This is a genomic window from Maribacter sp. (assembly GCA_020629415.1).
In the GTDB taxonomy this organism is placed as follows: Bacteria; Bacteroidota; Bacteroidia; order Flavobacteriales; family Flavobacteriaceae; genus Maribacter; species Maribacter huludaoensis.
The window spans coordinates 37,355-83,243 of the sequence record JAHDDL010000017.1 but is presented as its reverse complement, the minus strand read 5'-3'; the positions used below and the strand labels follow the sequence as shown (position 1 = coordinate 83,243).

The following is a 45,889-nucleotide window of genomic DNA, read 5'->3' as shown; positions in this document are numbered from 1 at the left end:
TCTTTTGAGTCCAACATTTTTATCAGCACACCGGTAGTGCCAAATTTATCAGCCAGTGACTTACCTAGATATAATTCTTTGTTAGAATCCACTAATTCTTTTAGAGAATGAGTACCTGACGGAGTTTCTACTAGAGAAAGTCCTTCATTTTCCGGTCTTCCGTTTCCTCTAACTGTTACAGTAGACATTATCCACTCTTCTGGCATACTGCCATCTACCTCTAGACTATCTTTTTTCCATCTATCTATTAGTGCCCCTCCCTCATAAGTACGCCAAACTCGGTTAGAAAATTGCTTTAATGGGATATATGCGTATTGTTCAAAACTGTTATTCATAATACTGTGTTTACAATCAATTAAAATCATCAGAAGTTATTGAATATCAAAAAATTGAATTCACACTTACTTCTACAAATCCAAAAATAATTGAAAATTTAGAGAGGAAAACCGCTCAAATTTAGGATTTTAAATACAGTTTTTTGACGAAAAGAAAGCATAATTAGATATAAAAAGTATTGATTCAAAAAAGTCCCCATTTGTTAATTAAATACCATATTCTCAATATTACACAGGGTTAAAAGCAGATTTGAAAAATTTCAGCACAGCAAAAGTTGTTAAAATGTAAATTTCTCTTTTTTTAACGATGAAATAACATATATTTGGTAAACCAAATTGGATAACCAGTTTGGAAAACCAAAATATTAAAACTCAAATTAACATCGAACTTAATTTTAATTCAATTCAATGACTGAAAATTTAGATTAACACATTTACATTATCATTTCCTATTAGAAATAAGGATGCGATTAAAAAAATGAACTATTTACTGTTAGTGTTTTCTTCAAAAGCAAGTAGTAGAAATTAAAGAAGCCCTAGCAGATGTAAAATGAAACTCAATTCAATTTTCATTTTAAAATGCTTTAATCAGACTTTAACAAGTCGAACTTAAATTAACATAACAAGACTACAAATGAATTTAAAAACAAAATTAGTATTAATAATGGTATTGTTACTCAACATATCATTATTCGCACAAGACGGGTATAACCTGACCGGTACAGTTACCGATGAGACGAGTATGCCTGTACCCGGTGCAAATGTTGTTATCCAAAATACAACGACAGGTACATCAACAGATTTTGATGGTAATTATTCTATTACCGTTAAAAATGGAGATGTATTAGAATTCTCTTACATTGGTTACGCTAAGAAATCTGTAACTATTAATGGACAACAAACTTTAGACATTGTTCTTGCTGAAGATGCAAGCCAACTTGAAGAGGTTGTTGTTGTTGGTTACGGTTCTCAGAAAAAAAGTGACATTACCGGGTCTGTTTCTTCTGTAAAATCTGAGGAATTAAACGCATATCCTGTTTTAAATGCAGAACAAGCATTACAAGGACGTGCAGCCGGTGTTGTTGTTCAGTCTAACAACGGTGGGGAGCCAGGTGCTCCCATCAGTATAACCATTAGAGGTAACACTTCAATTAACGCAAGTAGTTCTCCACTTGTAGTTGTAGATGGTTTTGTTGGAGCATCTATGCCACAAGCCAATGATATTGAGTCTATGGAAGTTTTGAAAGATGCATCAGCTACTGCTATTTATGGATCAAGAGGATCAAATGGTGTTATACTTGTAACTACTAAAAAAGGTAGAAGTGGGAAAATATCTATAGAAGCTAATACTACATACGCCATTCAAAATATATCTAACAGATTAGATTTATTGAATGCTAATGAATTTGCCAATTATCAAAATCAAATTAGAGCAAATAATGGTGTTACTACTCCTTATTCCCAAGGACCGGCAAATACAGATTGGCAAGACTTGATCTATAGATCTGGAAGTACATCCAATAACCAAGTTTCGGTTTCTGGTGGTAGCGATAAAATTAACTTTTATGCTTCTACCAACTACTTTAAACAAGAGGGTATAATTTCAGGTTCTGATTTTGAAAGATTAACGTTCTTATCTAACATTGACGCGCAAGTAACAGATAAATTAAAGTTAGGAATGAACCTTTTTGGGAGTAGAGGTGTTAAAAATGGTTCTGCAACTCAATCAAACGGTTCTGTTTCTGCAGGTGGTGATGATGTAATTACATTAGCATTAAGATACACTCCAGATCAAGCTGTGTTTAACGAAGATGGCTCTTATACATTCGGTAACACTGTGGGTGACCCTGTTGACAACCCATTTGCTGTTCCAACTGAAAGAATTGACGAAACAACAACTGATAACTTTAGAGCAAACTTTTATGCTAACTACGAAATTTTAAAAGGTCTTACTTTTAAAAGTACTTTTGGTTTAAGTACAGAAAACCAAACTAGAGGTATTTACTTACCATCTCTTTTAACACAAACAGCAGGTGGAGAAAGTGGTAGAGCTATCGTTGATATTGATAAAGAAACTAGTGTATTAAGTGAAAACTACTTAACATACACTACAGAATTAGGAAAAGGTAACTTAACTTTATTAGGTGGTTACTCTTATCAAAAGACAGTTGCAGAAAATTTCTTCTCTGAAGCTACAGGTTTTATTTCTGATGGATTTTCTTTTTATGGCTTAGGATCGGCAACAAATATTTTGCAACCAGATTCTTCTAGATCTGAAATTGAAATACAATCTCAATTTGGTAGACTTAACTATGACTGGGATGATAAATACTTACTTACAGCTACATTAAGAAGAGATGGTGCTTCTAACTTCGCAGCTAATGAAAAGTACGCTCTTTTCCCTTCTGCAGCATTAGGATGGAAAGTATCTAACGAAAAATTCTTACAGGACAGCAAAGCTATTTCTAACTTAAAGCTGAGAGCAAGTTACGGTGTAACTGGTAACCCATCTATTAGCGCATACCAATCTTTATCTAGACTGGAAACCATTTATGCTTCTAGTAATGGACAAACTGTTAGTGCTGTTACTCCAGAACAATCAGAAAATCCAAATTTGAAATGGGAATCATCTTACCAATCTAACTTTGGTATCGATTTAGGGTTTGTAAATAATAGATTTACACTTTCTCTGGATTACTACAACATTGATACTAAAGATTTAATTTTAACGAACAACAGTATCCCTGAATACGCAGGTTTCTCAGGTGACAATATTCTATCAAACGTTGGTGAAATTAACAACAGAGGTTTTGAAGTTGCTTTGAGCACCAAAAACATTATTAAAGAAAATTTCAGATGGACAACAGATTTTAACATGGCTTTCAACAAAAACGAAGTTGTAAGTTTAGTTAACGATGCTGATTTATTTTTCGATGCTACACCAAGTTATTTTAGCCATGACAGAAGTTATGTATTAAGGGTAGGTGAAGAAGTTGGATTATTCTGGGGATATGACTACGCTGGTGTTTACCAAGGTGGAGCTTTACCAGCAGGGACGGCTACTTTATCCGGCGGCGTTGCAGGTGACCCATTATTTGCAGATATAGATGGTAGTGGTGATATTACAGAAGGTGATAGAACAACTATTGGTAACCCAAATCCAGATTTCACTTGGGGTTTTACAAATAACTTTTCATATAAGAACTTAGACTTAAGTATTTTCTTCCAAGGTTCTCAAGGCGGTGACATTTTTAACTTAACAAACGTTCAGTTAACAAACGGAGACGCTAATACGACTACAGACTATTATAACAATGCATGGACGCCAACTAATACAGATACTGATGCTCCACGTGTAGGTAATAACAGTAACAGAGAAATTTCTTCTCGTTTTGTTGAAGATGGTAGCTACATTAGATTAAAGAACATTGCAATTGGCTATAATGTTCCTTCTGATATTACTGAGACATTAGGTTTAGATAACCTTAGAATTGGATTAAGTGCACAGAACTTAATTACCATTACAGACTACTCTGGCTTAGACCCAGAAGTAAACTACTTTGGTTCTGGTGGAGACAACAATACTTCTGCCAATACAGCACAAGGTTTTGATTTTGGGAACTACCCAACGGTAAGAACTGTAAACATGAGCCTTAACTTAAAGTTTTAAGAAAAAATTTAATTTAAAAGAAAACAAAATGAAAACATATAAATTATTACTGTTATTGATAGGTTTATCAATAATGGGTTGTTCAGATCTAGAAGAAGAACCTGTAGGTATATTGTCAGCAGAAGGTTTCTTTGAAACTACTGCAAATATTCAAACAGCAGTAGATGGGGCACTAACACATGCCATCAATGAGAAAATATGGGGTAGAAAGCTTTCTATTGCATTAATGCTGCGTTCAGATATGGTAAGTCTTGCCTCTAATGAAACGAGAAGAGTTGAGATGAATGAATTTACTACACTTGCCAGTAATGGTATGATAAGTGAATTCTGGCCACGTACATACCAAGGAATTGCTGCTGCAAATAATGCAATAGCAGGTGCCGAAAACGTAGATGTTGCCGATGAAATTAAAAATCCAATTACGGCACAAGCCTATTTTGCCAGAGCATTTTATTACTTTCATTTAGTTAGATTATTTGGAGATGTACCTTACATTGAAGAACCTATTGTAGATATTGATGCTTCTGCAGCAATCACAAGAACTCCTACTGCTGAGGTTTATGCAAACATAATTTCAGATTTAGAGTATGCTAAAACTTGGTTACCAAATACAGTTGCCTCTAGAGCAATACCTTCTAAAGCTGCAGCTAGTTCTTACCTTTCTTTAGTTTATTTAACAATGGGTGAGTATCAAAATGCATTTACTGAAGCTCAAGAAGTTATTGATAACGCTGGTACGTATAACTTAGCTTTAGAATCAAACTTCCAAAATTTATTTAACGCAAACGAAATTGATGCGTCTTTAGAGCCAATATTCGCTTTAGATTATAACAATTTTGAAGCTGATGACAACGCTTATGATCAAACTGCCCCAATGACAGGTATTAGAGGTGATGACAGAAACTTAGGTGGTGGCTGGTCTGTAGCTGTACCAACGTTAGAAGTCTATACTACTTGGGATGCCGATGATTATAGAAGAGCGGTTAGTATGGATGACGAAGTATCTATTGGAGGTACAGTTGTTGATTACACGCAATTTGATATTAGTGGTCATGAATTCGCAAAAAACAACCCTTACATTGCAAAATATACACGTTTTCCTGGACCATTTGCTCGTGCTAACGCAAGAGCAACTAGCCATAACTATTCTATGATACGTTATGCTGAAGTATTATTGATTGCTGCTGAAGCTGCTGTAGAATTAGGAGATAATGCAACTGCATTAAACTATGTTAACCAAGTTAGAGCAAGAGCTAGAATGGGTGGTGAAACTCAAACTGGTGCAGGTGTTCCAGTAACAGTTGAGCCAAGTGCCGTACCTGCAGATTTATCAGGAACTATTACAGTAGATGATATTTTAGAAGAAAGAAGACTAGAATTCGCGTTTGAAGGAATAAGATGGTACGACATTGCTAGAAGAAAAATTGGAAACGAAGTATTTGGAGCCTCTGGATTAGAAGGTGAAAAACCATTTTTCTCTGAAGATGATTATTTACTACCATTACCTGAAGATGAATTAGAAAGAAACCCCACCCTAACACAAAACCCAGGGTATTAAAAATATATAAAGAAAGTTGTTTGAGTTAGTTTTTTAAGATGGCTGGCTTTTTTGAGAGAGCCAGTCCATCTTTCTTTAAAATTTTAATGAAGTTTTTAATATTCAACTCATTAAAAATTTGATAACACATATATTTTTATAAATTTGACAAACCAATCTGGTTAACCAATTTTTTTAATTCAAATAAAATGTGAGTTATGAAGCTAGAGATACTAACAAAAAACGACCATCAGCAACTTCACAATGAAATCATTGCTAAGATTAGAGATTTAATAAACAATAAAAATCTTGAACCTGGCGATAAATTACCTTCAGAACGTATGTTGTCTGAACGTTTTGAAGTTAGTAGGGGAAATGTGCGGGAAACTATTCAGAAACTTGAATTTTACGGCATATTAAAATCTAAACCACAAAGCGGAACCTTTGTAGCAGATATTGGCTTGGTTGCTATGAACGGTATGATAAACGACATTCTTGCATTGGAAGATCCAGATTTTAAGTCATTAGTTGAAACAAGAATTTTACTAGAGCTTAAAACAGTAAGACTTGCAGCAAAACGAAGAACAAAGGACGATTTGGAAAAGATAGAGTCGGCATTAGAATCTTACAAAGAAAAAGTCCTGAACAATGAAGATGCCGTTCAAGAAGATTTACTTTTTCATTTAGCAATTGCTCAGGCTTGTAGAAATAGTACCATTAATAGAATGATGTTGATCATAACCCCAGAAATCATCAACAACTTTGAGAAATATCATGTTTGTGATAAGAATCAGGGTATTAAACGAATAAAAGAGCATCAAGATATTTTTAATGCCATCAAAAATCAAAATACCCAAGAAGCCAAAGAAATGATGAAAATTCATTTTGGCGAGCTTTATAAGTATTGTTACAATTTATAAGAATTTAAGATTAGCATATAGCGTAACCGACCAAATGAAAATAAAGATCTATTTATAACTTAATTAATTGATCGATTATTCTCATCAAGAAACAAGACCAAAAAGAACAGAATTATGAAAATTAAAGGATTAAGATGGTGGGTTATAACCTTGATAGCAATAGCCACAATTATAAATTACATTGATCGGCAGTCTATTGGAGTTCTTTGGCCAGATATAGCAGAAGACTTATTTCCTGACAAAACTAATGATGAACGTAAAGAGGTATTTGCCACTATTTCCGTAATTTTTATGTTCGCATACGCCTTTGGGCAAGCCATTTTTGGTAAAATATTAGACTGGTTGGGCACTCGAATAGGTTTCGCCATTTCAATTGGTATTTGGTCCATAGCAACAGCACTTCATGCCTTGGCGAGAGGGGTATTAAGTTTTGGTATTTTCAGAACTATTCTAGGTATTGCCGAAGCCGGCAACTGGCCGGGTGCCGCTAAAGCAAATGGAGAGTGGTTTCCTACTCAAGAAAGGGCTTTTGCCCAAGGCCTCTTTAATTCCGGAGCCGCTATTGGCGGTATAGTCGCTATACCGGCAATTGCAACTATGACCGTATATTTTAGCTGGCAAATGATATTTATAATAGTAGGTGCCCTAGGGTTGTTATGGTTGATACCTTGGATGATCTTAGTAAAAGCTCCACCAAAAAAACATCCTTGGATTTCAGACGAAGAACGTAACTATATCTTGACCGGGCAACAAAATCAAGATATAGATAATGACGGTACACCTGATGATGGATATAATCCCGATACCAGAAAACTATTGTCACATAAGCAAAGTTGGGGCGTTATTATAGCTTCTGCTACCATTGATCCCATATGGTGGTTGTTCGTAGTATGGATTCCGATCTACCTGAACGAGGTGTATGGCATGGACGTTAAAACAATAGGTATATATGGTTGGGTACCTTATGTAGGTGCCATGCTAGGTGCTTGGTTTGGCGGGTTATTTGCCCAAAATAGATTAAAAGCGGGATGGACGGTAGATAAAACCAGAAAAATTATTATTACAATTGGTTGTTTGATAATGTTGCCAAGTTTGCTTGCAATGGCCAATCCGGGCGGACCAACTACAGCCGTATTGATTATGGCCCTTATCCTATTTGGCTTCCAAACTGCAATAGGTAATGTTCAAACCTTACCTAGTGATTTCTTCGGAGGCAAAACAATTGGAACTTTATCGGGTATTGCCGGTATGGCGGCAAAGTTGACTGCCGCTGCATTAATTTACTTAGTGCCATGGTTAACTTCCGGGGGCAATTATACTCCTGCATTTGTAATAGGCGCAACTATGGCTATTATTGCCTTGGCCAGTATATGGTTGTTATGCGGTAAAATTGAACCGTTAAATGAAAATAAATAAACTGAATTAAGAATAGATTAAAATAAATTATAACATGAGTACAGAAGGAAAAGTAGCAGTAATTACAGGAGCAACTGGAGGAATCGGATTTGCAGTTGCTAAAAGATTAGGACAAGATGGTTACACCGTTATCTTAAATGGAATAGATGACGAAGCTGGTGCCGAAAGAATTAAAGAACTTACTGCAGAAGGTATTACTGCCGAGTACTTAGGATTTGATGTTACCAATGAAGAAGCGGTAACCAAGAACATTAAAGCGATCGGTGAAAAATACGGTAAAATAGATACACTTATCAATAACGCAGGTGGTCTAGGCGGTAGATCCCGTTTTGAAGAGATGACTACTGAATTTTATAGAGGTGTTATGGCCTTGAACTTAGATTCAGCTTTCTTTGCCTCTAGAGCTGCAATACCTTACCTTAAAAAAGGTGATCATCCATCTATCATCAATTATACCTCTAATGCAGGTTGGACAGCTGGTGGACCAGGTGCTGGTATCTACGGTACTTCTAAAGCAGGAGTTCATGCTTTGACAAGAGCTTTGGCAAAAGATCTAGCTGAATATGGTATTAGAGCAAATGCAGTATCTCCTGGTACTATTGACACTCCTTTCCATGCTCAGATCAAAGCTACAAAACCAGAAGTTTTTGCTTCTTGGGCAAATAACATTATGTTAGGTAGATTAGGTCAGCCAGAAGATGTTGCCGGTGTTGTTTCTTTCTTAGCTAGCAAAGATGCTGCTTTCATTACTGCCGAAACTGTACAGATCGGTGGTGGTCAAGCTTTAGGTATCTAAAAACATTTATATTTGAAAAAAAGCGTTATCGTAACTTTACGATAACGCTTTTTTTATTTGGACGAATCTCTTACAATTAACGCCGAGTCCAGAATTAATTTATTTAAAGATTGTTCTACCACATCTTTATCCACGTAACCCAAAAAGGTTTCGGCAGCTAATTTTCCTATCTGTTTACTGTGCTGATCTATACTTGTAATGGAAGGTGTTACCAAAGAAGTAAACGGTTCGTTCCCAAAACCTACCAATTTTATTTCTTCGGGCACTTTAATGCCCATCTCGTTCAAAACCTGTAACGCTCCTAGCGCAGCATAATCACTTGCAACATAGACTGCATCGGGCCTGTTCTTCAACGAAAGTAATTTTTCAATCTGTTTTCTGCCATCTTCTAATGTAAGGCTACTTTCTATAAGTAATTCATCATCATGTGGTAGGTCGTGCTTTTTTATGGCATCAATATATCCTCTTATCCTGTTATTGAATATTCTGGTTCTGCGGTAACCACCAATATGTGCAATTCTTTTGCAGCCTTGTTTGACCAAATGCTCTATAATCATATGACTACTATCATAATCATTGATCCCAACATAATCCACATTCAAATCATTCTCTCCCCTATCAAATAAAATTAAAGGAATTCCATTGGACTTAATTTTTTCATAGTAGGACAAATTAACCGTTTCATTTGCCATAGATGCTATAATACCATCAACTTGTAAGTATAACAGCGTATCAATATTGTCGCATTCCTTTTCAAAAGATTCGTTAGATTGGGTTATTATAATGTTGTACCCTGCTTTATTTAGAACCTCTTCCATGTTTTCTACTACAGAAGAAAAAAAATTGCTATTGGTTCTAGGAACGATCAAACCAACTAATTTACTTTTCCCTTTTCTTAGTGCACTTGCCAAATGGTTTGGTTGATAATCTAGTTCTTTGGCTACTTTTTTTACCGCATTCTTGGTTTTTACACTAATTCGCGCATCATCATTTAAAGCTTTCGACACGGCGGCGGTAGAAATACCCAAAACGATTGCAATGTCTTTTAAAGTTGTTCTTTTTTTATTCAATTAGTTTATATATATTTGTTTAATCGATTAACCAAAAGTAAGACTTTAATATTTTTAAACAAAAAATGTCTGTTTTGGTTATTTTTTACCAAAATTGGTTAATCGATTAAACAGAATTATAAATCAGTACATATTAAACTTATTAAACAACATGAAAAAAGTAGTAACATTCGGTGAAATCATGCTTCGTTTGGCACCACAAGGATTTTTAAGATTTTCTCAAGCTAATAATTTTGATGTAGTTTACGGAGGTGGAGAATCTAACGTAGCTGTTTCATTGGCTAATTATGGTGTTCCTGTAGATTTCGTAACACGTTTGCCAAAGAATGATATTGGTGAGTGCGCCATGATGGAAATGCGTAAAAGAGGCGTTGGTGTAGATAAAATAGTATACGGTGGTGATCGTTTAGGTATCTACTTCCTAGAAACCGGTGCGGTATCTAGAGGTAGTAAAGTAGTTTATGATAGAGCTCATTCCGCAATTTCAGAAATAGAATCTGGAATGATCGATTGGGATGCCGTTTTTGAAGATGTAGAATGGTTCCACTGGACGGGTATTACACCTGCAATTTCCCAAGGTGCTGCAGATGTTTGCTTAGAAGCTGTTAAAGCTGCAAGTGCAAAAGGAATTACTATTTCTACGGATTTAAATTATAGAGCTAAGCTTTGGACATATTGTGACGATGCTCACAGAGAAAAAATAATGGCCGGATTAACCGAATATTGCGATATTATTTTAGGTAACGAAGAAGATGCCGAAAAGCACTTTGGTATTCACCCAGAAGGGTTAGACGTACATAAAGATGGTGCCGATGTTAAGGCTGAAGCTTTCTTGTCTGTATGTAAGCAAATGATGAAGAAATTCCCTAAAGCTAAAAAAGTGATTACTACTTTAAGAGGTTCTATTTCTGCATCGCATAATACATGGGCCGGTGTTCTTTGGGATGGAAATAAAATGTACGAAACCCGTCAATACCAAATTACCGACATCGTTGACCGTGTTGGTGGTGGAGATTCTTTCATGGGCGGTTTGATCTACGGATTATTAAAATACCCAGAAGATGACCAAAATGCACTTGATTTTGCAGTTGCGGCATCTTGTTTAAAACATACGATCAAAGGTGATGCCAACCTAGTTACAGTTTCTGAAGTTGAGAAACTAATGGGCGGTGATGCTTCTGGTAGAGTTGCTAGATAATAAAAACATTATCCTTTATCCTCTAAAACCAAAAATATGTCTCAAAAGTCAATTTTAATCCTCTGCGGTGGCGGTCCTGCTCCTGGTATAAATACCGTGATCAGTACTGTGGCAAAGGCATTTTTAAAAGACAATTATCGTGTTTTAGGTTTACATGAAGGTTTTAAAGGAATTTTCGATGAAAATCCGCAAATCAAGGAGTTTGATTTCTTCCATGCGGACCGTATTTTTAGTAGAGGTGGCTCCACTTTGATAATGAGTCGTTTTAAACCTAAAAACGAAAAACTAAACACTAACCTGTTTATTGATAATAATGTGAAACTGTTGGTAAGTATAGGTGGTGACGACACCGCCTCTACTGCCAATAGAATTACAGGTTATCTAGAAAAAGAAGGTATCTCAATAGCCAATATTCACGTACCTAAGACTATTGATAACGATTTACCATTACCTGACAGAAACCCAACATTTGGTTTTCATTCCGCTAAAGATGAAGGTGTACGCATAGGTAATACAACTTATGAAGATGCGCGTACCAGCCAAAACTGGTTTGTTATGTCTACCATGGGGAGATCGGCCGGTCATTTGGCATTTGGTATTGCGGCAAGCTGCCATTTTCCAATGATGATCATACCAGAAATGTTTGATCGTACCACTATTACGTTTGATAAAGTAGTACGCATGGTCATTTCATCTATGATCAAACGTAAAATTGAGAACGTTCATTACGGTGTTGCCTTAATTAGTGAAGGCGTGTTTCATAACATGCCAGATTCAGAATTAAAAAAGTGTGATATAAATTTCACCTATGATGACCACGGGCACCCAGAATTAGGTAATGTTAGTAAAGCGCATATTTTCAATATGCTCGTTCAAAAGAAATTAAAGGAATTAGGTATAGATATTAAAAGTAGACCAGTAGAACTGGGTTACGAATTACGCTGTTGTAGGCCTATAGGCTTTGACCTAACCTTATGTACGGTATTAGGTCTGGGCGTAAAAAAATTATTTGATGAAGGTAAAAGTGGCTGTATGGTCACTGCAAATTCCAGAGGTGAAATTACACCATTATTTCTATCCGATATTCAAGATGAAAATGGTAAAATAGCTCCTCGTTTGGTCAATATCAATTCTGAGTTGGCGGAACTATGCTTTCAAAATTTATTCTATGTAGGTGAAGATGATTATGAGGATGCAAAAAAATATGTGGACAATCCTTCAGACTACGATTTCAACAAAATTTTAACCGAGAAATAAAAAACAAATGGCACAATATTCAAGAATAGAAGTAGCAAATGTAATGAAGGAATCTGGTATGGTACCTTTGTTCTATCACCCGGACATTGAGTTAGGTAAAAAGGTTTTACAAGCTTGTTATGATGGTGGTGCGCGTTTAATGGAATTTACCGCTCGTGGCGATTTCGCTTTTGAAGTATTTTCTGAATTGAACAAATACGCTATTAAGAACTTACCAGGTATGATTATGGGTGTTGGTTCTATAACCGATGCTGCTGCTGCATCATACTACATGTCTATAGGTGCAAACTTTATTGTAACTCCATCTTTAAGAGAAGATATTGCTATAGTTTGTAACCGTAGAAAAGTATTATGGTCTCCTGGTTGCGGTTCATTGACCGAAATCAACAAAGCCGAAGAAATGGGCTGTGAGATTGTAAAATTATTCCCTGGTTCTTTATATGGTCCTGGTTTTGTAAAAGGTATTAAAGGACCTCAACCATGGACCAGCATTATGCCTACCGGTGGTGTAAGTACAGATGAGGACAACCTAAAAGGTTGGTTTGATGCAGGGGTTACCTGTGTTGGCATGGGATCAAAATTGATCAGTAAAGACATTTTAAACAATAAAGATTACGCAGGTTTAGAGGCTTTGGTAAAAGAAACCTTGGCCACTATCAAGAAATTAAGATCATAAAGTATAGAGACAGTACCTGAAACGTTTTTGTTTTTAGGGAAGTCTTTTAAAAGTGCATATTTAAGTTGTTAGTTGAAAAAGGGCATTTAAACTTTGGCATAACGCCGAGGTTTGGTGCTCTTTTTATATGTAATTATGATTTAAACAAACTCTTTAGCATAATACGTAGTTGCATCTTTAATCAACACTTCTAATTTCTCTTTTTCATTATTAGCATACACATCGTTCCAGTTCAAATACATTACACAATCATCTAGAATTATATTTGCATACTTTTTAACGCTAGGAATATCAAAATACAATCTACCTGTTCTGCGCACAAAGAAATCGGTAAGTGTGTTTGTCATTTCATGATGAATGCAGAACCACAACTCTGCTCTAATAATTCTTTCTAGAGCATCTTCATTTTTAAAAGTTTTAGATTTATCTAAGATAATTTCTGCTTGCTTACCATAAGTAGTACACAAATACCAAGCATGATACGTATCAGCAACACCCATTTCTTTAAGTCTTAACTCTAATTCTTTTTGATACTTGGATACATCTTTAGAATCAGCCAAAGAAGGTGAAACTAAGGCTATTTTAGCGGTATCCGATTTCATTAGATTTGATGTATGCTTTTTCTCCATGGTTTTCAACACGGCTTCAATTACCCGATCTGCCATTCTACGGTATCCCGTTAATTTACCACCTGCAATAGAAATCAATCCGCTATCAGAAACAAACAACTCATCTTTTCTTGACAACTCAGACGGATCTTTATCTTCTTCATGAATTAAAGGTCGTAAACCTGCCCAATTAGATTCTATGTCACCTATAGTAAGACGCACATCAGGAAAAGTATCATTAATCGCATTTAGAATGTAATTAGCGTCATCTTCTGTTGCTACTACCCTATCTAGACTACCAGAATAATTTGTATCTGTAGTACCTACATAAGTAGCCCTACCTCTTGGTATTGCGAAAATCATTCTGCCATCGGGTACATCAAAGTACAAAGGCTGATTTACCGGTAATTTCTCATACGGAAAAACAATATGCACCCCTTTGGTTAAATGCAAATGCTTATTGTTCATCGATTGATCTTTAGTTCTCAAAGTATCGACCCACGGTCCTGCGGCAGAAACATAATTTCTAGCCTTTATTTTTAATTCCTCTCCGGTATTACCGTCTTTACAGTTCAATCCTTTTATTTTATGATTTTCATCGTAATCAAAAGATTCCATCTCACAATAATTGATAATCGTTGCCCCATACAATGCTGCTTTTTTTAATATCTCAATGGTTAATCGAGCATCATCTGTTCTATATTCAGCATAAAGACCACCACCTAAAACCACACTTTCATTAAGCAAAGGCTCTTTTTCTATGGTCTCTGCTTTATCGAGCATTTTTCGTTTATCATCACCTTTAACATCCGCTAGAAAATCATATACCTGCAAACCAATTGAGGTCATCATTTTACCATATGTACCACCTTCAACTAAGGGTAACAGCATTTTTTCCGGTATTACCAAATGTGGTGCCAATTTATGAACTATTGCACGCTCAGAACCTGATTCTCTAACCAAACCTATTTCGAATTGCTTAAGATATCTTAACCCTCCATGTATAAGCTTGGTAGATTTATTACTGGTGCCCGAAGCAAAATCGTTCTTCTCTACCAAGCAAACCTTCAATCCTCTGGAAGCTGCATCTAAGGCTATACCTGCACCTGTAACACCGCCACCGATTATAGCTAAATCAAACTTACCATCCTGTAATTTTTTGATTTGCTCTGCTCTATTTAATACCGAAAATCCCAAGATAGTATCCTCCTTCATTTGCTTACTTTGTTTTTGTTCGTTTAACTGCTTTTTTCCAGCCTTTATAATTCGATTTTCTTTCCTTTTTGTCCATTTTAGGACTAAAAATTGTATCGACCTCTCTAATTTTTGCTATATCATTTTTAGTCCAAACACCTGCTTTAATACCTGCTAGTAAGGCCGCACCAAATGCCGTAACCTCAATCATTTTTGGACGATCTACCTCAACATTCAAAATATCTGATTGAAACTGCATCAAATAATTATTTGCGCTAGCACCACCATCAACTTTTAATGTAACACTCTTACTCTTACAATCTTTCTCCATTGCACCTATAACATCTTTGGTTTGATATGCCAATGAGTTTACCGTCGCCTTAATCAATTCTTCTCTACCGGTGTCCAACGTCATCCCGTAAATACTTCCCTTTGCCTCAGAATCCCAATGTGGAGCACCTAAACCTGCAAAAGCGGGTACTACAAATACATTTTTTAAAGAAGGTATACTTGTACAAATAGCTTCTGTTTCGCTCGCGCTATCTATCACTTTCATTCGATCTCTTAACCATTGAATTGAAGCGCCACCAGCAAAAATACTGCCTTCTAATGCATAATGTACGGGTTCATTCTCTAAACTACAGGTCAATGTCGTCAGTAGCCCTCGTTTAGAATTTACCATTTTTTCGCCCGTGTTCAAAAGTATAAAGCACCCGGTACCGAACGTACTTTTTGCAATACCTTCTTCAAACCCACCTTGACCAAATAAAGCGGCTTGTTGATCACCGGCCACACCATAAATTGGAATATGAACACCTTTGTAATTAATTGACCCAAAATCTGAAGATGAATTTTGAACATTTGGTAATATCGATTTTGGAATATTTAATTCTTCAAGAAGTTTATCGTCCCATTGTAATTTTTTAATATTATAGATTAAGGTGCGGGATGCATTGGTATGATCAGTTACATGTTTTTTTCCCTCCGTAAATTTATAGATCAGCCAACTATCAATTGTTCCGAACATTAAATTACCGGCTTCAGCTTTTTCTTGAGCACCTTCTACATAGTCTAAAATCCACTTTAATTTTGTTCCAGAAAAATAAGAATCTATTACAAGCCCCGTATTCTGCCTTATATAATTCGTTAAGCCTTTTTCTTCTAAATCATTACAAATAGCCGTAGTTCTTTTATCTAACCAAACAACAGCTTTGTGTATGGGCTCACCTGTCTCTCTATCCCAAACTACAGTGGTTTCTCTTTGATTTGTAATACCTATAGATGCTATTTCATGAGGATCTATACCAGATTTTTCTATCGCTTCGTTAAAAGTTTCCAATTGGTCGTTATAAATTTCTAAAGCATCATGTTCTACCCAACCAGATTGCGGATAATATTGCTTTAATTCTTTTTGAGCAATTGAAATAATTCTACCTTGTTTATCAAAAACAATGGTTCTTGTACTTGTAGTACCTTGATCCAAGGCTATAACATACTTCTTCATATCTTTTTATTCTTTAAAAAATCAAATACGTACTTAATACCAATACGGTAATAATTAGACCTACCAGCTTGGCATGTTTCCATGGGGTTACATCTATTTGATCGGTAATTTTGGGACTATACGTATTCTCATTAGGATACATTTTACCCATCAACAATAAAAAGCCAACATTGATTACAAACAATATGCCCATTACATGTAGAAAATGAGGATATGCCTGTGCCTTTATAATCCCTAATTCTTTGGCATTCGTTATACCATTTGCCGTAGCTTCAGCCATTGCATTATCAATAATATAGGGACTTAATACAAACTGACTAACCAAGTACATTACAACACCGCCCGTTAAAACTATTTTCGCTGCTTTTGCTGGCACATTCTTGGTCAACATCCCTATTGTAACTACTGCTAAAATTGGTACACTTAAACTACCCAAAGATTCTTGAATATAAGCAAATAGACCATCTGGGGCATTCGCGATGAACGGAGCCAGAATCATTGATATAAACGCTAAAAACAAACCAAAAATCTTACCCGCACGTACTATTTGGGTATCCGATGCATTTTTATTGAAATACTGACGATATAAATCAATACCAAAAAGCGTTGAACTACTATTTAACAAGCTGTTAAAAGAACTCAAAATTGCACCGAACAGTACTGCGGCGAAGAAGCCAAGAAATGCCCCTGGCAAGACTTTTTTCACCAAAGCGGGATATGCCTGATCAGGATTCTCTAATTCAGTACCAAATATATGCCAAGCAATAATACCTGGTAAAACAACGATAATGGGAATCAAAAACTTCACGAAGCCAGCTAGTATCATTCCTTTTTGACCTTCCGCCAAACTTTTTGCACCGAACACTCTTTGTAAAATAGATTGATTGGTACCCCAATAATACATTTGTGCTATCATTAAGCCTGTAAACAACGTACTAAATGGCAGAAAAGAGTCTATATCTCCTTTGGCATTAAACTTATCTGGATTAGCAGCCCATAATTCACCAAAACCATCAGAAACGCTACCGTCTCCAATAAGCATTAACCCAAAAACAGGTATCAACAAACCACCGATCAACAAGCCTATTGCATTCACTAAATCTGATACCGCTACAGCTTTTAATCCTCCGAAAATCGCATATACAGAACCTATTAAACCGATGGACCATACGCAAATCCAAATTACCGTAGATTGTGACGTACCTAATAGCTCAGGTAAATCGAACATTGAGCTGAATGCTATTGAACCCGAATAAAGAATTGTCGGTAACAACACAATACCAAAGGCAACCAAAAAAAGTAACGCTAATATTGATTTCGTTTGTGAATCAAAACGTTCTTCTACAAACTCGGGTATGGTAGTTATACCCGCTCGCATATATTTTGGCAAAAGATATATGGCGGTAAATACTAATGCTATAGCTGCCAAAGTTTCCCAAGCCATCACTAAAACTCCTTGAGCAAAAGATTGTCCATTTAATCCAACTATTTGTTCTGCCGAAAGATTGGTCAAGAGTATAGACCCGCCAATAGTAATTGCTCCTAAACTTCTACCCGCAAGAAAATAACCATCCGCAGATTTCTCATCCGTTTTACGTGTTTTGTACCAAGCTATTACTGCAACTAAAATTGTGAAACCTAAAAAAGAAATAATTGATAGCATGCTTATTATATTTTAGTTGTTAGTTACTATTCGTTTATTTGACAATTACCCTGCATTATCAATGCTTTTCATCACTTTACAAGGGTTACCTACGGCAACTACATTTTCTGGAATGTCTTTTACTACAACACTACCAGAACCTATGACAGAATTCTTACCAATCTTTACACCTGGGTTTACGATAACACCTGCGCCGATCCAAACATTATCACCAATATGAATAGGTTTTGCAAATTCAATTCCTGAATTCCGCGCCTTATATTCCAAAGGATGTGTAGCTGTCATCAGTTTAACACCAGGTGCCATCATTACATTCTTACCTATATAAACCGGAGCTGCGTCTAGAATGATACAACCAAAATTTGCATAGGCATTTTCACCCCAATGTATATTAAAACCATAATCGCATATGAACGGATTTTCAATATAAAACTCGTCACCAGTCTCCGCAAAGAGTTTTCTGAACAACATTTTACGATCTTGTTCTTCGTCTTCCGATATTGCAGTAATTTCTCGTAATAATCTGCGAGCACTCAATCTACCTTTAACCAATTCTGCATTGTTGGGATCGTAAGGAAGGCCTTGGGTCATTTTCTCTTTTTCGCTCATACTGCAGATTTAAGCTTTCCTCCCAATTAAAATTCCACACGGCGGTATGGCTACCTCTAGTATACCTTTGTTTAACGATATTGTTTTTTCTTCTATAAGCTGCCCTTGACAGTCATATACCGAACATTGGTAATCTTCAAAATCATTGGCATTTCTGATAATAACAGAATCAGCAATTTGTCCGTTTAAAATATGAAATTCATTATTGACATCTTCTAAGTCTAAAACATAAGCATCATATACTCCAAAAATTGCCTTTTCAGCATTGGCAACTTTCTGCAACGGGTAATTGGCTAATGGTCTATACGGAGTAAATTCTCCATTCATGAGCAAATCTGCATTCTTATTCCAATAATCAGTATAGAAAGCTATCATTTTCTTATGCTCAAAAGAAGCCTTAGAAATAAACATTGATAACTGTGGTACCCCAAAAAGTGTATTGATCAATTGAAGCGCTGCAATTTCAACAGGTTCATCATCATGCCAGGTGACCATGTCTGAATGTACAGCGGTATTGCCACCCAACATTCTAATATCTGCGATACGAATTCTGTTCATTGTCCCATCGCCAGGGCAATCGAAGGCACGCAGCATATTACCAAACTTACGCATAGCCGGACCCACATATTTTTGCCTAAATTCAATAAAAATATCTGGTTTAATTGCTTGCAAATTTTTGATTACATCAGTCATTAATCTATCTACAGCTTCATTTATAGATGCGTAATCCCTTCCATTTTCCATGCCAAGAGGTGTACTATCGTACAACCTAAAATCATCAATAAAATCAAGCTTTAACCCGTCTAAATTCCATTCTTTAACTGCATTTGTATAAATACCAATCAAATAATCCCTTACTTCTGGATATCTTGGATCGAAAACTGGTGCCCATCTATGATCTTCTGTTAAAAACTTACCTTTAAACCTCTTAAAAGCTTCTGATTTTGGACCACAGAACGGTACTGAATACCATATTGCAGCTTTTAGACCGGTATCATGTATTTGTTTTATATAGGCCGCCATGTCCGGTATACGTTCCGGTTTCCAATCTCCAGTATAATCATAGCCTCTGTTGTTGTCAAAAGTTTGCCAACCGTCATCAATAATTATCGCTTTGTACCCTAAATCACTTGCTAATTTGCATTCTTCCAATAAAAGTTCTAGATCTAAATTCTGGTGAAATTGATACCAAGTAGAGTACAACGGCATTTTTGCAATTGGGGGCACTGTTGTCGGTTTCAAATCCTCAAAAGTTTCCCACCATTTAGAAACATCTTTCAACGCATTAGAAAAGCCTGTATTTCTAGTATCTATTCGGATTTGTGCATCGAAATTATCAAGCGCTTGTTCTTCTTCAGAAAAGAAAGTAATATGGCAATAGAAGTAATTGTCCTCTTCTCTAATGCGCGCGTTCATTTGTAGTTTATTAATTGCATTTGAACATGCGAAGGTGATTATATTTTCATCATTATGACCAAACAAACTTATCACAGGAGCATCGATAGAGATTCTAGATTCCATATGATCCAACTCCCAATCTGCCTGTATTCTTTTTGAGAAATCCGTAGTTGGTTTCCATACCCCTTTTACATTAATTGCCGGTACTTTCCACCTTAAGGTAATGGGTTTTGGAAATTGCTTTTCTTTACACGAGACATGAAACTGATAAATTTCCAAACCATTTTCAGCACTTATTTTTTGGATGGAAGAAGACACATTAGCATTATCCCCTATTAATTCCATAGCTTCTATAGTAGCATCAATACTATCAACATTCATAAAAAAAATTCTTTAATTAGTTCTTTAAAAACACTATTGTCTTGTTATTATATTGGGTTGCCATATAATAGTGCTTCCCTTTTTTATCTTTTGCTTGAATTAAATGATTTGATTGACCAGGTACGTAAAACCCAGAATCTCTACTATCGTAAACCACAAATTCATTATTTGTTCTTTCTATCTGTAAACCTGTTAATGCATCTAGATTACCGTAATGTGTTTCTGCCGTTAGGTCATTGCCTACCAAAAGCACATCTATATTACCATCATTATCCAAATCATCGACCAAAATATCTTGGATTGGCGCAACTTGACATTTATCTGGCAGCGCCATCAATCTGAATTTTCCGTTTCCTAAATTTTCTGCATAGCTACTTTCAAAAATTGATGCTTTTAAAGTTTCTGAAGACAAGTCTTTAATTTTCAACAATTTTTCATAACTCACATTTGCGAAGTCCTGATAAGAAGTGTGATCATTTTTTAAGACAGTAAGTTGTTTCATAACATCATCTCTAGAATGCACCGGTAATAATTGTTCCCCTTCTTCTGTATTAAAATATTTTGCCAAAACGGGATCAAAACTCCCATTTTCGTCATAATCCTTGGTGTATACATATACAGGTCTTTCTTGCGTTGGTTTCATAAAACCGTTAGTTCCTTGATTCCCTAAAATAAAATCTACATCACCATCCTTATCTAAATCTGTGGCCACAATCTTATTCCACCATCCAAATGTATTTATATTTTCATCTTGATTATTTATCCATGTAATAGGCATAGGACTTAAATTGCCCTTATTATTCTTAAAAATAGTGATTTCCATAAACTCACCTACCACTACCAAATCTTTCCATGAATCATGATCCACATCTTGCCATATTGCGCTGGTTACCATTCCCAACCCTTTGAATAGCGATTGAAATTTTTTCTGAAAACTTCCTTCTTTATTTATCAGAAATGTGCTTTCCGGCAGAAATGGATACCTTTTTGGAGTTAGTCTTGACCCTACAAAAACATCAATATCACCGTCTTTGTCAAAATCTTCTGCTGCAAGCGTACTACTGCTTTCATGAATTGTAGGTATTAGACCTTCGCCTTTAGCAAACATTCCACTACCATTATTTAAATAGACCCTGTCTTGATAATTTACAGACCCTTCTTCAAATCTATTACCACCGCTGGCAACATATAAGTCTAAATCACCATCTTGATCTACATCGAAAAAAACCGCTGCTACATCATCATATTCCGTATCTAAAAATTGAACAGGCATATATTTACCTTCTGAATTCTGAAACCATATACTACTTGGCTTACCTTTGCTACCACCTATAAACAATTCATCGCCCGCAATACCATCAATATTAGCTGCTAGTATACACGAACTTTTTGGCGTATGTTGCTTTACCAAAAGATGTTGAAAGGTGTATTCGTTTAAAGGGACGTCATCTTGCGCATAGGTCACTAAAGTTGTGTCGGGTTCAAAAAAAAGTACTTTTTGTTCATTGCTTTGTACCTGTACTTTTGCCTCGTCCTGCTTTAAAGTTAATACTTGATTCGCTTTTACGGAATACTTGACAGTGGTTTTACCATTGGGCCATTGTATTTTTAATGAATCAATGATGGTGTCTTTTAATCCAAAATGAACAATTGGTTCCATAGAAGATAAATACCCTCTAATTACAGAATGATATTGATTTTGCGCACTACCATTATGGTAAATCGAAATTTTCGCCCCTATAGCTTTTTTATTGTAAACACCTCCGTTTAGACGTAGTCGTAAATAATTGGCAGACTTATTTTTTGAAGTTGTATTCTCTAGAACTAAAGCTTTAGCATTGATATTATTGACCACCATATCTAGATCACCATCGTTATCTAAATCTGCATATGCCACACCATTAGAGAACGATTTTTCTTCTTGAACCCATTTTGTAGAAACATCAATAAAATTATCATCTTTAGTTTGCTCGTATATAAAATTAGGAAGATGTATACCTGGCAATTTTGAAACTGATTCTTTTAGCCGTTTGCCTTTTGCTTCTGGAGTACCAAATATTCCGTTTTCATTTGAATAGTTAATGAAATCCAAGTCCGTAATATCTTTTACATAACCATTGGTAATATAAATATCCTTATCGCCATCGTTATCTAAATCTACCATTAACGGAGCCCAACTCCAATCTGTACTTGAAATTCCTTTTTGAAAACCTACCTCACTAGATTTTATGGGCTCATTATTAATAAAACCATTACCCATTTGAAGGGTATTGTGCATAAATTGATTGGTATAATCATTAGCTTGAGAAAGCAGAAACTTATCATAATTCATACTACCCAACATCACCTTTTGTCTTTTATACTGATCTGGCAACATATCTACCACTAAAACATCTGGTATAGTATCATTATTTATGTCTGAAACATCTACACCCATGGCATTATAGGTCTCATGAGACAAATAGTCTTTACTAGATTCTATAAAAGTTGGAACCTCGTTCGATATCGATGCATTGTTGATATACAGAAAATCATCTGTTATAAAATCATTGGACACATATATATCCGGTAAATTATCTCCATTAAAATCATGTATACCTACCCCTAGACCAAAACCTCTACCGGTAATCTGTAAACTGTCTGAAACATTTCTATAGACCGGATGATCAACACCTGCCACCGTTTCATTCTTTAAAAGATAATCTGATAAATGCCCTGGCAAATACCTCTTGGGCATTGGTGTATTCTTATCATGTGTAGTATTACCGTTATGAACTATATAGACATCTAAATCCCCATCTAGATCATAGTCAAAAAAAACCGCTTGCTGCGCATAATTAGCATCATCTAGACCATATGCCTTTGCTTCTTCTTTAAAAGATGGAATACCTTCTTTATCTAAACCCTTATTTACGAATAATAAATTCGGACAATCATTATTGCAACTTGCACCACCAACATTTAAGTAAATATCGTCCCAACCATCAGAATTTATGTCTACGACAGAAACACCCGTAACCCAAGAATCCGTAAAAAACTTAGCCTTCTCAGAGATATCTGTAAAGGCTAAATTTCCATTATTTAAATAAATTCTTGATGATACCTGGTTACCCGTAAAAACAATATCTTGAAGCGAGTCATTATTGAAATCACCTATACCTACACCTCCACCATTGTAACAATATTGAAAATCTATAATGTTGATGTCATCGTTTTCTGTAATTGTATTTGAAAAATTAATGTGTGTTGTTTGCTCTGAAATAGCATTAAATACAAAATCTTCATTATTAGAATTGCAGCCACTTAAAAACAGCTGTAACAAACATAATAAGAAAACATATTTATTCATGAAAAAAATTATTTATGAAGTTTAAAGCCAAGCATCTCAACATACTTGGCTTATTAAACTCAACAACAAAAACTAACAAACTTTTTAATACCCAGGGTTTTGTACCAAATTAGGATTTGCATCTAATTCTGAACTAGGTATCCAAATCAATTCATGTTTACCAATTTCAAATACACCACCACTTAATGATTTTGGATTTGCACCATGTAATGAATTTGCACCCATATAATCATCTGCAAGACCCCAACGGACCAGGTCAAAAAATCGATGCCCTTCGCCGGCTAATTCCATAGCACGTTCATCAATAATTGCCTGACGCATATCTGCCTGACTTAAGTTTAGATCTGAAATAGTAGAAATGCCTGCTCTTAACCTAACCTCATCAACTAACGGACCTGCAAGGGCTGGTTGATTATTTTCATTCAAAGCTTCTGCAAGCATTAGCAAGACATCTGCGTATCTAATAATCCTCCAATTGTTACCCACATTTGTACCTAAGAAATCTACTTGATCTCTGGTGCCTAAATCTAAACCTGCATATTTTTTTGAAAATATAGGTTCTACACCAGCATCATTAGCTACCGTGATATCATCTGCAAAATCTGTCAAATAATCAGTACCACCATAACCCATAGCACCAGGATAATCATAGACCAATGTTTCATTTCTACGTACTAAATCTCCGTTTGATTCAAATAAATCTTTCAACCAAGGGTTTACCACGTGACTTTGATCAGGAGATTTTGTAGGCGGTGCATAATCAATATGATAGTTGCCCATAGTACCTGTACCAGGGATATCCGTACCCCAAACAAATGTAGTTTGACCCAAAAATTGTAGTTCGAATATAGACTCTTGATTATTCTCGTTCGTGGTAGTAAAATTATCGGCATATTGAGCAGAAGGAAGTAAACTGTATTGACCAATTAGACTCTGAAAAGCTTCTATAGCCAATGGATACTCTTTCATATACAAATAGCTCTTTCCTTTTAGTGCCGTTGCAGCACCAGAAGTTGGTCTACCTAAATTATCACCTCCCCAAGTTTCCGGAAGCATTTGTTCTGCCATCTCCAAATCGGCTATAATTTGAGCCCAGATATCTTCTGGGGCCGCTTGGTCTACCAATAAATTATCCAAATCTGGCAATTCCGTTATTAACGGCACACTACCATATAAATTCAACAAATACCAGTAATCAAATGCTCTTAAAAAATATGCTTGACCTACAAGATTATTTCTAATCTCCGTATCTGTTATACCTTCTTCATTTACGTTAGTGATAATATTATTACAACGCGCAATAGATTTATACAACTGCTGAAAAGGCTCTGTTGCCCATCTATCACCCGGGTTACCTTGTAAGGTTGACATTGCCGTATTACTACCAAACGGAAATATGTTAAATTCGTCTGAACGTAATAAGGCACCTGTATGAACTATTCTGCCCCAGAAAAAAGTATCTGTTATAGGATGAAATGCACCATTTACCGCAGATTCTACCTGTGCTATTGAACTACCAAAATTGGCAGTAGAGGTAGCATTGTTGTTTTCTTGATCTAAAAGTTCATCTGAACACGAACCTAATAAAACAATACTCGATAGCGCTAAGGCTAAGTTTTTTGATTTAAAAATATATTTCATTGTTTTAAATTTTATGATTAGAAAGTAGCTTGTACACCAAACATGATTGTTCTTGCATTTGGATACGCTCTTGCATCCAATCCTCTACCTAATAATGGATTTACCCTATCTCTTAAACCTGGCACACCAGAATTTCTATTTGCTCTACCTCCATTTGTTGAAGAAACATCTGGATCATAACCGCTATAACCGGTAATTACGAATACGTTTTGCACATTCAATGACAAACGAACATCTTTTACCCAGTCTAAACCAGCAAAACCATCTTTAAAGTTGTAACCGATATCTAGATTCTTTAACCTGAAGTAAGAACCATCTTCAACGAAGAATGAAGATGGAGCCTTATTACCTGCTGCATCAGAAATTGAAGCTCTTGGAATATTCGTATCTGTATTTGAAGGCGTCCATGAATTCAATACGTCTGTAAGCTTGCCACCATCTTGCCATAAGATGCTATAATATCTACTCAAATTATAAATTTCATTACCTTGTACACCATTGAAACTAAGGGCAAAGTCAAAATTTTTATACTCTGCATTTACATTTAGACCATAGGTGAAATCTGGAGTAGGATCACCAATATTAGTGATATCATCTGCCGTAACAGCACCATCACCGTTTACATCTACTCTTACAAAATCTCCTGTTGCAGGGTCAACTTTATCTTCAACCACGTAACCGTAGAAAGCACCTATAGGTTCATTTGCCGTTGTTCTGTTCACTACACGTAAATCTTCATCAATTGCAGGACCTAATATTGGATTTGGCACATCTCCCGCTTCACTTTTTAGATTGAACGAGAAATTTGTACCAACGGTATACGTGAAATCACCTTCGTTTTTACGATAGGTCAAATCCCATTCCAAACCATTATTTACAAGTGTACCGGCATTTCTGGTTACAGGTAAACTTACACCACTTGTAGAAGGCACGTTGATAGCCACTAACACATCTTCGATGTTCTTGGAATAATAGTCCATCGTGAAATTCATTTTATTATTCATGAAAGCAATATCAAAACCAATATCAAACGTTTTTGATGTCTCCCAAACCAGGTTAGGATCTGCCAATGTAGTTTGAGCCAAACCTGTTGCCAAACCACCACCGAAAGAAGTATTGGATTGATTTGCTTGAAAAGTAGCTTGTGTAGGATAAAATGTATCTGGATACGAACCTAAAACCCCATAGGATGCTCTTAGCTTAAAATAGTTGATCGTTTCTGATTTCCAGAAGTCTTCATCACTAATATTCCATCCTGCAGAAAATGAAGGAAAATAACCTACTCTATTATCTGGTGCAAAACGAGATGAAGCATCTCTTCTCAATGTAGCAGAAACTAAATACTTACCGTCATAACCATAGTTTACACGACCAAAATAGGACTGTAACGCCGCTGTATTATTATTACCCAATAACACCAATTGCTCAGTAGATGGTAGTGCGCCAACATTACGTATTACATTAGATGGTGTACCTTGACCAAACACACCATTACCTTTTTGTGTTTCTTTGAAATATGTGAAACCCGCAACCGCACCTAGTTTATGTGTTCCAAATTCTATATCATAAGCCAATGTTGGTTCTACAAGAACGTTTACGTCTTCTTGCCTATAATCAGTAAGATCATTTTCCGTATTTACATTCAATACAGCATCTACACTACTCATAAAGTAGGTAGGCGTAAATTGAAAACTGTTTCTATTCGTGTAATCAATACCAAAATTCAATGAAGCTGTTAAACCATCAACAATTTCATAATCTAATTTTGCGTTACCAAATATGGTTCTTGTCGTCTCTAAATTATTTTCCAAACTTGCCAAACCATATTGATTAATACCACCTGGACCGTGAATAGGCAATGACGGCGCTTCAAAACCACCTTCGTTAGCCGCATTTCTAAAAGCTAACGTAGGTACCGATGCACCATCCCAGCCGTACCAGTTGTTTTCTTGCAATTTACCTTCGGCAATACCTAAAGATTGTGTCAAGGTAAACCTACCAAAATCTGATCTACTATTAAATCTCATGTTAATTCTCTTAAAACCAGAACCAACCAAAATACCGTCTTGGTTGAAGTAATTACCTGAAGCGTAGTAAGACGTATGCTCACCACCACCTGATATTGAAAATCCTAAATCTTCAACAATACCAGAACTCAAAGACTCGTCTTGCCAATCTGTATTTACACCGTTATAGGCCACTGTAGTAGACTCACCATCATTGGCAAATCTTTGATTTAAATAATCTGTGTATTGCTGCCCATTGATATAATCCAATTTTTTACTTGGAGAATCAAATCCTATCCTAGTATTTAATTTCACCTCTACGGCCCTATTTTTACGACCATGATTGGTCTTAATCAAAACTACACCATTGGCAGCTCTGGATCCGTAGATGGAGGCTGCAGCAGCATCTTTTAATATAGATATGTCCTCGATATCTTGCGGATTTACATAGTCCATATTATCAACAAACAAACCATCTACTATATATAAAGGATCTGCATTACTTAAAGAGTTTACACCTCTAATAAATACATTGGCAGAACCACCAGGTTGACCACCAAAGCTCTCTACCTGAATACCAGATAGCTTACCTTGAAGTGCAGTGGTAGGGTTACTTGCTACAACATTTACAATCGCATCCTTCTTAATGGTAGCTACCGAACCTGTCAGCTCTCTTTTATTAGAAGTACCATAACCGATTAATACCACCTCCGATAATGCTTGAGCATCTGACTCCATAATTACATTTATGGTAGCCTTACCCTGAACGGTAACTTCTTGTGTAGCATAACCAATGTAACTATAGACCAGTACACTTTCATCTACTACATCAGAAATTGTATAGTTTCCGTCAAAATCTGTTGTAACCCCATTTGAAGTTCCTTTTACTACAATATTTACTCCAGGCAATGGTCCGTCTACATCAGAGACAGTACCTGAGACTTGCGTAGTTTGAGCATATGCCAAACTACCCAGTAGCGCAAGTGCCAGACTGAAAATTTGTTTGAGTGTTTTTCCCATCATAAAATTAATGTTAATTAATAATCCTTTTTTTAGTTAGTTAAATAAAGCAAACTGATATTAAATTGTACTATGCCAGTCTATGCTATTATGCAAATATATCAATATTTGGATAATATCAAAATATTAAGTTAAAAATTAGGATATAACAATTAACCTACATTATTAGTAAGAATATGATAATGTGATAATAAAATAACTGATTACTCTACTAAAGAGAATGCCTAATAATCAAGTCCGAAGGCATAATAATATGAGTTTCACCGTGGTTTTTGATATGGCTTGCTGCCCTTTTCCCCATTTCTTTGAAGTCTGTTGAAATGGTGGTAATACCGCCAAAAATAATTTCTTTTACAACGTGATCATTATGTGATAAGATCCCGATTTCTTTACCCACTTTATATTCACTGTTTCTAATATCTTTTAAAACATCCCAAATATAAGTGTCACTTACAAAGAAGTATAAACTTCCTTTTTTTATAGATCGAGATTTATATTTGCTTACAACTGATCCTTCTATATCATAATCTTCACAAAACCTATTAAAAGCGTTCAAAATACCAATAGGATAATCTGCATCCTCTTTAAAAAATAGTGTGAATTTTTTGTACTTAGAAATCTCTGGTAACAACTCTATTAATTTGGCGTATGTAGATTCTTCAAACTCTTGTGAAATATAAGAATATGAGCTATCAAGCTCAATAAACCTATCTATAACCAATAAATTAGTAGGCGGGATAATTTCTAATAACGGACGTATTTGTGGATCTTGTATTGGAGCTACAACATACATTCCATATTTACCTTGTATATTCTGAAATATACTATTAAAAATTTCCAAGTTATTGTGATGAAAGAAAACATCTATTTGATATTTTTTCCCTAAACCTTTTCTAAACGAGTTGTAAAAGTCTTGTTGAAATCGTTGAAAAGAAAACATAATAAGCGCAACCTTCAACACAACCTTTGTCTCATTGCTAACCACAAAGTAACCCTTTAGCTTCTTTGACTCCACTAAACCACGATCCTTAAGCTCTTCATACGCCTTAACAATTGTTTGTCTTGCAAATCCCAATTGAGACACCATTTGATTAATGGATGGTAACTTATCTCCTTTCTTCACTATATTTTCATCAATAGCCTGTATAATACCGTTAACAAGCTGTTCGTGCTTAGAGTAAGTATTAATATTTCTTAAACTTTTAATTTTATCGTACAAGGTCATCTTAACTATCTATAATATAAAAAAGACAATAATATATAAAAAAGATTTTATGACATTATATAAGACTCAATTTTAATAATCACAGTTTTAACATCGTCAACTATAGTATATTATATGTATTCCCAATATTTAACCATGAACATTAATTCTAAAACCCTACTCAAAGTCGCAAAATTATTATGACTTTTGCTTATATCAGAAAATCAAATACATAAATTGTTTATACATTAGAGAAATGAAATACGTTAAATTTTCAGATTTTCTACATTTTCTCTTCTGTGCCATTTTTACCGTTTGCCTTTCATCACAATTAAATGCACAATCATTTTTAGATAGCTCTCTTATATACAGAAAAGCAATATTAAACCCTGCCAACCCACGAGATTTACCCTCTGGTATACATTATTTCAACAAAAAGAAAGAAATGGACCTAGAGCTAAAAGATACTTTAAATGCTATTTATGACCTGAGACTTTTATCTATAGCGGAGTTTAAAATTGGCAATAACTTTAACAGTGAAAACCATGTGGTAGAAGCTTTAAACTTAATTGAGGCCATGCACACTAAAGACACGCTAATTAATTCCAGGGTTGGTCTTTACAATCAATTGGGCCGTATTTATAGAACCTCAAACAACCCAACCGAAGCTATTAAAACTTTTGACAAGGCTTTAAAGATTGCAAATAAGTTAAAGGACAGCGTAATAATCCTTAATAATAAAGCGAATATTTATAAAGATTATCATGATTATAGAAGTGCCCTTAATATTCATTCCTTTCTGTTCGCAAAACGTTCTGAATTAAAAGATGAGAACCAAATCTCATTAGTGGCCGATAATTTAGGGCATGTACAATCTAAACTAAATTTACCAGATGGTTTACCAAATTTAAAATATGCGCTAGAGCTGCGCCAAGCTAATAATGATTTTATAGGTCAACATGCCAGCAACACCCATTTAGCGGAATATTACTTAGATAGAAAGGACACCGCCACAGCAATTAATCATGCAAAAAAAGCACTTGCGCTATCAGACAAAATCAATAGTGTTTCCTTTAAATTGGATGCCATTTCAACTCTCATGAATATGGATGAGAATCCGCTGATCAATGAATATAAAAGATTGACGGATAGTATAACCAATGCCAAACAAATAGCAGAAAACAAAAATGCATTTCTAAAATATAATGTAGCCGAAGAACAAAAGAAAACTCAAGCTAGTATTTTACTTCAAGAAATAGAATCGCGCAAACGTCTGGCTTATCAAGCGCTTGCATTTATTATTTTTCTAATACTAATTGGGTCCTATTTTATATATAGAAACCGCTACCGCAAGGCTAAAATTGAAGAAATCTATAAGACAGAAACTAGAATTGCCAAAAAAGTGCATGATGAAGTTGCCAATGACATGTATAAAGTAATGACTTCCCTGGAGAACAATCTAGGCATTAACGACACAATTATAGACGAAATAGAAAAAATCTACACTAAAACACGGGATATTTCTAGAGAAAATAGTGCAATAGATCTAAGCGAAGATTTTGGAACACAATTAAACGATCTGCTCTTGGGATATAAGAACGATCAAGTAAAGGTAATTACTCAAAACCTTTCAAAAATACCATGGAACACTATTTCTGAACTTAAAAAAACCACTATATACCGAGTATTACAAGAACTCATGACCAATATGAGAAAACATAGCCAAGCTAGTTTTGTTACCCTAATATTTAAGAAAGAAGGTAAAAATATTCTTATAAACTATCGTGATAATGGCGTTGGATGTGATCTTTTTAAGAAAAATGGCCTACAACATACGGAATCCCGTATCGCTTCTATAAATGGAACTATTAATTTTGAATCTAAGCAAGGTGATGGCTTTAAGGCATCAATAAAAATTTAAGGCATGTTCAAAAAAGTTTTAGTTGCGGAAGATATGGAAGACATCAACAAAGGTGTATTTTCTTTACTGACCGAATTAGGTGTTTCACAAATAGATCAAGTACAATATTGTGATGATGCGTACTTGAAAGTCAAAAGAGCAGATCTTGATGATGTCCCCTATAATCTGGTAATATCAGATCTTTCATTTAAAATAGACCATAGATCACAGGCTTATCCATCCGGTCACTCGTTAGTAGCAAAATTAAAATCTGAGTTCCCAGATTTAAAGGTAATCGTTTATTCGGTCGAGGATCGACTTCAGGCAGTACGCACCTTATTTAACCAACACCATATAGATGCTTATGTATGTAAGAGTAGAAACGGGCTTAAAAATCTTACTAAGGCCATAAACGAAGTTGCTAAAGATGATAATTATTTATCACCTGAAGTTTCCAATGCGTTCAGCAGTGAAAATGAACTTGAGATAGATGACTATGATATTTCACTTTTAGATAACCTTAGCAAAGGTTTATCCCAAGATGAAATAAGTGCTTTATACAGAAAAGAAAATATTTCACCGGCAAGCCTTAGCTCTATTGAAAAACGTTTAAACAAATTACGTGTACAATTCAATGCCAATAATGCCATTCATCTTGTAGCAATAGTAAAAGATTTAGGGTTAATTTAATGATATTGGCCAACGTTACGGAAAACCGTAATCATATTCTTTTGAATGGTGTTAGGTTTGCCATACTTAAAATAAGCATAAACACTAGTTAATATCTATAACATAAATGCTATGGCCATCCTGCTGAAGAGGTATTTCGGGGGAACTAACCGATTTGGCGGGAATGGCCTATTTATAGGATAAGCCATTTCTATTTCAAAGCACAGCAGCAATATCAACCGCCACTTTTAATTTACTCTGTCCGCTACCATATACAACCCCTTTTAAAGGCGGCACGTCATAATAGTCCCTACCCCAGCCTACCACAATGTGTTGGTCTTTGGGTATCTGGTTGTTCGTTGGATCAAAATCTACCCAACCAAAACCTGGAATATAAATAGCAAACCATGCGTGGGAAGCATCGGCTCCTATTAATTTTTCTTTCCCGGGAGCAGGTAAGGTTTCTATATAACCGCTTATATAGCGTGCCGGTAACCCTACAGACCGTATACAAGCAATGGCTATTTGGGCAAAATCTTGACACACTCCTTTCTTCTCCTTCATCACTTCCTCTATTGGTGTGGAAATAGTGGAGAATTCCGAATCAAAATCAAAGTCGGTATAAATGCGTTGCATCAATTCATATGCAGCTTCAAAAACTGATCTATCGCCCTTAAAGGACAATTCTGCATAGTCCCTAATCGCCTTATCCGTCCTTCTAATAAAAATAGATTCCAGCACATATTGCTTAGCTTCCAAAGTTTCCGCATCCATCCCTTGTAATGCAGCTAGGGCATGGTTCATGGTAATATTTTTACATGCCCCGCTATTGAATGATTCATGGTATTGGGCGTACTCTCTTTTAATCTTACTCTTTGTTGTTACTTTTAATGTTCTATGCTCGGTTTGAATGGAAAAACGGGTTATATAATTTCCGAAAAAATCTTTACGCTCAGTAATTTCAGCTGGTTCAGGCGATATTTCAATGGCATAATCCAACAGTTCCTGGCCTTTTGATTCTCTAGGGCGTAATGTTGCAATATTATGACAATAGCTAACGGGAGCGTTATAGTCATACTTGGTAATATGTGTAATATTGAATATCATTATTAAATGGGAAATGACTGTGTAAACAATTGTGTTTGCTTGTCCGTATGATTAAAATAGGTGTTGGATATAGATTGTGAGGTTTTATACAATAAATCAGAAAGTTCTTTTAAAAGGGTATCTAACTGCTCTCTTGTAACATCTGTTTCAGATTTTGTCTGAACCAGCTTAGAAGTCTCTGCCAATCTTAACTTTGAAAATGCCTCAAATACAAATTTTTGATAGTTACTTAATTGATGGTCATGTTTGGAGTGTGGCAATCTTGCGATATCTTTTTGCAATCTATTGATCATAAAGGTCAATGAACGTGCATAATCCAGATCCAATACCACTAGATCCAACACATGTGCCAACTCTATATGAGAGCGGTAACTGTATCTGTATATATTAAGGCTTTCATGACTGGTCAACAGGTACTCTAACAAATCATACTCTACCTGCTCATCATATTTTATGGTCAATAAGGCCCTACATTTAGTAATATTCAAACTACTTTGCTCCAATTGCAACCCTATAAAGTATAATAGTAAACCTTGTTGCACCATAATACTTTCTTCAATAAGCCCCATAAATGCAATTAAACGTGTAATCAATTGATTTAGGACTTTAAGAATTTTATTTATGGAGTGATCGTCACCATCTACCAGGGAGTTCCAAATTTTTTGAATATTCTCAAATACGCGCCACATATCCGAGGACCATAAATTACGGATGGAATAATAGGAGTTCCCGAACATACTTATGGTATGCGCCAGACTGCCCACCCTATTCTTATCTAAAATAACGGATAACATTTCCTCATACGGATTATCCATGGCCAATTTGCCATCTTTTGACCTTTCAACGAAGCCAGGATAGGTACCCGTTAATTGTGTAACCGCTTTAAAAAGCACTTTAAGTTTTTCAGAATCGGGTTTTTCGTTTCTGTTCTGCACAATGGCCATTTGTCGCATTACCGTACGTAAAAAACGTGCATTGACTAATGTACGCCCCACATAGCGCCCCGCCCAATATAAATTTTCTGCCGTTAAGCTGGGTAAATCATTTAGGCCCGAAATGGCAATAGATGATTTTTGCTGCCAATGCCTATTTTTTTCTTCCACAATGGGTTCATCGTCCAATATCCAAAAATCTTTACTGGTGCCACCTCTTTGATTGGACACTCTTACGGTCTCGCCATCTGGAGCCACCCTTACTAAACCACCTGGCATTACGGAATATTCTTTTTTAGATGCGATACAAAATGCTCTTGCCACAACATTTCTTGGCGCTAATTTATCATTGGTAAAATTGGGCGCCGTTGAGAAATTAATGCGTTCCTGTGCAACAAAACGATAGGGACGCTCCAAAATGACCTTTTTAAGTTCATCCAATGCTTCCGCACTCATTAATTCTCCAAAATAGATACTTTCCCTATTGGTACGATCTATTCTTTTTATGACCAATTTTGAAATGTTATCCAAGACAAAATTTCTTTCCTTTTCTTGTCCGCACCACCATGATGCGATCTGAGGTAATTTTAATTCCTCATCCATAAAGAATTTTGCTATGGCTGGCATAAACGGAATCAATCCCGGATTTTCAATAACTCCACTTCCTATGGGGTTTATGACCGCTACATTGTTTCTTCGTACAACATCCAATAATCCGGCTACGCCCAAATGTGAATCTTCCCGTAGTTCCAAGGGATCGGTAAAGGCATCGTCTACCCTACGCAATACCACATCGATCTGCTTTAAGCCTTGTAAAGACTTCATCCAAAGAAAGCCGTCACGCACCACCATATCATTACCTTGTACCAATGGATATCCTAAGAAAGACGCCATATAGGCATGTTCAAAATAGGTTTCGTTATGTGAGCCCGGTGTAAGAATCACAATATTCGGATTTTCCTTTTTCCCAGGTGCGGCATCAATAAGCATTTGATTGAATTCCTGAAAAAATCCGGATAAACGCTTCACTTTCATTTCCGCGTACAAATCCGGCAGAATTCTACTGGTCGTGGATCTATTCTCTAAAGCATACCCCATACCTGATGGTGCTTCTGTCCTGTCATTTACTACCCATAAACGCCCATCTGTTCCACGGCATAAATCTGCGGCATAAATAGACAAATACTGCTCTAACTGAAGCTCCATACCGGAACATTGCCTAAGAAAACCCCTATGTCCATAAATTACTTCATAGGGTACGATACCGTTTTTTATTAATTTTCGGTCGCCGTAGACATCTTTTAACACCAAGTTGAGCAATTCTGCCCTTTGCTTTAACCCTGCCTCTACCTCTGCCCACTCATTCTGGTGCAGCATAAAAGGAACCACATTAAGGTTCCAAGGTCTATGCATACCCTGTGGATCGTTGTACACATTATAAGTGACCCCATTTTCTGACAACAGCCAGTCTATATCTTTTTGACGTGCCGTTAGTCCCGTGACCCCCAAGGTATCAAAACTGGTCAATAGTTTACTCCAATAGGGTTTTATACCATTGTTCAATGAATACATTTCATCATTGCCCTGTTGGGTATCATAATTATTGAACCACGTGGTTTTTGTTGTTGGCATTACCTCTTCAATTACTTCTTACGCAAATCTGTTACATGTGGATACTCTGGGTTGACCGGCATCTCTTTGTATGCAAATGTATTTGAACCTTTCTTAAGTTCTACCATTCTGCCCGTAAAATTTGTTGAAGCCACCAATTCTGTAGGTGTTACCTCATCTTGTGTCATGCCAATATCCCAAAATCTATTAATTCTGCGCGATTCTGCTTCTAAGCTATTTACCGGATAGGTATCATACGACCTACCACCTGGGTGTGCCACAAAATAGGTACAGCCACCAATAGACTTTTTGTTCCAATCATCAACTATATCAAATACCAACGGAGTATCTACCCCAATAGTCGGGTGTAAGGCAGACCATGGTTCCCAGGCCTTAAAACGCACTCCCGCTACGTACTCGCCCTTTGTTCCTGTAGCGCTCAATTCAATTTTAACTCCATTACACGTTAACGAGTATCGCTTTTCATTAAAATTATTGACTTTTACCTGTACACGCTCTAATGAAGAATCTACATAACGGGATGTTCCGCCACCGGTCATTTCCTCACCAAGCACATTCCACGGTTCTATGGCCATACGCAATTCCATTTGTATGGTATTGACATCTATCATACCGTACAACGGGAAACGGAATTCAAAGAAGGGATCAAACCAATCTAATTTGAACGGATATCCCGCTTCGTTCAATTGCTCTACAATATCCTTAATATCTTCTTTTACATAATGCTCCAGCAAGAATTTGTCATGCAATTCTGTACCCCAACGCACCAATTTGTGCTTGTACGGTTTTTTCCAAAACCATGATACCAATGTACGCACCAACAACATTTGCATTAAACTCATTTGCGCATGAGGAGGCATATCAAAGGCACGTAACTCCAAGATACCCAAACGCCCGGACGAAGAATCCGGAGAGTATAATTTATCTATACAAAACTCCGCTCTATGGGTATTCCCTGTTATGTCCGTCAACAGATGTCTGAACAGACGGTCAGTGATCCAAAACGGTACCTCTTTATCATCCGGTATTTGCGAAAAGGCAATTTCAAGTTCATACAAGTTCTCCAACCTTGCCTCATCTACTCGTGGAGCCTGACTAGTAGGCCCAATAAATGCACCTGAGAACAAATAGGACAGTCCGGGGTGATGTTGCCAAAAAGTCAAAAGACTTCGTAATAACTGCGGGTTACGTAATAACGGACTATCAGCCGGAGTTACACCGCCCAAGGTAACGTGATTACCACCGCCTGTACCGGTATGCTTACCATCTAGCATAAATTTTTCGGTTCCTAAGCGGGCCTGCTTTGCTTCGGCATATAAGGTTAGCGTATTGTCCGTAAGTTCTTGCCAGTTTTTTGCAGGATGTACGTTTACCTCAATAACACCTGGATCAGGGGTCACCTTTAAAACTTCTAACCTATTATCACGAGGTGGCTCATAGCCTTCTAGAATCACAGGAACTTTTAATTCTTTTGCCGTAGCTTCTATACTTGCCACCAAGTCCAAAAAGTCTTCGGCACTATCTAACGGAGGCAAATAAAGAAATAATTTATTCTCCCTGACCTCTGCACAAATTGCCGTACGCACATAAGGGTGCTTTCTTGGGTGACCTATAGATTTTAATTTCAATCGTTTTTCCAATGCATCACCAGGTTTTGGCAAATCCGGCGAGGGTTCAAACAACTCTACCTCTGCCGTTGGTTCTGAAGGGATTGGCGGGTCTTGGGGCAATGCCGCCAAAGGCAAACGAAGTCCTATAGCGGAATTACCGGGTGTAAGAAACAAATATTTATTTCTAAACTTCCATTTATTCGTAAGCCATTTATTGTTCTTTTTGGTCAAAGGATATACGTGACCTACTACTTCACCAATTCCATTTTCCAATATTTCACCCAATTTTCTACGTAGGTGACCATCATCTTTATTGTATTTTTTAGGGTTGACATCTACCGGTAATTTTCCTTCTTCCCATAAAAAGTAAAAGGCATCTTCATAGGCTGGCATTACACTGTTGGTCTTACAACCCAAATAGCCCCCTAAGGTCTTTAAAAATCGTTTGGTAATATTTCTGGGCATTTTATATTCCTCAGAGAAAGATGCCAATAAACTTGGATCGTTCCAAATGGGTTTTCCGTCTTTGCGCCAGTGGATACCAATGAGCCAACGTGGCAAGGCCTCTCCAGGATACCATTTACCCTGTGCGTGGTGCAAGAGTCCCCCTTTACCAAATACCTCTAGTAGCCTGATGGAAAGTTTGCTCGCCAGTTCCCTTTTGTGTTGACCATCTGCAGCGGTATTCCACTCCTCAGATTCCATATCATCTATAGAGACAAATGTAGGTTCGCCTCCCATAGTTAAACGAACATCATTGGCCTGCAATTCTTCCTCTACCTTAAAACCAAGATCATAGATTGCTTGCCATTGTTCATCTGTGTAGGGCTTGGTTACACGTGGCGATTCAAAAATTCTAGTAACCGAATTTTCAAATTCAAAGGTAGTTTCAGCAAAATCACTAAATCCGCTTACCGGTGCGGCACTTTCATAAGATGGTGTACATGCCAATGGAATATGACCTTCTCCCGTAAACAAACCAGATGTGGCGTCCAGACCGATCCATCCGGCACCGGGCAAATATACTTCTGCCCATGCATGAAGATCGGTAAAATCCTCTTCTGGACCAGAAGGACCATCCAGTGATTTTTCATCGGATTTCAATTGTACCAAATACCCGGAAACAAAGCGAGCCGCCAAACCTAAATGACGAAGTGTTTGCACCAGCAACCATGCAAAATCCCTACAAGAACCCAACTTAGCCTCTAAGGTTTCTTCACAGGTTTGTACCCCGGGCTCCATTCTCAAAGTATAATCCAAGTAATTATACAATTTGCTATTTAGCCCAATTAAAAAATCTATACTTCTTTGCGGAGTCAAATCTATCTTTGACAGCCACTCTTTCAATAACGGACCACTCTCCACTTTTTCCAAATAGGGTAAAAGTTCTTTCTTAGCCTCATCGGAATATTTAAATGGAAATTCCTCTACAGCTTCCTCAACAAAAAAATCGAACGGATTGATGGTTTTTAAATCGGCTATAATTTCTACATCAATAGACAGCTCAGTGGTTTTATCGGGAAAAACAATTCGAGCCAAATAATTTCCAAAAGGGTCTTGTTGCCAATTAAAAAAATGATTTTCAGGTTTAATTTTAATTGAATAAGCCTCTATTGGTGTTCTACTATGTGGTGCCGGACGCAACCTAAAAATATGTGGCGATAGATTTATACTTCTATCGTAGATATACTTGGTCTTGTGTTTAATTGCAACTTTTAATGCCATACGGTTGTGGGATTTCGGTACTACCTAATATAAGCACTATAATCAGCAAATGAATATAAGTAAGCGTGAATCACAAAATTTTTATTCAAATTGGAGTTGGAACGCTATTTATTGATAGATTGCTAATGTTAGGGGGTGTTTGTTGATCTTTTTTGGATAGAATAACATTAAAAAAAAGATGGTGCTGAATAACCAACCCAAGGGGTTACTATTTTTTTGTAAATTGAAACATACATAAAACGCTCTACTTATGGAAAAGGCACTGCAAACCATGATCGACAACATGCCTGAAAAGACAGGAAAATCATTGAATGAATGGAAGACCATTCTTAAAGAAAAGTCATTTGCCAAACATTCTGAAGGTGTCAATTATTTAAAGAAAGAACATGGTGTTACCCACGGTTTTGCAAATACCATTGTTACCCTTTCAAAAGAAGAAAACCATGCTCCAACGGATTTGGTGGATCAGCAATACAAAGGGAAAGAAAGCCTACTTCCTATTTATGAAAAGCTGCTACTTGCAATAAAGCCTTTTGGAGATGATATTACCATAACCCCAAAGAAAACTACCGTAAGTATTATTCGTAAAAAGCAATTTGCATTGATAAAACCTGCTACCAAAACTAGAATAGATTTAGGATTAAAAATAAAAGACAAGCCAACTACTGAGCGACTTGAATCTTCAGGACCTTTTGGCAGTATGTGTACGCACCGTGTACAACTCACAGATGCTGATCAGGTTGATGAGGAACTGACCGATTGGTTGAAGGAAGCTTATGAGAAGGCGGAGTAAGATTATTTAGTTCTAGAAAAATATCAAATGAAAAGCATATCCATATTACTTTCGATTCTTATTTTAAGTATCATATCTACCAGTACTCTTTTTAGTCAAGATTCTATTTTCAAGGATATATCACCTGACGAACTTGAAATCATATTACTTGGCGAACAGTCTCATGGAGATGGTGCCGTTTTTGATAAAAAATTTGAAATGGTAAAAGAGTTACATGAAAACTATGGTTACAATTTGTTGGTTTTTGAAAGTGGTATGTATGACAATTTTAAGGCAAACGAACTATACCAAAACAAGCAGGAAAACATAAAAATTTTTAATCAAAGTGTCGGTTGGCTATATACTACTACCAAAGTTTTCCAAGAATTATTGAACTATTTGGAAAAGCATCCTGAAATGAAAATTCTTGGGTTCGATTCTCAAGAATCAAATCTCTTTGAAGAGTACTTTCTTGATGACTTTAAAACTTTATGTTCAAAAAACAGGATTGAAGTTTCAAATGAAACTTATATGGAGATTGAAAAAACCATGGTTGCTAGAGATTTTGAAAAGTATGCTTTTAATAAAAAGGATTCCACCGAGCTATACAACCGTATCAATGCTGTCATTGAAAAATTAGACCAAATCCCTAAAAATGATATTAAAACAAAAGTAATCGTCCAAACATTTAAAAGTGTATTTTCTGATTTGGATTTTGGATTAAAGAGTCTTCAAAAAGAAAAAATTGCCATTCAGAACCCTAGGGATGAACAAATGGCAGAAAATCTTATTTTCATAAAAGAAACCTTTCCTAATGAAAAAATAATGGGCTGGGGCGCAAGCTATCACTTTGCGGATAAATTGAACCAATTCGAGTACACCTTAGAAACCGAAAGTTTTATTAAAAAACAAATTGCAATCATAGACAGTATTCAAGGCGATAGCCATACTAGCGCTGAAGAAGAAATTGCACAAATAAAAGAATTGAAATATGCCGTACCAATGGGTCAAATTCTTAAAGAAAAGTACGGCTCAAAGTTGTTTAGCTTAGCTTTCACCTCTTATGAAGGTTTATATTATGATTTTTCCGTACAGCAGATTATTCCAATTTTACAACCGCCATTTAAGAGTATTGAATCCGATTTTAAAAAAAAGAGTTTTAAATCAGACCTATACGTGCTAGATGATATTCCACATCAATTTTATTCATCCGCTTTAGGCTACCTTCCGTTATCTGCCAATTGGGAGAACATTTTTGACGGTATCTATTATATCGAAAATATGTACCCACCTGAGTATATTGATTACAGCGATAAAACGACTGAGATAACAAACTACAATAAAACAGACAACATAACTGGTTTTATCTTTGACAATGATACTTCTACACCTATTAATTATGTAGACGTTTATTATTCTAATTTGAATTCAAGTACGGTTTCAAATTCAAAAGGACAGTTTAGTATTCCCCGTAAAGAAAGTTCAAAAGAATACTTAGTCTTCTCTGCGATAGGGTATGAAAGCGATTCGGTTCATATAAGCTCAATTAAATCAGAAAATAACATAAGACTTAAAAAATCTAAAGATGATATTGTTTTAAATGAGGTTGTTGTTTCGGCTGCAAGAGTAGAATTAAGCGCTGAAGAAATCATTAAAAAAGCTCGGGAAAATATTGAAATGAATTACGTGCAAACTCCCTATAATCAAAGTTTTAATTACAAAGTAATTACATATAGTACTAAAGATTCTGTAATTAAAGGAGAAGAAGCTGTAATTGAAACTTATAATAAAAAGGGTATTAATGGATCCGTAAGACCTGAAAATAATATCTATGCAGAAATTCATCATCTAAGAACCAATACCGACATCTATGACAAAAAGAACACCCTTAATGGTATTGGTAGTTTATGGGTAGTTTTAAATAGAGACATTATTTTAAGTAAAACCAATGTTCTATATCGCTCTGGATCTTATGATTTACAAAAGGACGGAGTTTTAAATTATGAAGGGCAAAAAGTCTATAAAATAAATTTCAGCAACAACTCACCAGGTTCGTATTCTACGGGTTATGGATATCCGGCACCCATTGCTTCTTCTGGCAGTATTTATATAAGTTCAGAAACTTTTGCCGTATTAAAATATAAACACGACATAGAACGTGCCGAATACGAAACCAAAAAAACGAAAAATCTAGTAAAACAAAATCATAGCATTGTACAAACCTATAAAAATGTACATGGTAAATACTTTTTCAATCTTTTAGATGTATCTACAAATACAAAGGTATTTTCACCCAAACATGAATATTTATATTCCATATTTTACAAAAACAACCTTGTATCCAATGACATTGAAACTAATGCTGTAAAAACAATTAAAAGACCGCTAACCGAACTAAAACAGGACTATAAAAAACAACTAACCGATTCTTACTGGAACGATAAACCAATGGATTTCTCTATGGATACGGATTCAATTAACACAAAAAGTTAAACTCCCAAATGCAACAAGGCCAAAGCATCTTCAGTTTTTCCTTCTACCAACCACTGTTGTGCCAGTTTGTGCAATGCTACAGCATCTTCATTGCCGTTTAGTATAGATTTTACCTCTGCATGTGCTGCAATAGCAGTAATTGCTTCTTTTGTTGGCAACTCTTCTAGATTACCTAATCTGCCCAAATTATTCCCCGTCAGTACTGTACTGTTACGCACAGCTTCTGGCAACATATCTACCCCAATACCTTTGGTTCGTATAGGTTTAGGGATTTCGAATAAAGCATCGCCATTAGCTCTGCAATACCAATTGCCTCCCATACGGGCAACCAAATCTAACTTGAGGGTATCCAACTTCCCTTCGGCATCTAGAAATGCTTTCTTTACGTGTATCTGAACTACTTTTGCCAATACTAGATTTCCTGCCCCTGGACCATCACCCAATGCTATTACCTGATCCACCACACACTCAAAAGCTACGGGAGCTTCACCTACTCTTGGTGGCTTTACTTTATCACTTGGCAATTGGGTTAATCCTGCCTTTACAAATTCATTTACACCATCACCGTATTCGGTACTTGACAATGACATTTGTTCTACCATGTCATAATTCACAATATTGATTACCGTTTCCTTTACTTCCAATACATTCTCCAAGGTATGCTTAGTGGTATTGTCACGACCTCTTCTTGAAGGGGAAAAAATCATGATTGGAGGGTTTACACTAAATAGGTTAAAATAACTGAACGGACTCAAATTTACATTGCCGTCTTTATCAATTGTGCTGGCAAAACAAATAGGTCTTGGCGCTACAGCAGATAATAAATACCCATGCAGTTCTTGTTGAGATATACTTGCCGGGTCTATTGTATTTATTTCTTCGTGTTGTGACATTGTGCTCATATTCTAAATTACTTACTGGGTAAAATAGTACCCGTTACTTCGCCGAAACCAACCCTTACGCCTTCTTTTTCAGCAAATCCTTTCAGGGTTATGGTGTCATTATCTTCAATAAAAGTGCGTTTGCTTCCGTCTTTTAATTCGAAAGGTTTTTTACCTCCCCACGAAATCTCCAACAACGATCCATAGGAGCTTTCATCTTTGCCCGATATGGAACCCGATGCCATGACATCGCCTACATTTACATTACATCCATTTACGGTATGGTGCGCCAATTGCTGCATCATATTCCAATACATGTACTTAAAGTTTGAGCGACTGATTATTGTTTCTTCCGAAGATTTGGAAGACGTCCCCACTTCTAATTGTATATCATAATTTTTGGCTCCCTCATATTGTAAATACGAAAGTACAGCTGGATCTTGCTTAGGACCTTGAACCTTAAATGGCTCTAATGCCTCTAACGTAACAATCCAAGGCGACATGGATGATGCAAAACTTTTGCCCAAAAACGGACCTAAAGGTACATATTCCCATTTCTGAATATCCCTAGCAGACCAGTCATTGAACAATACCAAGCCAAAAATATGTTCAGAAGCATTTTCAACGGCAATCCGTTCTCCTAATTGTGTAGGTTTACCTACTATGAAACCCATTTCCAATTCAAAATCTAAACGCCCCGATGCTTGAAAAACCGGTGTTTCCATTTCATTGGTTTTCACTTGACCCATAGGTCTATAAATATTGGTACCGCTAACTACAATAGAAGAAGCGCGACCATGGTAGCCTACCGGAATATGCCTCCAATTGGGCAATAGCGCATTTTCTGGATCACGAAACATTTTACCAACATTGGTAGCATGCTCTATACTCGAATAAAAATCGGTATAATCGCCTACTTGCACCGGTAAATGCATGGTAGCGTCTTTCTGTTGCACAAATGCTTCAGGATGATTTTTTAATGGCGAATTTTCTATCACCAGCAACTGCTGTATATCTAAACGGACTTTATTGGTAATCTTCTTTCCTAGAGCGATAAACTCGTTTAAAGTTGATTGATTAAAATAGTTGGCATCGACCTCTATCAACCCTAACTCTGATACCACAACCAAATCAACAATTTGCGCTCCAATAGCAATACCTGCTCTTGGCTGATCATCGTTCACCGAAAAAATGCCAAAAGGAAGATTGTAAATGGAAAAATCTGAAATATGGGGTACGCTGACCCATGTTCTTAGTGTTGTCAAGTGTTTTCTTATTTCTGTTATAACCAAGATTTGTAATAATCGCCATCATCTAATTTCATGGCATTCTCAGTAACCATTAACGGCTTAAAGGTGTCTATCATAACCGCTAATTCTTCAGACCCTTTTTGACCTATGCTTCGTTCTGCAGCACCTGGATGCGGACCGTGTGGTATACCTGCGGGATGCAAAGAAATATTACCTGGTTGTACGCCGTTTCTGCTCATAAAATCGCCATCAACATAATACAGCATTTCATCTGAATCTATATTGGAATGGTTATATGGTGCCGGAATGGACTGCGGATGATAATCATACAGTCTTGGCACAAACGAACAAATTACAAAGGCATTTGTTTCAAAAGTTTGATGCACTGGTGGCGGCTGGTGAATTCTGCCCGTAATAGGTTCAAAATTATGAATGGAGAATCCGTATGGGAAGTTATATCCATCCCAACCTACAACATCAAAAGGATGCCCTACATACACCATTTCATGCATGACCCCTTGCTTTTTTACCTTTAACAAATGTTCATTGGTATCGGTAAATGTTTCAAGGTTTTGTGGCAATTTATAATCGCGTTCACAGAACGGAGAGTGTTCCAATAACTGCCCAAACCAATTGCGATATCTTTTTGGCGTATAGATCGGTGAATATGATTCGGCATATAATAAACGATTGTCTTCACTATCAAAATCTATTTGATAAATGGTTCCTCTGGGAATGATCAGATAATCACCATATTCAAAAGGAATTTGTCCAAAAATAGTTCTTAAGGTACCAGAGCCTTTATGTATGAACAACATTTCATCGGCATCTGTATTCTTATAAAAATATTCGCGTAACGATTTTCGTGGTGCCGCTACCCCAATGATGATATCACTATTGACCAAAAGTGGCTCACGAGCTACTAAAAAATCGTCTTTTGCGGGTGCATTAAAACTAACCAACTTTAACGAACGTATATTCTTCTCCAAAGCAATTTTAGGAGACACATCTGTACTCTTTACAATCTCTTTGACCATGGTAGGTCTATTATGATGATATAATAAAGAGGACATACCGTCAAAACCAATGGTACCGAACAATTGTTCTGAATACAATTCCCCATTGGGTTTTCTAAACTGTGTGTGCCTTTTTGGCGGCAACGCACCTTGCTTATGATAGATAGGCATATACGTTCGTTTTGTTAGTTACTACTATTTAATTAAAATTAAACTATTCTTGGCTTGTCAAGAAATCTGTTGAACTTATAAGGTTCCTCTTAATTCTTGCTCACGCTCAATAGCTTCAAACAAAGCCTTGAAATTTCCTTTTCCAAAAGAAGTTGCTCCTTTACGCTGAATAATTTCAAAGAACATTGTTGGTCTTGCCTGTACCGTTTTTGTGAAAATTTGCAACAGATATCCTTCATCATCACGATCCACCAAAATACCTAGTTTTCTCAATGATTC

At 36.2% G+C, this 45,889-nt stretch carries 29 protein-coding genes and 1 pseudogene; 12 read left to right on the top strand and 18 right to left on the bottom strand.

What is annotated here, in order from left to right:
- Positions 1-335: hypothetical protein (locus tag QZ657_RS08925; RefSeq protein ID WP_291966362.1), on the bottom strand; the 335-nt coding region annotated here is incomplete at its 3' end.
- A gap of 634 nt (positions 336-969) precedes the next feature.
- On the opposite strand from QZ657_RS08925, the gene QZ657_RS08920 reads away from it, so the two are divergent.
- The 5 genes from QZ657_RS08920 to QZ657_RS08900 all read left to right on the top strand — a co-directional run bounded on the left by QZ657_RS08920 (position 970) and on the right by QZ657_RS08900 (position 8,674).
- Complete coding sequence (locus QZ657_RS08920) at positions 970-4,005, top strand: SusC/RagA family TonB-linked outer membrane protein (RefSeq protein WP_291966361.1); 3,036 nt, start codon at positions 970-972, stop codon at positions 4,003-4,005.
- Between the two features lie 28 nt (positions 4,006-4,033).
- A complete protein-coding gene (locus QZ657_RS08915; protein ID WP_291966359.1) occupies positions 4,034-5,563 on the top strand; it encodes a RagB/SusD family nutrient uptake outer membrane protein in 1,530 nt (509 codons plus the stop codon).
- A 197-nt stretch (positions 5,564-5,760) separates the two neighbouring features.
- On the top strand, positions 5,761-6,462 hold the full coding sequence (locus QZ657_RS08910) for a FadR/GntR family transcriptional regulator (RefSeq protein ID WP_276471149.1): 702 nt from the start codon (positions 5,761-5,763) through the stop codon (positions 6,460-6,462).
- A 114-nt stretch (positions 6,463-6,576) separates the two neighbouring features.
- Positions 6,577-7,878, top strand: coding sequence for an MFS transporter (locus QZ657_RS08905; RefSeq protein WP_291966357.1), 1,302 nt, complete (start codon positions 6,577-6,579; stop codon positions 7,876-7,878).
- Positions 7,879-7,912: 34 nt separating this feature from the next.
- Entirely contained in the window at positions 7,913-8,674 is a 762-nt protein-coding gene (locus tag QZ657_RS08900; RefSeq protein WP_276471147.1) for an SDR family NAD(P)-dependent oxidoreductase, read from the top strand.
- A gap of 53 nt (positions 8,675-8,727) precedes the next feature.
- Here the strand turns inward: QZ657_RS08900 and QZ657_RS08895 are convergent, their stop codons facing one another.
- Positions 8,728-9,744: a LacI family DNA-binding transcriptional regulator gene (locus tag QZ657_RS08895; protein ID WP_291959272.1), complete on the bottom strand. Its 1,017-nt coding sequence runs from the start codon at positions 9,742-9,744 to the stop codon at positions 8,728-8,730.
- Between the two features lie 151 nt (positions 9,745-9,895).
- Here QZ657_RS08895 and QZ657_RS08890 point away from each other — a divergent pair, with 151 nt between their 5' ends.
- From QZ657_RS08890 to QZ657_RS08880, 3 genes are read left to right on the top strand one after another with little or no spacing between them, the layout of a single operon-like run.
- Entirely contained in the window at positions 9,896-10,942 is a 1,047-nt protein-coding gene (locus tag QZ657_RS08890) for a sugar kinase (protein WP_058105187.1), read from the top strand.
- Between the two features lie 36 nt (positions 10,943-10,978).
- Positions 10,979-12,199 carry a 6-phosphofructokinase gene (locus tag QZ657_RS08885; protein ID WP_291959268.1) on the top strand — a complete coding sequence of 407 codons (1,221 nt, stop codon included), beginning with the start codon at positions 10,979-10,981 and terminating at the stop codon, positions 12,197-12,199.
- Between the two features lie 7 nt (positions 12,200-12,206).
- Positions 12,207-12,875 (top strand): bifunctional 4-hydroxy-2-oxoglutarate aldolase/2-dehydro-3-deoxy-phosphogluconate aldolase, encoded by a 669-nt coding sequence (locus QZ657_RS08880; RefSeq protein ID WP_071340327.1) that lies wholly within the window; start codon positions 12,207-12,209, stop codon positions 12,873-12,875.
- A 140-nt stretch (positions 12,876-13,015) separates the two neighbouring features.
- Here the strand turns inward: QZ657_RS08880 and QZ657_RS08875 are convergent, their stop codons facing one another.
- The 9 genes from QZ657_RS08875 to QZ657_RS08835 all read right to left on the bottom strand — a co-directional run bounded on the left by QZ657_RS08875 (position 13,016) and on the right by QZ657_RS08835 (position 29,473).
- Positions 13,016-14,698: a glycerol-3-phosphate dehydrogenase/oxidase gene (locus tag QZ657_RS08875; RefSeq protein ID WP_291966355.1), complete on the bottom strand. Its 1,683-nt coding sequence runs from the start codon at positions 14,696-14,698 to the stop codon at positions 13,016-13,018.
- A gap of 4 nt (positions 14,699-14,702) precedes the next feature.
- Entirely contained in the window at positions 14,703-16,181 is a 1,479-nt protein-coding gene (glpK, locus tag QZ657_RS08870; protein ID WP_291966353.1) for a glycerol kinase GlpK, read from the bottom strand.
- Positions 16,182-16,194: 13 nt separating this feature from the next.
- Complete coding sequence (locus QZ657_RS08865) at positions 16,195-17,844, bottom strand: solute:sodium symporter family transporter (RefSeq protein WP_291966351.1); 1,650 nt, start codon at positions 17,842-17,844, stop codon at positions 16,195-16,197.
- 45 nt (positions 17,845-17,889) lie between these two features.
- On the bottom strand, positions 17,890-18,453 hold the full coding sequence (locus QZ657_RS08860; RefSeq protein WP_291959259.1) for a sugar O-acetyltransferase: 564 nt from the start codon (positions 18,451-18,453) through the stop codon (positions 17,890-17,892).
- A 9-nt stretch (positions 18,454-18,462) separates the two neighbouring features.
- Complete coding sequence (locus tag QZ657_RS08855) at positions 18,463-20,232, bottom strand: glycoside hydrolase family 36 protein (RefSeq protein ID WP_291966349.1); 1,770 nt, start codon at positions 20,230-20,232, stop codon at positions 18,463-18,465.
- 16 nt (positions 20,233-20,248) lie between these two features.
- Entirely contained in the window at positions 20,249-23,581 is a 3,333-nt protein-coding gene (locus tag QZ657_RS08850) for a VCBS repeat-containing protein (protein WP_291966347.1), read from the bottom strand.
- Between the two features lie 84 nt (positions 23,582-23,665).
- Complete coding sequence (locus QZ657_RS08845; protein ID WP_291966345.1) at positions 23,666-25,222, bottom strand: RagB/SusD family nutrient uptake outer membrane protein; 1,557 nt, start codon at positions 25,220-25,222, stop codon at positions 23,666-23,668.
- Between the two features lie 17 nt (positions 25,223-25,239).
- Positions 25,240-28,251, bottom strand: coding sequence for a SusC/RagA family TonB-linked outer membrane protein (locus QZ657_RS08840; RefSeq protein WP_291959254.1), 3,012 nt, complete (start codon positions 28,249-28,251; stop codon positions 25,240-25,242).
- Positions 28,252-28,459: 208 nt separating this feature from the next.
- Positions 28,460-29,473 carry a GntR family transcriptional regulator gene (locus QZ657_RS08835; RefSeq protein WP_291966343.1) on the bottom strand — a complete coding sequence of 338 codons (1,014 nt, stop codon included), beginning with the start codon at positions 29,471-29,473 and terminating at the stop codon, positions 28,460-28,462.
- Positions 29,474-29,708: 235 nt separating this feature from the next.
- On the opposite strand from QZ657_RS08835, the gene QZ657_RS08830 reads away from it, so the two are divergent.
- Together QZ657_RS08830 and QZ657_RS08825 are read left to right on the top strand one after the other, a co-directional pair.
- Positions 29,709-31,373: an ATP-binding protein gene (locus QZ657_RS08830; protein ID WP_291966341.1), complete on the top strand. Its 1,665-nt coding sequence runs from the start codon at positions 29,709-29,711 to the stop codon at positions 31,371-31,373.
- Between the two features lie 3 nt (positions 31,374-31,376).
- Positions 31,377-32,042, top strand: a complete 666-nt coding sequence (locus tag QZ657_RS08825) for a DNA-binding response regulator (RefSeq protein WP_291966339.1) — start codon at positions 31,377-31,379, stop codon at positions 32,040-32,042.
- A gap of 195 nt (positions 32,043-32,237) precedes the next feature.
- On the opposite strand, the gene QZ657_RS08820 is transcribed toward QZ657_RS08825, so the two are convergent.
- The 3 genes from QZ657_RS08820 to QZ657_RS08810 are packed head-to-tail and all read right to left on the bottom strand — an operon-like array spanning position 32,238 to position 39,027.
- On the bottom strand, positions 32,238-33,128 hold the full coding sequence (locus QZ657_RS08820) for a transglutaminase family protein (RefSeq protein ID WP_291966337.1): 891 nt from the start codon (positions 33,126-33,128) through the stop codon (positions 32,238-32,240).
- 2 nt (positions 33,129-33,130) lie between these two features.
- Positions 33,131-35,692: a circularly permuted type 2 ATP-grasp protein gene (locus QZ657_RS08815; protein ID WP_291966335.1), complete on the bottom strand. Its 2,562-nt coding sequence runs from the start codon at positions 35,690-35,692 to the stop codon at positions 33,131-33,133.
- 11 nt (positions 35,693-35,703) lie between these two features.
- Positions 35,704-39,027 (bottom strand): DUF2126 domain-containing protein, encoded by a 3,324-nt coding sequence (locus QZ657_RS08810; protein WP_291966333.1) that lies wholly within the window; start codon positions 39,025-39,027, stop codon positions 35,704-35,706.
- Positions 39,028-39,277: 250 nt separating this feature from the next.
- On the opposite strand from QZ657_RS08810, the gene QZ657_RS08805 reads away from it, so the two are divergent.
- On the top strand, positions 39,278-39,820 hold the full coding sequence (locus tag QZ657_RS08805) for a DUF4287 domain-containing protein (protein WP_291966331.1): 543 nt from the start codon (positions 39,278-39,280) through the stop codon (positions 39,818-39,820).
- Between the two features lie 27 nt (positions 39,821-39,847).
- On the top strand, positions 39,848-42,292 hold the full coding sequence (locus QZ657_RS08800) for a carboxypeptidase-like regulatory domain-containing protein (RefSeq protein WP_291966329.1): 2,445 nt from the start codon (positions 39,848-39,850) through the stop codon (positions 42,290-42,292).
- Here QZ657_RS08800 and QZ657_RS08795 read toward each other — a convergent pair.
- From QZ657_RS08795 to QZ657_RS08780, 4 genes and pseudogenes are all read right to left on the bottom strand, one after another.
- A complete protein-coding gene (locus QZ657_RS08795; protein ID WP_291966326.1) occupies positions 42,289-43,185 on the bottom strand; it encodes a flavin reductase family protein in 897 nt (298 codons plus the stop codon). The genes QZ657_RS08800 and QZ657_RS08795 overlap by 4 nt on opposite strands.
- A gap of 17 nt (positions 43,186-43,202) precedes the next feature.
- Positions 43,203-44,438: a fumarylacetoacetase gene (gene fahA, locus QZ657_RS08790; RefSeq protein ID WP_291966324.1), complete on the bottom strand. Its 1,236-nt coding sequence runs from the start codon at positions 44,436-44,438 to the stop codon at positions 43,203-43,205.
- 17 nt (positions 44,439-44,455) lie between these two features.
- Positions 44,456-45,610, bottom strand: a complete 1,155-nt coding sequence (locus tag QZ657_RS08785) for a homogentisate 1,2-dioxygenase (protein ID WP_291966322.1) — start codon at positions 45,608-45,610, stop codon at positions 44,456-44,458.
- Between the two features lie 75 nt (positions 45,611-45,685).
- A pseudogene (locus QZ657_RS08780) lies at positions 45,686-45,889 on the bottom strand (4-hydroxyphenylpyruvate dioxygenase); the annotation flags it as partial.

Bases quoted from the DNA above. Each gene is read 5' to 3' on its own strand.
- QZ657_RS08880 (WP_071340327.1), top strand. From the start codon at position 12,207: ATGGCACAATATTCAAGAATAGAAGTAGCAAATGTAATGAAGGAATCT.
- QZ657_RS08860 (WP_291959259.1), bottom strand. From the start codon at position 18,453: ATGAGCGAAAAAGAGAAAATGACCCAAGGCCTTCCTTACGATCCCAAC.
- QZ657_RS08875 (WP_291966355.1), bottom strand. From the start codon at position 14,698: ATGAAGGAGGATACTATCTTGGGATTTTCGGTATTAAATAGAGCAGAG.
- QZ657_RS08835 (WP_291966343.1), bottom strand. From the start codon at position 29,473: ATGACCTTGTACGATAAAATTAAAAGTTTAAGAAATATTAATACTTAC.
- QZ657_RS08840 (WP_291959254.1), bottom strand. From the start codon at position 28,251: ATGATGGGAAAAACACTCAAACAAATTTTCAGTCTGGCACTTGCGCTA.
- QZ657_RS08805 (WP_291966331.1), top strand. From the start codon at position 39,278: ATGGAAAAGGCACTGCAAACCATGATCGACAACATGCCTGAAAAGACA.
- QZ657_RS08865 (WP_291966351.1), bottom strand. From the start codon at position 17,844: ATGCTATCAATTATTTCTTTTTTAGGTTTCACAATTTTAGTTGCAGTA.
- QZ657_RS08825 (WP_291966339.1), top strand. From the start codon at position 31,377: ATGTTCAAAAAAGTTTTAGTTGCGGAAGATATGGAAGACATCAACAAA.
- QZ657_RS08885 (WP_291959268.1), top strand. From the start codon at position 10,979: ATGTCTCAAAAGTCAATTTTAATCCTCTGCGGTGGCGGTCCTGCTCCT.
- QZ657_RS08905 (WP_291966357.1), top strand. From the start codon at position 6,577: ATGAAAATTAAAGGATTAAGATGGTGGGTTATAACCTTGATAGCAATA.
- QZ657_RS08890 (WP_058105187.1), top strand. From the start codon at position 9,896: ATGAAAAAAGTAGTAACATTCGGTGAAATCATGCTTCGTTTGGCACCA.
- QZ657_RS08910 (WP_276471149.1), top strand. From the start codon at position 5,761: ATGAAGCTAGAGATACTAACAAAAAACGACCATCAGCAACTTCACAAT.
- QZ657_RS08900 (WP_276471147.1), top strand. From the start codon at position 7,913: ATGAGTACAGAAGGAAAAGTAGCAGTAATTACAGGAGCAACTGGAGGA.
- QZ657_RS08920 (WP_291966361.1), top strand. From the start codon at position 970: ATGAATTTAAAAACAAAATTAGTATTAATAATGGTATTGTTACTCAAC.
- QZ657_RS08850 (WP_291966347.1), bottom strand. From the start codon at position 23,581: ATGAATAAATATGTTTTCTTATTATGTTTGTTACAGCTGTTTTTAAGT.
- QZ657_RS08800 (WP_291966329.1), top strand. From the start codon at position 39,848: ATGAAAAGCATATCCATATTACTTTCGATTCTTATTTTAAGTATCATA.
- QZ657_RS08815 (WP_291966335.1), bottom strand. From the start codon at position 35,692: ATGCCAACAACAAAAACCACGTGGTTCAATAATTATGATACCCAACAG.
- QZ657_RS08810 (WP_291966333.1), bottom strand. From the start codon at position 39,027: ATGGCATTAAAAGTTGCAATTAAACACAAGACCAAGTATATCTACGAT.
- QZ657_RS08845 (WP_291966345.1), bottom strand. From the start codon at position 25,222: ATGAAATATATTTTTAAATCAAAAAACTTAGCCTTAGCGCTATCGAGT.
- QZ657_RS08855 (WP_291966349.1), bottom strand. From the start codon at position 20,232: ATGAATGTTGATAGTATTGATGCTACTATAGAAGCTATGGAATTAATA.
- QZ657_RS08785 (WP_291966322.1), bottom strand. From the start codon at position 45,610: ATGCCTATCTATCATAAGCAAGGTGCGTTGCCGCCAAAAAGGCACACA.
- QZ657_RS08915 (WP_291966359.1), top strand. From the start codon at position 4,034: ATGAAAACATATAAATTATTACTGTTATTGATAGGTTTATCAATAATG.
- QZ657_RS08830 (WP_291966341.1), top strand. From the start codon at position 29,709: ATGAAATACGTTAAATTTTCAGATTTTCTACATTTTCTCTTCTGTGCC.
- QZ657_RS08820 (WP_291966337.1), bottom strand. From the start codon at position 33,128: ATGATATTCAATATTACACATATTACCAAGTATGACTATAACGCTCCC.
- glpK (WP_291966353.1), bottom strand. From the start codon at position 16,181: ATGAAGAAGTATGTTATAGCCTTGGATCAAGGTACTACAAGTACAAGA.
- QZ657_RS08795 (WP_291966326.1), bottom strand. From the start codon at position 43,185: ATGTCACAACACGAAGAAATAAATACAATAGACCCGGCAAGTATATCT.